Origin of the sequence: Bacillus sp. B25(2016b) (assembly GCF_001679765.1) — a bacterium.
GTDB classification, from domain to species: Bacteria; Bacillota; Bacilli; order Bacillales; family Bacillaceae_G; genus Bacillus_A; species Bacillus_A thuringiensis_K.
In genome coordinates, this window is sequence record NZ_CP016285.1 from 2,260,066 (window position 1) to 2,317,736 (window position 57,671).

Below are 57,671 nucleotides of genomic sequence, written 5' to 3' on the forward strand. Positions count from 1 at the left end.
TTGGTGCAAGTGTATCTTTCCTACCTCCAGGTGGAGAAAAAGATCCTTCTATTATAGCTGAAGTGATTAAACAACATCAGGTTACTATAGTTCAATTTGTACCTTCGATGTTATCTGTTTTCTTAGACCACTTCAATCATATTGAATTGAACATGAATTGTTCGTCCGTACGCCATGTATTTTCTGGTGGAGAAGAACTAAGTTCAGGGTTGGTTAGACGATTTCAACAGAAATGGAATTATAGTGGACAAGTGAAATTAACCAACTTTTATGGACCAACTGAAGCCACTATTTATGTGAATGCATTTGATATTCAGCCTAATCAAGAATTTGTTTCTATTGGGCAGCCAATACAGAACACGCAATTATATGTATTAGACCAAAATCAACGCTTGCAATCAATAGGAATTGAGGGTGAGTTATATATTGGTGGTGCTGGTTTAGCGCGTGGATACTTAAATCGTCCGAATCTTACTGCTGAAAAATTCGTTTCGCATCCATATCGATTTGGGGAACGACTATATCGAACAGGAGATTCAGTAAGATATTTAACTGATGGAAATTTAGAATTTATAGGTAGAATGGACCACCAAGTCAAAATGCGTGGTTTTAGGATTGAATTAGGAGAAATTGAAGCGACTTTAGAAAAATGTTCGTTTATTAAAGAGGCTGTCGTATTAGTTAGAGAAGATCGTCCAGGTGATCAACGATTGGTTGCATATGTAATAAGTGATGGAAATACCGAGGAGTGGAGAGAGTGTTTACAAAAACAATTACCGAATCATATGATTCCAGCGCACTTTATAGAGTTAGAACATTTCCCGCTTACTCCAAATGGGAAAATTGACCGAAAGGCCTTGCCAGCACCTGATGAGCAAGCTATTGAAGATTTAAATGTGCTACCTCGGACGCCATCGGAAGAGCTTATTGCCTCGGTTTGGAGTCAAGTGTTAGGAACAGAAAATATTGGCATTCAGGATTCCTTCTTTGAACGTGGTGGGCACTCACTACTTGCTACTCAAATTGTCTCTCGATTGCAAGAACTGTTCCAAATTAAAATTCCATTACGTGAACTTTTCAAGCACGATACAGTGGAAGCATTGGCGAAACGAGTGGATCAGTTACGAAAAGAAGATAAAAAACGAGAGGTTGCGCCCCTTGTACCTATGAAACGAGAAGAAGTTATCCCACTTTCCTATGCGCAGAAACGTCTATGGTTTATTGATCAATTAATGCCAAATAGTGCTATGTACAATATCCATGCAGCGTGTCGCTTAACAGGTGAATGGTCAATTGAAGCATTGGAGGTCGGATGGAATCAATTGTTGGAGCGTCATGAATCATTAAGGACGACAATTCTAGAACAAGAGGGTGAACCTTTTCAACAAGTTCAATCTCATGTGTTCAGGTATATTCCTCAAACGAATCTAACAGATCTTTCCTTGGAAGATAGGGAAAGAGAAATGAAACGCCTTATTCAAAACGAGGCGGAGGAACCATTTCATTTTGGACAAGGTCCTCTAATTCGAACACGAATATTGAAAGTGGACAGGGAAGAATGGGTTCTCATTTGTACGATGCATCATATTATTTCAGATGGATGGTCAATGGGAATCTTACTTGAAGAATGGATGGCTTTTTATGAAGGAGCACTAACCGGAAAACCAGTGGAATTGAAGGAGTTATCTATCCAATATGCAGATTTTGTTATGTGGCAGAAGGAATGGCAAAAAGAGGAGAGTTTGAATCAGCATCTTCAATATTGGAAGGAAGAATTATCTGGGGAACTACCGGTTTTACAATTACCGATGGATCGTCCTCGACCTGCAGTTCAAACCCATCGTGGTGCAAGTCAGTCCTTAATAGTGGCGAATTCCTTACAGAAAAAGCTCAAAGATTTAAGTTTGCAAGAAGGATGCACTTTATTTATGACATTGATGGCAGCGTATCAAAGCTTCCTTTCTCGTTATACAGGACAGGACGACATTATAGTTGGAAGCCCAATCGCTAATCGAAATGTGAAAGAGATTGAGGGATTAATAGGATTCTTTGCAAATACGTTAGTTTATCGAGCTGATTTCAGTGGAAATCCCACGTTCCAAGAACTATTGTCGCAGGTAAGAAAAAAAGCGCTAAAAGCATTCGAGTATCAGGACATCCCATTTGAGAAAGTGGTAGAATCCGTAAAACCTGAACGGAATACAAGTCATTCACCAATATTTCAAACTATGTTTACTTTACAGAATATGAAACAAGAATTTCTTCAGCTATCTGAAAGACAAATGGAACTCATGGAAAGCCATGCTTCTGTTGCCAAATTTGATTTGAGTTTATTTGCTTCTGAGACGGAAGAAGGATTATCACTAACCTTTGAATATAATACTGATTTGTTTAATGATACAACCATTGAACGTATGGCAAGTCATTTTAAACATTGGTTAAATCAAATTGTCTCTCATCCAAAATGTATACTATCAGAACTGAATATGTTATCAAAAGTAGAATATAAGCAACTACTAGAGGAATGGAATGAATCAGCCGTTATAGATATAGAAGATAGTACGATTCATACAATGTTTGAAGAACAAGTAGAAAAAACACCAGAAGCAATTGCAGTAGTGTGCGAAGATGAAGAACTAACATATCGAGAGTTGGACGAACGCTCGAATCAGTTGGCACATTATTTACAAAAAAATGGTGTAACATGCGAATCATTAGTTGGGATTTGCGTTACACGTTCATCCGAGATGATTGTCGGTCTCTTAGGAATTATGAAGGCGGGAGGAGCATATGTCCCAATTGATCCAGCGTATCCGGAAAGTCGACTGCAGTACATTTTAGAAGATGCTCAAATAAAGGTACTGGTGACACAGGAAAAGTTACAACAAAAAATGGTTATACCTACATTCGTCAACGTCATTTGTATTGATCGTAATCGAGCAGAAATAGAACAAGAAGTTACTACGGTATGCACGAGTGAAGCGACGGGTGATAACTTAGCTTATATTATCTATACTTCAGGTTCCACGGGAAATCCAAAGGGAGTAATGATTGAGCACAGAAATACAGTAACAATGATTCATTGGGCGCATCATACGTATTCTCGAAAGGAATTAGCGGGAGTATTAGCTTCGACTTCACTATCTTTTGATTTATCCGTTTTTGAAGTATTTGTTCCCTTAACGATGGGTGGTAAGGTGATTGTCGCTGAAAATGCTCTACATCTAGACAAGTTGTCTACCAAAGGTGTGACTTTGGTTAATACTGTGCCATCGGCAGCAAAGGAACTGGTTCGAGCAAAAACAATTCCTTCTTCAGTAAAGGTAATGAATTTGGCTGGAGAACCGTTACCATATCCGCTTGTTCAAGATTTATACGAGAGAAGTACGATTGAGAAGGTGTTCAACTTATATGGACCGTCTGAAGATACTACGTATTCCACGTATATGGAATTAGAAAAGGGTGTCATGCATAGGGTACCACCAATTGGTAAACCAATCTTCAATACAGAAGTATATGTATTGAGTGCTGAACAAAAAATGGTTCCAATTGGTGTAGTTGGTGAGTTGTACATTGGTGGATCAGGGTTAGCACGTGGATATTTAAAACGCCCTGACTTAACGAAAAATCGATTTATAACGCATCCGTTTAAAGAAGACGAGCGAGTATACCGGACTGGAGATCTAGTAAGGTATTTGCCGGATGGAAATTTGGAGTATGTTGGACGAATTGATCATCAGGTGAAAATTCGTGGGTTCCGGATTGAACTAGGAGAAATCGAAGCGGTATTACAAAAGCATACATTAGTTAACGAAGCTATTGTGATGGTGCGGGAAGATTATCCTGGCGATCCACGTTTGATTGCCTATGTTGTAGGAGACGGGGATGCTCAAAAGTGGCGTGATTATCTCAAGGAACAACTACCAAACTATATGATTCCATCCTATTTTGTTGGATTAAATGCATTTCCACTCACTCCTAATGGGAAAATTGATAGGAAGGCTTTACCAGCACTAGAGAAGCAGGAGATAGCAAGTTGTTATATTGCTCCTCGTACGTCTACGGAAAAAACAATTGTTTCGATATGGCATGAAGTTTTAGGTATGGAAAACATCGGAATTCAAGATTCGTTTTTTGAAATTGGTGGACATTCATTACTTGCTACGCAAGCTGTTTCCAATCTTAAAGAGGCTTTTGGAATCGAGATACCATTGCATGATTTATTTATATTTCATACGGTGCAGCAATTGGCAGAACAGATTGATCAATTGCTCGATAACAAAAATCAAGAAATGCAGAATGATAGTAAGGAGAATGTAAGTCTTCAAGACTATATTCAAAAAGAAGCAGAAGTCAGTAATGATGAAGAATTACTAGAACTGCTTAAGCAATTAGAAGAGCTATCAGAGGAAGAAGCACATGGGATATTCGAGAGTAATTTGATTGAGGAAGGGGTAAAAAAATGAGAAGTGATTTACTTGCAAAGCTGAGTTCACTTTCTCCTGAGAAGAGAGCATGGCTTCAGAAGCAAATGCAAAAAAAGGAGAATAAAGAAGCACTCCCGTTGTCTTATGCACAACAACGTTTGTGGTTTATGGACAGATTTAACCCAAACAGTTCTTTATATAATATTCCAACAGTATGGCATCTAAAAGGAAATTGGATACCTGAAGCATTAGAGAAGGGATTCAATCGACTCATTGAACGTCATGAATCATTACGAACTGTTTTTAAAGAAATAGGAGAACAGCCTGTGCAACAAATTGTCGAATTCCTTCCTAGAGCATTACCTGTAAGGGATTACTCTCAACTTCCTCTAGAAGTAAAAGAAAAAGAGGTAAATAGTTTAATTGCGAGCGAAGCGCAAGAACCATTTGATTTAATGAATGGTCCTTTAATTCGTAATCAGCTTGTTCAATTAGAGAAGGATGAATGGTTATTACTGTGTACGATGCATCATATTATTTCTGATGCTTGGTCCATTGGTATATTCATGAATGAATGCCTTGCTTTCTATGAAGAAGAAACGGGTGGAAATCCTGCTAAATTAAGTTCATTATCTATTCAATATGCAGACTTTGCGAAGTGGCAAAAGGGGTGGTTGCAAGGTGATGTGCTAAATCGTCAGCTTACGTATTGGCAGGAAGAATTGTCTGGTGAGCTTCCTATCTTACAACTGCCAGTGGATCGACCTCGACCGGTTAAGCAGACTTACTCTGGGGCTGCGCATCACGTGATTTTTCCTTATAAATTGCTCAGTCAATTGAAGGATATAAGCCGACAAGAAGGATCCACTTTATTTATGACTTTAATGGCCGCATACCAGAGCTTTCTTGCTCGTTATACGGGACAAAAAGATATTCTAGTTGGTAGCCCGATTGCAAATCGGAACCATAAGGGAGTAGAAGGATTAATTGGTTTCTTTGTTAATACGTTGGTTTATCGATCAGATTTGAGTGGCACCCCTACCTTTCAGGAGATTTTGAACCAAACAAAGAAAAAAGCGTTAAAAGCTTACGAATATCAAGATATACCATTTGAAAAAGTGGTAGAAGCTGTGCAACCTGAACGAAGCATGAGTCATTCCCCTATATTTCAGACCATGTTTACGCTACAGAATATAAAACAAGAACGACTAGATTTGCCTGATAGAAGTATTGAAATGGTAGAAAGTAATATGTCTATTGCTAAATTTGATTTGAGCTTAACTGCCTATGAAGTGGAAGAAGGTCTATTCGTCTCATTTGAATACAACACGGATTTATTTGATAGTAGTACCATTGCACGTATGGCAGGACATTTTGAGAACTGGCTAAATGAAATCACGTATCATCCAGATGAATCATATACAAAGCTGTCAATGTTATCGGATACTGAGCAAAAACAACTCCTAGAAGAATGGAATGATACGGACGTAGTTTATGGTCATGATTGTATGATTCATGAGCTATTTGAGCAGCAAGTTGCACGGACACCTGACGCAGTGGCGGTAGTTTATGAGGGTGGAAAGCTAACGTATCAAGAACTAAATGAAAAATCGAATCAATTGGCACATTTTCTACAAAAACGAGGTATCGGACCTGAATCATTGGTTGGTATATGTATTGAACGTTCTCCTGATATGATTATCGGTCTCTTTGGGATTTTGAAGGCAGGTGGGGCTTATGTCCCACTGGACCCAAGTTATCCTGAAAACCGCCTGAGATATATTTTGGAGAATTCACAAATTCAAGTGCTGTTAACAAAAGAGGCACTACAGGACTGGTTACCTAAAGATATTCAAGCAATTTGTTTAGACCGGGATCAAGTGATGATTTCTAAAGAGAGTAATTTAGCTCCGGTAAGTGGAGTAACAGCAAATAACTTAGCCTATATTATATACACTTCGGGTTCGACGGGAAATCCAAAGGGGGTAATGATTGAACATCATTCCGTTATCAACCGCCTACAGTGGATGCAGAAAAAATACCCATTGTCCGAGGAGGATACAATCCTACAAAAGACACCGTTTTCATTTGATGTTTCTGTATGGGAATTATTTTGGTGGTCATTTGTAGGAGCACGTGTTTGTTTACTTCCACCAGGAGGAGAGAAAGATCCTGCGGTGATTGAGGAGTATATTGAACGATATCGCGTGTCCACCATACACTTTGTTCCGTCGATGTTATCTACTTTCTTAGATTATATAGAACTATATAATTCGAAAAGGGATGTATCGTCTTTAATTCAAGTTTTTACTAGTGGAGAAGCGTTAAACACTGAGCATGTTCGCCGGTTTAAGGGGATCTTTTACAATGTTCAGCAAACAAAGTTAATTAACTTGTATGGTCCTACTGAAGCGACTGTGGATGTGACTTATTACAATTGTGATTTAGAAAAAGAAGCAATGATTATTCCGATTGGTCGTCCAATTGATAATACAGAGTTGTATGTGTTAGATCAATATCAACAAGTAGTCCCGATTGGTGTGGCAGGGGAACTTTACCTTGGAGGAGTAGGATTGGCACGTGGCTACTTCAATCGACCGGATTTAACTACTGAACGTTTTATTCCGCATCCTTTTAAGGACGGGGAACGATTATATCGAACGGGTGACTTGGTGAGATATATGAATGATCGTAACTTAGAATATATTGGAAGAATAGATAACCAAGTTAAAATTAGAGGATTCCGAATTGAATTGGGAGAAATTGAAGCAGCTTTACATGATCACTCATCTGTAAAAGAGGCAGTCGTGTTGGTGAAGGAAGAACGACCAGGAGATAAGCAGTTAGTAGCTTATGTAGTGGGTGAAGGGGATGCTGGAGAATGGCGTGAATATCTCAAGAAGCAATTACCACATTATATGGTTCCGGCATACTTTTTCCAAATTGAAGGTATGCCACTCACTCCAAATGGTAAAGTGAATCGGAAAGCATTATTGGAATTAGAAGAACAGTTCATAAGTGAAGATATTACTTCATCACGAACACCAGTGGAGGAGCTCATCGTTTCCGTTTGGAGCCAAGTGTTAGGAATAAAAAATATTAGTGTTCAGGATTCCTTTTTTGAAATCGGTGGTCATTCACTACTAGCTACTCAAGTAGTGTCACGTTTACAGAGAATTTTTCAAATCGAATTACCAGTACGTGAACTATTTGAATATACAACGGTGGAGTCACTGGCAAAGCGATTAGAACAGTTACGTAAAGGAGATAAAAAACGAGAGATTCCGCCACTAATACCAATGAAACGAGGAGAAGCTATTCCACTATCTTATGCCCAACAACGTTTATGGTTTATTGATCAATTTACACCTAATAGTGCCCTTTACAATATGCCAATGGTATGCCGTCTTACAGGGAATTGGCTACTTGAAGCATTGGAAACGGGATGGAATCAACTAATAGAACGTCATGAATCACTGCGGACGGTCTTTCAAGAGGTGAATGGTCAACCCGTACAGCAAATTGAACCGTATGCTTTTCAATCAATTCCGAAAACGGATTTAACTATGCTTTCTTCTGAAGATCAAGAAGAAGAAGTTAAACGTTTAATTCAACAAGAAACAGAAGTACCATTTGATTTAACAGAGGGTCCATTAATCAGGACAAGTATTTTGCACGTGGGAGAGGAAGAATGGATACTCCTTTGTACTCTACATCATATCATTTCAGATGGATGGTCAATGGGAATCCTACTTGAAGAATGGATGGCATTTTATGAGAAAGCAACGGATGGAAAGGTAGCGGAACTTGAACCATTACCGGTTCAATATGCCGACTTTGCTCAGTGGCAAAAGGGATGGCTAAAGGAGGAGGTGCTTGATCAACAACTCCAATATTGGAGGGAAGAATTGTCTGGGGAGCTTCCTGTACTCCAACTTCCTGTGGATCGCCCGCGTCCCGCAATACAAACACATCACGGGTCGACATACACTCTGGTTCTGCCAAGCACGCTACATGATAAATTGAATGAACTTAGTCGAAAAGAAGGGGCTACACTCTTCATGACGCTTTTAGCTGCATATCAAAGTTTTCTATCTCGTTATACGGGACAAGAAGATATTCTGGTCGGAAGCCCAATTGCGAATCGGAATTATAGAGAAATTGAAGGACTAATTGGTTTCTTCGTTAACACGCTGGTTTATCGAGCTAATTTGAGTGGTAGACCGACATTTCAAGATGTACTGTATCAGGTTCGTCAAAAGGCATTGAAGGCGTATGAATATCAAGATATTCCATTTGAAAAAATTGTAGAAGTTGTGCAACCGGAGCGAAGTACAAGTCATTCGCCAATTTTCCAGACTATGTTCATCTTGCAAAATATGAAACAAGAGTTACCGGTGTTATCTAGTAGAAGTATTGAAATGATAGAAAGCCATAGTCCAATTGCAAAGTTTGATTTAAGTGTAATGGCAGTTGAGACGGAAGAGGGATTACTTTTTACTTTTGAGTACAATAAGGATTTATTCAATGCTACTACTATTGAACGGATGGCAGGACACTTTGAGAAATGGCTACATGAAGTTTCTCATCGCCCACAAAATCCGTTGCATGACCTGAGCATGCTATCAGAAACCGAGCGTACTTTGTTATTAGAAACATGGAATGACACTGTAATGGAAATGTCTCATCAGGGTCTTATTTGCGACAAATTTGAGGAGCAAGTAGCAAGGCGTCCTGATGCGATTGCGGTAGTTGATCAAACAAAACAGTGGACTTATGGTGAATTGGATACACAAGCAAATCAGTTGGCAAATGTTTTACAGCGAAAGGGAGTAGCTCCAGAGTCAGTGGTAGGGGTTTATCTTCCGAGATCAGCTGAGCTGATGGTAAGTTTACTAGGCATTTTAAAAGCTGGTGGAGCTTATGTCGTTTTAGATCCGTTGTATCCAAAATCAAGGTTAGAATACATGATTGAAGATGCAGGAATTCAATTTGTAGTGACGGCGGAAGGACAAGACGGACATTTCGCACACGTCGAAATGGTGAGGTTAGAAGAATTAACGGTGGAAAGCGTAATCGTACCTACACGTCAAATAAATCCAGAGAACTTAGCCTATATTGTTTATACCTCTGGTTCTACAGGAAAACCGAAGGGTGTAATGGTTGAATATCGCTCATTAATGAATATGGTTTCTTGGCATCAGGAAGTTTATCATATTTCAGCAGAGGATCGTGCGACTCAGATTGCAGGGGTTGCTTTTGATTCGGCTGTCCAGGAGATTTGGCCGTATCTAACTGCTGGCGCAGCGCTCTACTTGTCAACAGAGGAACTGAGAATTAATCCAGAAGCACTAAGGGACTGGCTCATTGATTCACGAATAACAGCTAGCTTTGCACCTACGCCTATTCTGGAAAGACTCTTGAAATTATCTTGGCCAGATAAAACGGATCTTCGTTTTATCATTACTGGTGGGGATCAATTAACGCAGTATCCATCTAACGATATTCCTTTTGCGGTAATTAATCAGTATGGTCCATCGGAGAATACCGTTGTTACCACAGATTGTTATGTACCTGTAGGAGTGACAACAGGTACGCCATCGATTGGTCGACCGATTGCGAATACAGAAGTTTATGTGTTAGATTCTCATCTTCAGCTAGTACCAACTGGTGTAATTGGAGATCTCTATATCGGAGGGAAGAGTCTTGCACGTGGATATGCTAATCGTCCGGATCTTACAAAGGAAAAATTTATTCCACATCCTTTCAAGTCAGGAGAACGTCTCTATTATACAGGAGACAAAGCAAGTTATCTTTCTGATGGTAATCTCCAGTTCCATGGACGTATAGATGACCAAGTGAAAATTCGTGGTTTCCGGATTGAATTGGGAGAAATAGAAGCTGTTTTGCAGGCGCATTCTTCTGTGAAAGAAGCTGTTGTATTGGTGCGAGAGGATAATCAAGGTGATAAGAGATTAGTAGCTTATGTAGTTGGTGAAGGAAGTGTCCATGAATGGCGAGAACATCTACAAACACATTTACCTAATTACATGGTTCCAACAAACTTTATTGAGATGGAATTTTTACCACTTACACCGAATGGAAAACTTGATTTGAAGGCATTGCCTATACTTAGTGAACAATCCGCTGAAAATACTGTATACCCAAGAACTCCGCTGGAAGAACTTATTGCTTCAGTGTGGAGTCAAGTGCTAGGAATAAGAGACATTGATGTTCAGGATTCTTTCTTTGAGCTCGGTGGTCACTCTCTACTTGCTACACAAGTGGTCTCACGCTTACAGGAAGTCTTTCAAATCAAATTGCCAGTACGTGAACTGTTCGAATATTCAACGGTCGAGGCATTATCGAAACGAATAGATCAGTTACGTAAGGGGAGCGGAAAACGAGAAATTCCACCATTGATGCCGATGGAACGAGGGGGAAATATTCCACTGTCTTATGCCCAACAGCGCTTATGGTTTATTGAACAATTTGCACCTAATAGTGCACTTTATAATATGCCGATGGTATGCCGGCTTACAGGGAATTGGTTACCTGAGGCATTGGAGTTGGGATGGAATCAGTTGATAGAGCGTCATGAATCTTTGCGGACTGTATTTTATGAAGAGGATGGCCATCCTGTGCAGCAGATTCAAACGTACGTTTTCCGTCCGCTTCTGCAAATGGACTTAAATAAGCTTTCATTAGAGGAGCGAGAAAGAAAGTTGGAGCAATGGATTCAAACTGAAGTCGAATCTCCATTTGATTTAGAACAAGGGCCATTATTCCGTGGGAAACTCATAAGAATTTCAGAAGAAGAATGGGTTCTTCTGTGTAATATGCATCATATTATCTCGGATGGGTGGTCGATGGAAATCTTGCTTCAAGAATGGATGGCATTTTATGAGAATGCGATTGGTGAAAAACAAGCAGAGCTGGAACCACTACAAGTTCAATATGCCGATTTTGCTCAGTGGCAAAGAGACTGGTTGAAAGATGAAGTACTATATCAACAGCTTGCATATTGGAAGGAAGAATTATCTGGTGAGTTACCAGTCTTAATGTTGCCAATGGATCGTCCGCGTCCGCCAGTGCAAACCCATCATGGATTAACTCATAATGTTTTGTTGTCACGCTCATTACTGGATAAATTAAACGAACTAAGTCGTCAAGAAGGGGCCACACTTTTCATGACCTTATTGGCATCGTATCAAAGTTTCCTTGCTCGTTATACGGGACAAACGGATATTATTGTTGGTAGCCCAATTGCAAATCGAAATTATCGAGAAATTGAGGGGCTGATTGGTTTCTTTGTCAACACTTTGGTTTATCGAGCTGATTTAAGTAATGCACCGGCATTTCAAGAGTTGTTGTCTCAAGTGCGGATAAAAGCATTGAAGGCGTATGAGTATCAAGATGTTCCGTTTGAGAAAATTGTAGAGGTTATCCAACCTGAACGAAATACAAGCCATTCCCCGATTTTTCAAACCATGTTTACTTTGCAAAATACGGGACAGAAGCTACCAGAATTACATGGAAGAAATATAGAAGTAATGGAAAGTAATGCTCCGATCACTAAGTTTGATTTAAGTTTAACTGCTGCAGAAGTGGAAGAGGGTTTATTACTTACTTTTGTTTATAGAACTGATTTATTTGACAGCTTAACTATTGAATCCATGGCTGAACATTTTGGGAACTGGTTGAATGTAATCGTGGAGAATCCTGATAAATCATTAGCTAAGTTGCCTATATTATCAGGATTACAGCAAAAACAGTTGGAGGAGTGGAATAATAATAATGTAGCATATCCACAGGAAAGTACGATTCATCAGCTGTTTGAAGAGCAAGTAAATCGTACACCTGATGCGGTAGCAGTGGTAGATGAAAAACAGCAGTTAACATATCGAGAGCTGAATGAAAAAGCTAATCAATTGGCCCACTATCTTCAGCAATGTGGGATTGGGACTGAATCATTAGTTGGAATTTGCTTTGAGCGTTCAGTTGAGATGATTGTTAGTATTATGGGGATCTGGAAGGCTGGAGCAGCATATGTTCCATTGGACCCATCATATCCAGAAAGTCGCCTACGATATATTTTGGAGGACACTGAAATTCAAGTATTAGTTACGAATGAGTCATTGGAAGGCTGGATACCCAAAGAAGTCAAGGCAGTTTGTCTAGATAGGGATCAGGCAATGATTTCAAAAGAAAGCATTCTTTCACCAAAATGTGAAGTAACAGGAGAAAACCTAGCGTATGTTATCTATACTTCGGGATCGACGGGGAATCCAAAGGGTGTCTTGATACAGCATCATTCTGTACTAAACTTGTCGCATGGTTTACAAAAAGAGGTTTTCGAACATGAGATACCATCTAACATGCATGTCGGTTTAAATGCGTCAATTGCCTTTGATGCATCTATTCAGCAATTACAAATGCTGCTTTATGGTTCAAGTTTGTATATTATTCCGAATGAAGTACGAAGTGATCCGGAACAGTTTGTAGCTTATATTAGGGAGAACAAGTTAGCAATCTTTGATATAACGCCTTCAATGCTTCAATTACTTATAGATGCCGGATTGTTAGAAACGTACGATGGCGTTCATGTTCCAAGTAAGGTATTGGTTGGCGGCGAAGCAATTATGCCGTCATTATGGGAACAGCTAGTAGAGACTGATAAAATGGAGTTTTATAATGTATATGGTCCTACAGAATGTACGGTTGATGCAACATGCTATCATATTAAAAAAGATAGTAAGAGAGTAACAATTGGGCGTCCATTGCCTAACATCCAAACTTATGTATTAGATAGAAATAGGTTGCCAGTTCCAGTTGGTGTGATGGGGGAACTTTATATCGGAGGAGCAGGTCTAGCAAGGGGGTACTTGAATCGTCCAGAGTTAACATCCGAACGATTTATTTCTCATCCATTCAAAGAAGGCGAGAGGTTATATAGAACAGGTGATCTTGTGAGATATCTTCCTGATGGTAATATAGCCTACTTAGGAAGAATAGATAATCAAGTGAAGATTAGAGGATTTCGAATTGAACTTGGAGAGATTGAGTCGACCTTACAGGAGCATTACTTAGTAAAAGAGGCAGTTGTAATGGTTAGGGAAAATCAGTCGGGAGATAAGAGGCTGGTAGCTTATGTAGTGGGCGAAGGCAGTTTAGAAGAATGGCGAGAGTATCTTAAAACAAAACTGCCAATCCATATGATACCTTCCTACTTTGTCGAAATGAAAGAATTACCGCTAACCATAAATGGAAAGGTTGATCGGAAATCGTTACCTATACCAGATTATCAAGGAACAAAAGAAGGATACGTGGCCCCAAGAAATGAACGTGAACATAGGCTTTCTATCATTTGGGAACGTGTGCTAGGTTCAAAACGTATTGGTATGAATGATAACTTCTTTGAAATTGGTGGAGATTCAATTCTTAGCATTCAGATTGTCTCGCGCGCGAAGCAAGTTGGTTTACAATTGACACCAAAACAAATATTTGAACACCAAACGATTGCTGAGTTGGCGCAAGTAGTCAAAGAAGAACAAGGTGTACAAGCTGAACAGGGAATTATAACTGGAGAGACGATACTTACACCTATTCAGCAAAGGTTTTTTGCACAAAATCATCCTAACCCACATCATTGGAATCAATCCATGTTCTTTAGAACGAAAGAGAAATTGGACATAGGATCACTGGAAAAGGCGGCAGGTAACCTTCTACTTCATCATGATGCTCTGCGTTTAAGATATGAACGTTTGCCTAATGGGGTTTGGAAACAGTGGAATGAAGGAATAGAAGAACAATTGATGCTTACTGTCATTTCATTAGACGAAGTGCCGGAAGCTGATTGGCATCAGGTTATTCAAAAAGAGATTAATGTTGCACAAGAAAGTTTGAATTTACATGATGGTCCGCTAATGAGAATGGTGTATTTTGATGAAGGTGAGCACGCTGGCCGATTATTTTGGACAATTCATCATTTAGCCGTGGATGGTGTTTCTTGGCGAATTTTATTGGAAGATTTGCAAACAGCATATACGCAAGTAGTCCAAGGGCAGAAAATTCAATTACCTATGAAGAGTACATCTTTTAAAGAATGGTCGGAGAAATTACATCATTACGCTGAAACTGGACTATCAAAAGAAGTGCTACATTACTGGGAGGAGCAGGCTGAACAAGACGTAGTTAAATTGCCGGTAGATGGTACTATAAGTAATCCAGTAAGCGCAGTAACTGAGGAAATTACTGTGGTGTTAAATGAGAATGAGACCCGTATGTTATTGCAAGAGACTTTAAGCACTCACCGTGTCCAAATCAATGAAGTATTATTAGCAGCATTAGTACAAGCTACGGCAGCATGTACGGGGCAGCCGATATTGAGCGTAGATTTAGAGGGACATGGTCGAGAAGAGATTATTGAAGATGTTGATTTATCGAGAACTGTGGGATGGTTTACAAGTATTTACCCAGTTCATTTAAATATTACTAGTGCTAATACGCCAATTGAAGCATTAAAAGCAGTTAAAGAACAAGTTCGCAAAATTCCTAATAAGGGTGTTGATTATGGGGTGTTGCGTTACATGAACGCAACAATGTGTGAGCAATTAAGCTCCCAATATACACCGTCTATTAGTTTTAACTATCTTGGACAATTTGACCAAATGTTTTCTAGCGATGCAATGTTTATTCCGGAGAACGAATTTAAGCGTTTAGATCATGCAGCCGGTTCCAAGCGATCGCATGTAATTGATGTAATTGGGGTTGTAACGGATGGAAAACTTCAGTTCACTTGGGTATACAATGTTGGACAATTTGCCAAATCAACGATTCAAAGTATTGCACAGAATATGCTATATCAACTGAGTACATTGATTCAATTTTCAGACAGAGAATCTGCACTGACCATTTCGGATTTTGCAATGGCTAATCTTAGCCAAGAAGGTTTGACAAATGTACTAAACAAAATGCATCGCGGAAAGAACAATCAGATTACTGATTTATATCCACTATCACCTTTGCAAGAAGGTATGATTTTCCACACATTGCATGACCAAGGGGATGAACATGTTGCACCGTATATAGTGCAATTGAGTTTTATGATTCGAGGAAAAATGAATATTCCTACATTTGAGCAGGCGTGGAAATCTGTAATTCAGCGGCATGAAATTTTTCGTACAGCATTTGTATGGGACGAAATTGAAGAACCTGTACAAGTGGTGTATGAAAATATCCCATTTAAAGTGAACAAAGAAGACTGGCGTACAATGACAAGTGAAGAGATAGAGGAAAAAAGAAAAGTCTTTTTGGCATTAGATCGAAAACAAGCCTTCCAATTTGATGAAGCACCATTGATGCGGGTAACAGTCATTCAAGAAGGTGAGGAAGAATATCGGATTGTTTGGACCCATCACCATATTTTACTGGATGGATGGAGTTTACCATTAGTATTTAATGAATTACTTACAGTCTATCAGAAGAGAATGAATGGAGAAGCTGTGAAGTTACCTAAGTCCTCACCATATAAGAAATATATCCAATGGTTAAGAGAGCAAGATAAGGAGCAGGCGGAACAATTCTGGAGAGAGAAGCTAAAAGGTTTTACTGCGCCAACTTTGCTGGGCTTAGAAAATAAAGAGGAAGAAAAAGGTTACACAGAGAAGGTTACGTATTTATCAGAAGAGCAGACTCAAGCGTTACAAGGATGGGCGAAACGCAATAAACTTACTTTGAGTACAGTAATTCAAGGTGCATGGGCATATCTCATGAGCCGATATAGTGGAGAAAATGACATTGTTTTTGGTGTAACAAGCTCAGGGCGTTCTACGGAGATTATTGATGTTGAAAACATCGTAGGTCCTTTCATTACAACGTCACCGACGCGAATTCAATTGGTGGATGATATAAAATTAATAGATTGGTTGCAGAAGATACAAGAGGAAGAGATAGAAAGAAGACAATATGAGTATGCTTCTTTGACAGAGATTCAGGGGTGGAGTGAAGTTCCTAGAGGAATACCGCTGTTCAATAGTTTATATGTGTTTGAAAATTATCCAGTGAAAGAGGAGTCTTCAGAAAATCTGGAAATTGGTGAATTGGAAGGGGTAGAACAAACCCACTACCCATTAGGGTTAGCTGTAGTTCCAGGAATCCAGTTATCGTTAAAGTTAATGTATGACCGTAGTAAGTTTAATAGAGTAACCATTGAACGAATGCTGGGTCATTTACACCAAGTGTTAATGCAAATGCTCAAAAACATTGATCAAAATCTATCGGAGCTAGTATATATTACGGAAGCTGAACAAAGAAAGCTATTGGAAGAATGGAATAATAATACTATATCCTATCCACGTGAGAATGCAATCCATCAACTATTCGAAGAGCAAGTAAATCGTACGCCTGACGCGTTGGCAGTGGTAGATGAAAAACAGCAACTAACATATCGGGAGCTGAATGAAAGAGCTAATCAATTAGCCCATCATTTACAGAAATGTGGAATTGGGACAGAGTCATTAGTTGGCCTTTGCTTTGAGCGTTCAGTTGAGATGGTTGTTGGTCTAATGGGAATTTGGAAGGCCGGAGCAGCCTATGTTCCATTAGATCCATCGAATCCGGAAAGCCGCCTACAATATATTTTAGAAGACACGGGAATTAGAGTGTTAGTTACAAATGAGGTATTACTAGGATGGATACCTAAAGACATTAAGACAGTTTGCCTAGATAGGGACCAAGCAATGCTTTCTCAAGAAAGCAAACTTTCACCAATATGTGAGGTAACAGGGGAAAACTTAGCGTATGTTATCTATACTTCTGGTTCGACAGGGAATCCAAAGGGGGCTTTAGTACAGCACCATTCTGTAATAAACCTATCCTATGGTTTACAAAAAGAAGTTTTCTCACATGAGATACCTAGTAATATGCGCGTCGGTTTGAATGCGTCAATTGCCTTTGATGTATCTATTCAGCAATTACAAATGCTGCTTTATGGTTCAAGTTTATATATTATTCCAAGTGAAGTTCGCACTAATCCAGAACAATTTGTGTCCTATATTAGGGAGAATAAATTGGAAATGTTTGATATGACACCTTCATTACTTCAATTACTAATAGATGGAGGATTGCTAGAAATAAGTGCTGATGTTCATGTACCAAGTAAGATATTAGTCGGTGGTGAAGCAATCATGCCGTCATTATGGGAACAGCTAGTAGAGACCGAAAAAATTGATTTTTATAACGTATACGGTCCTACAGAATGTACGGTTGATGCAACATGCTATCATATCAAAAAAGATAGTAAGAGAGTAACAATTGGACGTCCGTTGCCGAACGTTCAAACTTATGTATTGGATAAAAATTTGTTACCTGTTCCAGTTGGTGTAACAGGTGAGCTATATATTGGTGGTGCAGGTATAGCGCGAGGATACTTGAATCGTCCAGAATTAACAGCAGAGCGATTCATCTGTCATCCATTTAATGAAGAAGAGCGTTTATATCGTACGGGAGATTTGGTTCGTTATTTACCTGATGGTAATTTAGATTACTTGAGAAGAATTGATAATCAAGTGAAAATTAGGGGCTTTCGTATTGAACTTGAAGAGATTGAAGCGAGTATAGAGAGGCATCCATTGGTAAAAGAAGCAGTAGTTTTGGTGACAGAGGATAAATTAGGAGAGCAGAGATTGGTTGCTTATGTAGTTGGAGATGGTAGTATGCATGAGTGGCGTGAGTATCTCAAGACACAAGTACCAAATTATATGGTTCCCGCACACTTTATAAAGGTAGACGAGATTCCTCTTACACCGAATGGAAAAGTTGATCGAAAGGCATTGAACAGTTTAACAATTCAAAGAGAAAATAATTTGTCTACACCAATCATTCCAAGGGATGAAATTGAATATCAGTTGATTAAAATCTGGCAGGATGTGTTACAGATAGAAGATGTCTATGTAAATGATGATTTCTTTAATAGAGGGGGACATTCTCTCCTTGTAATTAAATTGATTTCAAAAATTAAGGAGAAGTTTGGAAAAGAGATTAAGGTGTCTACATTGATTAAGAATCCAACATTGGAAGGAATCGCATGCCTTATTCGTGATAAGCATGATATGACGAAATCAGTAGCAGGGCTAGTTCCACTACAAGAATCAGAAAAAAGACCTTTCTTCTGTGTTCATCCGTTTATGGGGAATGTATTCTGTTACATTCAACTAGCAAGATTACTTAAGAACCATTGTTCATTTTATGGTTTACAGAATCCTCTTATAGAAAAGGGAGAAATTGATGAATTGACCTTGCCGGAACTAATTCAACTTTACATTGAAGAAATCAAACGTGTTCAGCCAGAAGGCCCATATCGTCTTGGAGGATGGTCTTTAGGCGGTGCAATTGCTTATGAAATCGCAACTGTGCTAAAGAATCAAGGTGAGGAAGTTGAGTTGTTGATACTAATGGATACTAAAGTACCTTCAGAGCAGGACTATAAAACAACGGAGGATATGCTCTCATATATATATGAGCATCTCATTCCTAGAGATTTTACTGAGCAGGGGGAAGGCCTCTTCCATGAACAAGATATGCTTGTAGAGCGACTAATTATGGAGGGAGTACTCCCTCCTGATGCAGATCTTATGAATTTGAAGCAAGTTATCAATGCTCATAGGAAATGCCTGAACTTAATGGCAGAGCATGATTTAATACCATACTCTGGAGAAGTTCTCTACTTTAGTGCTGAGGAAGGAAAAGAGTTGTTTACAGATTGGGGACCTTTATTAAAAGGTAGAGTAAATAGGTATTCAGTCCCTGGATCACATGAGGAAATAGTAGACTTCCCCGCAGTTGAAAAGATAGCTAAGTACCTATTAAATGAATTTGAAGGGATAAAAGAAACATCCCTTTCATTAACCGAAAAGTAGAGAGTGCAAAAGATGCAACGCTATGAATGAAAAGGGCAGCCCAATAACTGCAAATAAAGTGTAGGCAATAATGAATATATCAAGAGTATTAATTTTTAAGAGGATAATGGAAAATTTACTTGATAGAGACATAGAAACCTATATGAGTTGCTCATAGAATGATGTAAATCCTCTCTATTTTTTGTAATAGAAACTAATGCTTTGATGATATTATTGAGGAAAGGTGTATATTTTCATTGATATGTAAATATGCACCTTTTCTATTGTATTTGCAATTTAATAAAGTTAATTTGAATTTATGTAACGCACATATATGAAGCCATCTTTTAAAAAAGGAAGTGATTTATCATACACATTCAAGCTGTGAAAATACCAAAGAATATTGAAAGTCATTTGTTTAAGCAACTTAGTAACTTGGTTTCAAATGAGAAGAAAGAACGAATGAAGCGTTTATTAAACTCATGCGACGTTAATAGGACACTGATAGGGGATTTACTAATCCGATCTCTAATCTGCCAAAAGTATAAAATTAATAATGAAGAAATTAGATTTAAATATAATGAGTATGGAAAACCTTTTGTTGAAAATTTTTCTGACTTTCATTTTAATCTGTCACATTCAGGAGAATGGGTGGTTTGTACTACTGCTAATTTTAATGTGGGTATTGATATAGAAAAGGTTTCAGAGATAGAGGCGCTTAAATTAGCAAAAGAATTTTTTTCAGCGGATGAATTTTATGATATATCTAATATGAATTCTGATGAACAAATTAACTATTTTTATGATTTATGGACATTAAAAGAAAGCTATATAAAAACGATTGGAAAAGGGCTTTATACCCAATTAAATTCATTCTCTATAAAAAAAGAATCACGAGCTTTAATTTTATACAAGAATATACCAAAGAATTTTTACTTTAAACAATATAACATTGATCCAAATTATAAGTTATCTGCTTGTGCAACAAGGGATGAATTTCCGCAAGAGATAATAATTAAAGACATTTATGCAATTTTCCAAAATATATACAAATTTGAAAGTAAGGAGAAAATCAATGCAGAAGACTAAACTTTTTTGCTTTCCACATGCTGGGGGATCTGCTTTTAGTTACGCAAAATGGAAAAATTACTTTAATCCATATATTGAGGTAGTTCCGATAGAGTTAGCTGGTAGAGGATATAGAATTGAAGAAAACTTGTACCAAAGTATGGAAGAGGCAGTAAATGATGTCTACAATAAAATAGTTATGCAGATAGATGATTCGCCCTACATTCTATTCGGGCATAGCATGGGAAGTTTGATCGCCTATGAAGTAGCCAGAAAAATAAAAGATTCTAAAAACGTATCGCCTGAATTTCTTGTTTTGTCCGGTAGAAATCATCCAAATAGTAAAATAAAAAATATCCGACATAATCTTTCTAATGAGCAATTTAAAAGAGAAGTTATTGCAATGGGAGGTACACCATCTGGGGTACTGCAATCAGAAGAATTAATGGAGATTTTTCTCCCTATTCTAAGAGCAGATTTTAAAATCGTTGAGACGTATATCCATGAGAAAAATACACAACCATGTGATATTGATTTTCTTATATTTAATGGGGAAAATGATGAATTTACTACATATGATCAAGTAATAAAATGGGAACGATACACAAGTAAAACGTGTACTCTTCATTCTTTTGAAGGTAATCATTTCTTTCTAAATGAAAATATTGAAGAAATAGCAAAGAGTATTATAAGAAAGTTAGATTCTAAAAGATTATCAAATAGTTTTTAGAGGTTTTCTTTCATCATCAGACAGTCGTTGGATAACTGGTGAGTTAATTGATGTAAGGGGTGGATCTTGCTTATAATGCTAATTGTAAGTATTATTTACTTTAAAATCAAAACTTTCTCAATTTAATGTTGAGAAAGTTTTGGTTTTTATTATTCTAGTAGTAATCACTTTTTAAAGTTATAGAAATTTAAAAATAAAGTATTGTATACATGTAAGTATGATTAAAAATGAAAAGTTGTAAATGCTAAATTTAATTAAATACGCCTTACTCTCTTTAACATTGGCCTGAATGAATAGTTTATAGGAGATTACACTGGCTAAAGATGCGATAATTGTTCCAAGCCCTCCAATATTTACTCCTAGTAATAAAGCTTTCCAATCAGAAGTAAAGTTTGATAGAAGAATTGAAGTAGGAAAATTGCTAATCAATTGACTCAAAAATATGGAACTAAAGAAGACTGAAGTATCTCCTCTTAAATTAGCGCGAGCAAAGGTCCCCAGCGCATCAGAATGAGAAATGTTTCCAATAAAAATAAAAAAACAGACAAAGGTTATTAGAAGAAAGTAATCAATCTTTAATAGTAAGTTTCTATCTAACGTAAAAGCTGCCATCAATGTAACTATTAGCGCAATGTAATAATTAATGAAACCAAAAATAGATGCAATGATAGTGATAAGTATCAAAATCCAGATGGTAGCTTTTTTTCGATTCTTCACGGTAATAACAGGTAGTTCTATTTTTAAATCTGTTTTTTGAAGTTTTTGAGTAAATATAAACAACAAACTAATTCCAAGTACAGCTAAAAGCAGGATTGAACCTAAAAATGGGATGAGCTTAATTCCATAGTAAGAATATAGATATAAATTTTGTGGGTTTCCCATAGGCATCAAGCTACTACCGATGTTTGCCGCAATTGTCTGCAGGATGATTGTATCCATCATGTTCATTTGTGTTTTTTTACTAATGACAAGTGTTATTGGTACAAAAGTGAGGAGAGCAACATCATTTGTTACAAACATGGAGCAAATAAAGCATAACAAAATTAGAATAATAGATATTGACCTGCTGTTATTGCATTTATTTAAAATCGCAACGGCAAGTTTGTCTAATATCTTTAGTTGTTCCAAGGCCTTAATGGCCACCATTAGATTAAATAAGCTAATTAACACTTCAAAGTTAATATATTCGACCTTTGGCGAATGTATGAAGCAGCTTACAATTGCTAGTATCAGTGAAATGGTAAGTACTAAATCCTTTTTTAAAAATTCGAATTTCATAAGGAGTCTTTTTTTATTTTGAACGAATACTATTTCTTTCACAATACACCACCTGTAATCTATGTTAGTAAATATACGTTTTTTGGGATAACTCGATATTGCTAGAAAAGAGGATGTCATATGGTCCTAAATAAGAGTTTTGTAATGTTTCATCCCTTCAACAAAATCCTTTTTTTCTTAGTGTCTTTCATGTTGCAAATATGTGCAATATAGACGAATCAAACTAGGGGGATTAATTGAGAAAACAAATGTTTTTTGTATGATACCATAAATAAATTAAATGTTTTATTTTTTAAATATTCTTATAATATCCCGTTGATTCTTGATTTCAAATACTTTATATGAACTTCTAAAAGAGAAAAAATATGCATGTTTTTATGAAGAAAATAGAGGCTTGTCAAAGGTTAGGTAGAACAGCATCCGCGATGTTTGGATACTGTATAAAATTCACAAAATCTCACTGTTTTTTAGATGAAAAATCTTAAAATATTTTTTTGTTTTTATAAAAATCTGTACTTTTTCGTAACATTCTGTACTTTTAATTATAAATTAAAGACAAGCTTCTCTTAGTTGAAGATTGAAAGCGCTTTATAGATTTTTCGTGAAGTTTTTATCTAGCCTATTTTTGAGATTAGTAGTGAGAAAGGAGATATTTCCATGTTCTTGAGAAAATTAACAAAAAACCACTTAATCACTATTGATTATTATGATTTAAATGTAAATCACCGGTAAACGAAACAAACGTAATAGTACAACAACAATAGTGGATAAGAATATTAGTTTTGCAGAAAGGGATAGAGCATCGTGTGTATAATCAATAATTTTTTTGAAAATTTGGGTTTTTAGGTGCATGTTGCGATGTTTGCTTAAACAGGCCAATTCTATTCATATAGAAAATTTTTATCCTTGTTGTATTTGAATATGAATGAGGTATTTATGCCACGGAATATAGGTGATTTTATATAGATTATGATAGATAAATTTTTGGTATGGAGTGATAATATGGAAAGATTTTTTGTAGAGTTAGTCGGATCAACAAATGATTTTTTATGGTCTAAATTGTTAATTATTATGCTTGTTATTTGCGGAATTTATTTTACATTTAAATTGAATTTTGTACAGTTTCGAATGTTAAAAGAGATGGTCCGTGTATTAATGGAGGGAAAAAGTGGTTCTAAAGATCAAATCTCTCCTTTTCAAGCGTTTTGTATTGGTATGGCAGCTCGCGTTGGAACAGGGAATATTACAGGAATTGCAATTGCAATTGCATTAGGAGGTCCTGGAGCTGTATTTTGGATGTGGATTATTTCTATTATTAGCTCGGCATCCAGTTTTGTTGAAAGCACATTAGCACAGATATATAAAGTAAAAGATAAAACTGGCTTCCGCGGTGGTCCATCCTATTATATGGAAAAAGGGTTGAATAAACGTTGGATGGGAGTATTATTCTCTATTTTAATTACAATCACTTTTGGTCTTGTATTCAATTCAGTACAATCAAATACAGTTACAATTGCTTTTCAAAACGCATTTGGTACAGATCGTCTAACAGTCGGGATAATCATGGCCGTTGCTTTCGCTGCGATTATCTTTGGTGGTGTACAACGTATTGCAAAAATGGCTGAATACAAAGTGGTATTTTTAGCGGTATTATACATTGGAGTTGCATTATTTGTTGTAGTTACGAACATATCAAAAATGCCGGAAGTTCTTTCTCTTATTGTTCAAAACGCATTTGGATTTAAACAAATAGCAGGAGGTTCAATTGGTGCAGCACTTATGAATGGAGTTAAACGTGGTTTATTTTCAAATGAAGCTGGTATGGGAAGTGCACCAAACGTTGCAGCAACAGCAACAACAAGTCATCCGGTGAAACAAGGACTGATTCAAGCATTTGGTGTATTAACGGATACACTGATCATTTGTACTAGCACTGCCTTTATCATTTTGCTTTCTGATGCATATAAACAACCGGGGTTAAATGGTATTGCACTGACACAAGCAGCATTAAGTGAACACATCGGTTCTTGGGCATCGGGTTGTCTTGCTATCTTTGTTTTTTTATTTGGATTTGGTGCGTTAATTGGCAACTATTATTATGGTGAAACAAATATTCGCTTCTTACATACAAGTAAAGTGTGGTTAATCATATACAGAATAAGTGTGTTGGCTATGATTGTATTTGGTTCTGTTGCAAAGATTCAAATTGTATGGGATTTAGCGGACTTATTTATGGGCTTTATGGTTATTATTAATTTAATTGCTATTACCTTACTTTCAAAAGTAGCATTTGCGGCGTTACAAGATTATATAAACCAGAAAAAAGCTGGTAAAGATCCTGTTTTTTATAAAGAAAACATTAAAGGGCTTGAAAATATTGAATGTTGGGATAGTTATGAGGAAACTTCAAAAAAGAAAAGTGTGTAATAAGAAAGATATTCAGACTGCAATGTGTCTGAATATCTTTCTTGGTTCTAGTGCAAATATTATTGATGATATTAAAGAAAAAATTATTCTATATAAAGTTAATAGTACGGGGGAATATTGTTAAATGATAAAGGATTCTATCGTTCAAATTGAGGGTCAAGAAAAAGTTTGCTTAGATCAATGGGTAGCTCATTATCGAACGTATGCAGCTAAGGGACGAAGCGCCAGTTATATTCCCGCTCTGGGGGAAATAAATGTATCGCAGTTAGGGATTTGTATAGTAAAGCCAGATGGAACAATGATAAAGTCAGGAGATTGGGAGGTACCTTTCACATTACAAAGTATATCAAAAGTAATCGGGTTTATAGCCGTTTGTTTAAGTCGTGGTATTTCTTATGTATTAGAACGAGTTGACGTAGAGCCAACTGGAGATGCCTTCAATTCGATTATTCGTTTAGAGATACATAAACCAGGAAAACCTTTTAATCCTATGATTAATGCTGGAGCGATTACGATAGCTTCACTTTTGCCAGGGATATCGGTGAAAGAAAAATTAGAATCTCTATACGTATTAATTGAAAAAATGATAGAGAAGCGTCCTGCTATTAATGAAATAGTATTTCAATCAGAATGGGAAACGGCTCATCGTAATAGAGCTTTAGCATACTATTTAAAGGAGAATGGTTTTCTAGAATCAGATGTGGAGGAGACACTAGAGGTTTACCTAAAACAATGTTCAATTGAAATAAATACAGAAGATATTGCCTTAATAGGGCTTATACTAGCACATGATGGATATCATCCTATTCGCAAAGAACAAGTGCTCCCTAAAGAAGTAGCTAGGTTAACAAAAGCTTTAATGCTTACTTGTGGAATGTACAATGCTTCCGGGAAATTTGCTGCTTTTATTGGATTACCAGCTAAGAGTGGGGTATCCGGCGGAATTATGACACTTGTTCCCTCAAAATCTAGGAAGGATTTATCGTTTCAAGATGGATGTGGTATTGGTATTTACGGACCAGCCATTGATGAATATGGGAATAGTTTACCAGGAGTTATGTTGTTAGAACATATTGCAAAAGAATGGGATTTGAGTATATTTTAAAAAGGAGCACAAATATTTTGGTGTTAGAGCGAGTCCAAAAGTGTTCAGGCCATATATTGTGTCTGAACATTTTTGAGTTATAAAGTATCTTTCTAAAGTAGAAGACTGTAATGAATACTCACAATCTGTAATACTTTCGTTTATATCTTATTTATTAGTTTTTGAAAAAAATAGAGTAAGTGTTGTATTAATACAAATAGGTTTGTATACTGACTGTTAGGCGAAAGTGGGAAGTGATTATTTTGAATCTTAGTAATTTAGTAAAAAAAGACATCTATATTCTTGTTTTAATGATACTTACAGTACCCTTAGTAGGTGAAATAAAGTCATTTCCCTTAAACGAAACATTTAGAATGAGCTTTGGTGCACCGACATTTTTCTTTTTTTTGTTATTGTTTCGACGAGTTCCAGCATTTTTACCGGGTTTTTTAACAGCAATAGTCGTTGTAGTATTTCGTATGTCAATGGATGTAATAATAAAGGGAAATATGGATTGGTTAGCCGCTTTTCATACTCACTATCCTAGTTTTTTCTTTTATTTTACGTATTCGTATCTCTTTCATTTAGCAAAAATTAAACGTTTTTATCATCAACCACTAATGATCGGTTTGATTGGTTGCGTTATTGAAATATTGTCAGACTGTGTGGAATTAATGATTCAATATTTCGTATTAAAAACATCGATCACATCCGAGGCAATAAATGAGATCGTTGTTATCGCATGTTCCCATAGTTTTATAGTTCTAAGCTTTTTCAATATGATGAAATTGTATGAAGCGCAATCAAGGGAGAGACACATAAAGAAACAAAATGAACATATGCTTATGCTCATTTCTAATTTATATGAAGATGCTGTTCATTTAAAAAAAACATTACAAGATACTGAGAATATAACAAAAAAATCCTATGATTTATATAAAACCTTAGACTCTTTTGAGCATAAACAGATGGATTTTCAGTTTCAGGATTTAAGGCAACAGGCATTACAAATTGCTGGTGAGGTGCATGACGTTAAAAAGGATAATCAACGTATTTTTGCGGGACTTTCAAAACTAATTTCTGATGAAAGTTTTACAGATTATATGTCTGTACATGAACTAGTAAACATCATTATACGGGCAAATACGAAATATGCACGGTTGCTAGAGAAAGACATCCAATTTGTATATAAAATTGATGGTGTGCATCCTCATTATCATATTTATACAATCCTATCTATTGTAAATAATATCGTGACAAACGCTGTAGAGGCTATCCAAAGTATGGGAACTATTATAATTGACATTAATAAAGACCATCATTTCGTTGAATTTCGAATAGGAGATAACGGTCCAGGTATTTCTTCAAAATATAAAGATTCAATTTTTGAGCCTGGTTTTACTTCTAAATATGATGGTTTAGGCAATCCATCGACAGGCATCGGACTATCGTATGTTAAAGAAATGGTCGAACAACTTGAAGGTGATGTTACGCTTGAGGACAGAACCGAAGGAAGAGGATCAATTTTTATAATTAGATTAGGGATTGATCATATAATTTCGAAAGGGTGATTCTATGTATTTTTATATAGTAGATGATGAAAAAGCGGTTCGTTCAATGTTGGCTCAAATTATCGAGGATGAAGATCTTGGAGAGGTTATAGGAGAAGCTGAGGATGGTTTATCTTTAGAGCAATACATGCCGATCCTTAAAAATATAGACATTTTATTTATTGATTTGTTAATGCCCATTCAAGATGGAATAAAAACAATTCGTCAAATAAAGCCTTCGTTTAAAGGGAAAATCATCATGGTCTCTCAAGTAGAATCAAAAGAATTAATTGCTGAAGCTTATTCGCTTGGCGTTGAATACTATATTATTAAGCCAATTAACCGGATTGAAGTATTAACAGTTGTCCGGAAAGTCATTGAAAGAATTCGTTTGGAAAAATCGATAAAAAACATTCAAGAATCGCTTAATACGGTACTAAAATTGGATAGTAATTCAAGTGCGCAAGAAAAATACCGTAATGAAAAACATTTAAATACTTTTAATCATTTTCAAAATTCCATTCATTTTCTTTTGTCGGAATTAGGAATAGCCAGTGAAAATGGAAGTAAAGATTTAATGGATATGCTAGATTATTTATATAAATATGAACAAGATAACACGTTGGAACAAGGTTTTCCCTCACTAAAAGAGATTTTTATGAATTTAGCTCAAAAAAAACTTGGGGATTCAGCTGAAGATACCGAATTAAAAAGGTTCATAGAAGCTTCCAAACAACGGATTCGGAGAGCAATTTATCAATCATTAAACCATTTAGCATCTCTTGGACTTACTGATTTTTTAAACCCGAAGTTCGAAAATTATGCTTCTAGATTTTTTGATTTTACTACCGTAAGGAGAAAGATGACAGAATTGAATAATGAACCAACAGTACCTGCTCGTATTGATACGAAAAAATTCATTCAAGTTCTTTATTTTGAAGCAAAACGAATACACTTGGAATTAAGATGATAAACTCTTGCTCATTATCATTTTCAATTAATAGATTGATAGTTGTTTTCATGTTATTTGTTTTATATAGTTTTTCTAAGAGAGTATTTTCCTTTCTTTCATATCATTTTTAAAATCAGAAAATTCCGTATCGATTTGGTAGAAATGTACTAACTTGGAACAAAAGAATATGTATTTCTTACACATTAATATTCATTTAAAAACGAGTATTTCCAAAATAAAATATAACTACATAGTAAGTTGAATTTAAAAAAAGATGCTATCTTCTAGCATCTTTTTTTCTTTTAGAGAAAATATCATTCATACTTATATTATTTGAAATTCAAATGCAGGCATACAAATGAAGGAATAGGAGATAATATTTAACAAATTATAATTAAAAATGGTATTTTAGGTCAGAAATGTTTTTATACTAACTAGGTTATTGGTACTAAATAAGTATAATGTCTCGCTTTTCTGCTCTTTAATCTTATCGTTATTTTTTATTAAGTACATATCGTTCTTTAGAAATTTCAATCCTAACAGAGTATATAAATTGGGTGATAAACATGTGGAACATAATTACTTCTTATTTTCCAGATTGGAAAGTCTTTGTACAAGCTTTTATTTTGTTTTTAATTCCGTATACTATCTCAAGATTTTTTCATTGGGTTCGTATGACAGAGAAAGAGTGGGAAGAATGAGTTGGTGGAAGTCCAGAGACAAACAAGTGAAGAAAAATAATATTCAAAGTAAAACGAAACAAGAGTATAAACCTTCTCAAAATGCAACCGTTCATTTCACAAACGATTTTGCCTCTAACTTAGAACTTATAAAGCAACAGATCGGACATAATTCTGATGTTCGCTTTCGGAAGTTTAATATTGGACGCACAGATATTCAAGCTGGGATCATTTTTGTTGATGGTCTATCAGATAAAGAGATCATTGACAAACATATTATGAAATTACTAATGGATGATTTTTCTGACGAATATAAAAATGAATCTTCTTATGTGGAGGGGACTGTTTCAAAAGAATATATTAAAAATAAAGTTCTTACAATTAGTGAAGTAGCAGAAGTCCATTACATAAAAGATGTGATATCCAAAGTATTGATAGGTTCAACAGCTCTTTTAATTGATGGTTTAGCAGATGTGTTTATTCTTGGTACAACAAAAGCAAATAAACGAAACATGGAAGAACCAGTATCAGAGGCATTAGTCAGAGGGCCACGGGTTGGTTTTACTGAAGTATTAAGTGATAATACCTCACTTTTGCGACGGCATTGTGCAGATGAGAACTTATCATTAGTAAAGCTACCAGTAGGAGAACGTGCAAAGAAAGAATTAGTTGTCGCATTTATTAAAGATCTTGCTAGTACAGAATTGGTGGAAGAAATAAAAAACAGAATTCAGAAAATTGACATAGACAGTGTACTCGAATCTGGTTATATAGAGCAACTCATTGAAGATAATTATCTCAGTCCTTTCCCGCAGATTCAAAATACAGAACGACCTGATCGTGTTATTAGTGCTTTGATGGAAGGCCGAGTAGCTATTTTGTTAGATGGAACACCATTTGTTTTAATTGCTCCAGTTACATTTAGTATGCTGCTGCAATCACCAGAAGATTATTATGAAAGGTGGCTTCCTGGTACGCTTCTCCGCTTATTACGCTTCATGACAGCGTTTGTTTCATTATTTGCTCCAGCACTGTATATTTCTTTTATTTCATTTCATCCAGGATTAATTCCCACCAAGCTAGCTATTTCTATTATCGGATCGCGAGAAGGAGTTCCTTTTCCCGCTTTAATCGAAGCGTTGATTATGGAAGTAGCCATCGAAGTTTTACGAGAAGCAGGTTTACGTCTGCCTAAACCGATTGGACCTGCAATGGGAATTGTGGGCGGTTTAATAATTGGTCAGGCTGCCGTAGAAGCAGGAATCGTTAGCCCAATAATGGTTATCGTTGTTGCGGTAACAGCTATTTCTTCTTTTACTATCCCACAATATAGTGTGGGAATTACGTTACGCATTCTTCGTTTTGTAGCTATGTTTTGTGCTGCGATATTTGGATTGTATGGAGTTATTCTCTTCTTTCTTTTACTTTGCAGTCATTTAGTGAAACTGAAAAGTTTTGGCGTTCCTTATACTAGCCCTGCTGTTCCGTATCGATTTAGTGACTGGAAAGATTTTATGGTTCGCATGCCATTAAAAATAATGAGACGTAGACCAAAAATAATGCATACTAAAAAAACTATCCGCAAAAAGTAGCTGATGACGAAAGGAAGTGGCCTTCAGTGATTACTAAATCCCAAGACCGAATAACAACTTCGCAAGCAGTTGTTATTATTGTAAATTACATACTCGGAACAGGAATCCTCACTCTGCCCAGAGCATCTGTGGAAAAAGTGAAAACACCAGATGTATGGCTAAGTGTGATATTAGGTGGAATACTCGCAATGGTTTCAGGAGTAATCATGGTCAAATTAAGTCAAGGATTCCCAGAAAAAACCTTTTATCAATACAGTCAAGAAATTGTAGGGAAATGGATAGGCAGGTTGCTTAGTTTTCTTATTATAGGTTATTTTCTTACAACCTCAGCTTTTCAAATTCGTTCAATGGCAGAAGTAATAAGCTTTTTTTTGCTCGAAGGAACTCCTACATGGGCTATTATTATGCCTTTTATGTGGATAGGTCTTTATTTGATTATGAGTGGTATTAACTCAATTGCACGGATGTTTGAAATAATATTCCCTATTACTGTTTTTATTTTTTTAGTCATTTCCTTTATGAGTATCGGAATATTTGAGATAGATAATCTCCGTCCCGTATTGGGTTTTGGGATTAAACCAGTGTTAGATGGGATAAAAACAACGTCTCTCGCATATACAGGTCCTGAAATTATGTTAATTCTTTTGGTGTTTATGGAACAACGAAATAAAGCAGTAAAAGCTATTTTAGTTGGAATTTCTATTCCGTTAATCTTTTATGTAATAACTGTTGTAATGGTCATCGGTGCATTATCAATTGATGGGGTTGTAACAAGAACATGGCCGACAATTGACCTTATGCGCAGTTTTGAAATTTCTGGTTTGATATTTGAACGTTTTGAATCTTTACTACTTGTAATATGGATTATGCAAATATTTGCTACCTATACGATTAGTTACTATGCAGCTGCATTAGGATTAGCCCAACTCTTTAAAAAGAGTATTCATCCATTTATTTTTGCTTTGATTCCAATCATTTACATCATTGCTATGACTTCGAAAAATATAAATCATTTGCTTAAATTGGGGGATATGCTCGGTAATGCTGCTATATTTTTATTTGGTTTACTGCCACTGCTCCTTCTTATTATTAAGCGATTAAAAGGAGGAATAGTGTGAAAACGAAATTTAATTATATGCGGTTCTATTTGGCTTTGTTATCGATGCTTGTGCTCCTATTTTTAACAGGATGTTGGAGCAGTAAAGAAGTAGAAGAGTTGAGTTTAACTGCAGGTATAGCACTAGATAAAGGGAAGGATTCAACAATTGAGAAAGAGGATGAGGAAGGAGGATATCCTAAAAGAAATCTTATAACAGCTACTTATCAAATTGTTAGTTCGCAAGCACAAAGTAAAGGAAACGGACAACAAAAACGGTATATAAATGTTTCTGAGACCGGTGATTCCATTCATCAAATTGTTCGGGAGCTTTCATTGAAAAGAGAGAGCGAAATGTTCAGCCCGCATTTAAAAAACATTGTTATTAGTGATAGTCTTGTACGTACATACAGTTTAGAACAATTACTTGAACAGTATCTCCGTGACAATGAAGTTCGGCTGAGCTCTATGATCTTAATTAGCAAGGGGCTAGCGAAGGAGGTACTGGAATCAAACAAAAAAGGAGAAATCCCAGCATTTCGTTTGTCTGGAATTGCAGATAATAGAAATAGAACAACAAGGATTTTGGCTCCTGTATCGCTCGCTAAATTAGAAGGAAAGATGCGGTCAGGGTCCAGTTTTCTTTTGCAAAATGTAATCTCGATGAATGGGGAAACAAAATTTGCAGGAGCTGCTGTAATTAAAGGGAAGACAAAAAAATTGATGGGCTTTTTAAATGAACAGGAATTGGAAGGAGTAGTATGGATAAACGGAAAAAGGAATGGTGGTGTGATAAAAACTTTTGATAAAGAATCAAAGAAACTCATTATATACGAAATAAAGTCAATAAAAAGCAAAATCATACCACATGTTAACGGAAATAATATTTCCTTTGATGTAAACATTGAATCAGAAGGACGTTTGTCTGAAAATTGGGTGCAACCAGGAAAAGATTTTGAAAATGAATTTTTAAAAAGGGAAGAAAAAGCTATTGAAAATGAAGTAAAGCACTTAGTACATCATGTTACAAAAAAAATACAAAAAGAATATCAAGTCGATATTGCGGGTTTTGGCAACCAATTAAGAATTAAACACCCGAGAACATGGGAGGAAGTCAAAAAAGATTGGGATCGAACATTTAGTAAGGTACCGATTAAATATCATATAAATGTAACTATACAAGATTATGGAGCGTCAAGTTTAAAACGGTGAGACGTCTTAATTGACCTTATATTTACACAAAAACAAAAAGTTACAAAAATTTTAATTTGAAAATTTTTGTAACTTTTTGTTTTTTTATGTCCTTCTTATTATAGATTAAAGAAATGATTTTACCCTATACATTTCTTTTACGTTATAAAAGTAGATCACAATAGTTACTATTGGCGTTTTATTTAACGTTAGGAAAGAGGAATCGTTATATGTCTTGAATAGGAGGGAGTTTGAAGTGCAAGCGAAAGCAGTGCAAATAAAAGAAATCTATCAAGAAATATTAGACGGTAAAAGAAGTAGGTTTCCACCGAATACATGGAAAGAAGATAGCAATAGAGAGCTATCTAAAAGGGTTACAAAATATTTAATTGAAACAATTTTAAAATAGAAATTAACAAAGTCTTAAAAGGAGAGAGTTTAAATGATGATTGTTCTTCAGGTAGTTTTAGCAATTTTTATTGTAGTAGGGGGATTCATAAAAATTTTTCGTATATCTTTTCAGGTGGAACATTGGCAACAATATCAATATCCATTATGGTTTATGTCTATAATTGGTTTTATTGAAATTATTGGAGCAATAGGTATAATCGGTGGTATTTGGAATCAATACTTAGCGCTAGGAGCAAATATATTATTAGCAGTTCTCATGGTCGGAGCCATTCATGCTCATATTTTTCGAGCAAAACAATCTATTTTAATGATAATTCCTGCATTACTTTGTTTCATACTATCTACAGCGATAATTATTTGGAACTTAAATACATTTTCTTAAGCGTAACTATAAATTTTGAAAATAAGTAATTATTAGAGGAATATGTAAGCTCTATTTAAAATGGTGAATAGTTAAAGAATATTAATTCCGAAAAATCATCACCATTTTACTCTTGTTTTTAATAGTTCTATGAATAGAAAGTCTCTACATTTTTTAAATGCATGCTTGTAAAGTACATACAAAAGTGTAGCTCATTATAGGAAGGAGAATTTTTAAATTCTATTGATAAACCCAGTAATTGTAATAGCCCTAACTTAGAATAATAATTTCAAAATCAATAAAGTTTAGAATAAAAGGAGCAAGATCAAATTATTATGAATAAACAAATAGGATTTATCGGATGTGGAAACATGGGTATTGCTATGATAGGTGGGATGATTAATAAAAATATAGTGTCTCCAAATCAAATAATTTGTTCAGATTTAAACGTCAGCAATTTAAAAAATGCTAGTGATAAATATGGCATAACTATAACTACTAACAATAATGAAGTCGCTAACAGTGCTGACATTTTAATTTTATCAATTAAACCAGACCTATACACATCGGTAATTAACCAAATAAAAGACCAAATAAAAGATGATGTAATTGTTGTAACTATTGCTGCAGGAAAAAGTATTAAGAGCACTGAGAATGAATTTGATAGAAAGTTAAAGGTTATTAGGGTAATGCCTAATACACCGGTACTTGTTGGGGAAGGAATGTCTGCATTATCTTTTAATGAAATGGTTACAGAAAAAGATATAAAAGAGGTACTAAATATATTTAATATTTTCGGCCAGACGGAGGTCGTAAATGAAAAACTAATGGATGTTGTTACATCTATTAGTGGTTCTTCTCCAGCATATGTGTATATGTTTATAGAAGCCATGGCAGATGCTGCTGTACTTGACGGTATGCCGAGAAAACAAGCTTATAAATTTGCGGCTCAGGCTGTATTAGGTTCTGCAAAAATGGTATTGGCAACGGGAATACATCCAGGTGAATTGAAGGATATGGTTTGTTCTCCAGGTGGAACGACGATAGAAGCTGTAGCAACACTAGAAGAAAAAGGTTTAAGAACAGCTATCATTTCAGCTATGAAACGTTGTACGAAAAAATCTATGGAAATGTCTCGTTTAACTAGTAAGTGAGAGGCTTTGTTTAGGCGTAACTTCACATCCATTAATGTAAGTAGTTATTTAAATTGAAAATTTGTTGCTATTCTCTTATAGGGAGCGGGGGCATACATTGCCTTCCGCAACGGTGCTCTAGGATGGAATTAAATAGATTAATATATAAATTATAGGGAAAATAAAAAGTGTATACAAATGTATAATCGGAGGAGTTGTTATGTCAAATAAAGTTCCTACTTCCTTTATCATTATTATAGGATTGATGCTGTTTGCATTGTTTTTTGGAGCAGGAAATTTAATTTTTCCACCTATGCTTGGTCAAATGGCTGGAAATAATGTATGGATAGCCAATGCAGGCTTTTTAGTTACTGGAGTTGGTTTACCATTGTTAGCAATAACAGCATTTGTTTTTTCAGGTGAAAATGATTTGCAATCTTTAGCTAGTCGTGTGCATCCGGTGTTTGGTATTGTATTTACGACCGTTCTCTATCTAGCGATTGGCCCCTTTTACGCCATCCCTAGATCTGGTAATGTATCGTTTGAAATTGGAATTAAACCTTTTTTATCACATGATGCAGGTCCTGTTGCCTTAACTGTATTTACAATCTTATTTTTTACAGTTACATGCTTGTTATCCCTTAATCCTACAAAGATTATTGACATAGTTGGGAAAATTTTGACTCCTATCAAATTGACTGTTATTGGGATGCTCGTAGTTGTGACTTTTATTCATCCAATTGGAAGAATTCAAGCGCCTATTGAATTGTATGCATCAGATTCATTTTTTAAAGGTTTTCAAGAAGGATATTTAACATTAGATGCCCTTGGAGCTTTTGTTTTCGGAATCATTATCGTGAATGCAATTAGAGAAAAAGGGGCTACGACTAAAAAGCAGCTTATGATTGTTTGTGTAAAAGCAACGGCTATTGCTGCTACACTCTTAGCTCTTATTTATACTGCCCTTTCCTATATGGGCGCTTCTAGTGTAGAAAAACTAGGTCGTTTAAATAATGGGGCTGAAGTTTTAGAAAAAGTTTCGGACTATTACTTTGGTTCGTATGGTGCAATTTTCTTAGGTGTAATGATTATAGTAGCATGTTTAATTACAAGCGTAGGACTTATCACTGCTTGTTCTTCTTTTTTTCATAAATTATTTCCAAAAATTTCTTACAAAAAACTTGCTATTATTTTGTCTGTTTTCAGTACACTAGTTGTGAATATAGGGTTAACACAATTAATTAAGATTTCAATCCCTGTATTAATAACTATGTATCCAATTGCTATTACCTTAATATTCCTAATATTTTTACACTCTGTATTCAATGGTAGATTTGAAGTATATCAAGGGAGTTTGATATTGACATTTATTTTTAGTTCGTTAGATGGATTAAAAGCTGCTGGAATAGAAAGTGAAATAATACATAATTTTCTTGAACATTTTCTTCCTTTATATAGTGTAGGTTTAGGGTGGGGGGTTCCGGCTATTATAGGCGGTGTATGTGGGTATATTGTTAGTGTATTACGGAAGAAAAATAACTTAAGTTCTAGTGAAACTCAATTAAATAAATAAATTATTTTTGTTTATCATACCATTATCGAACATACAAAACTAATTATCTCTTTGGAATGACAAAATCTTTTATTTATATCTTTGGAGGTAAATTGAATGAGTTATAACACATTATAGCTGATGTTTGTTGAACAGTGGAGGAAAGAGAAAAAATAGAATGTTACAAATTTATTTAACGTAAAAGAAATATTATAAGACTATGTAATAACTAAGTAAATTTATATACAACAATAATGAGAAGAGCAAACCTTATTTTAAAGGGGATACAGAGAATATGAGTAAGTTATTAAAAAAGAAATCCGTTACACAATTGTTAGAGCATAATCAAAGCAAGACCTTAACGAAAACATTAGGAGCATTTGATTTAATTATGTTAGGGGTAGGCTCAATAATTGGAACGGGCGTTCTTGTGTTAACTGGATTAGTAGCAGCAAGAGATGCTGGTCCAGCAGTTATTTTTTCATTTGTACTTGCAGCAATTATATGCGGATTTATAGCATTATGTTACGCAGAAATTGCTTCCACACTCCCGGCATCTGGTAGTGTATATACGTACTCATATGCAACAATTGGTGAGTTTGTTGCTCATCTAGTAGGTTGGTCTTTACTGTTAATATATATCGTGGCAACAGCGGCTGTCGCTGCTGGATGGACAGGCTATTTCCACAATTTAATAAAAGGATTTGGATTAGAGATACCTAAAGCTCTAGTAACGATCCCTTCACATGGTGGTATTGTAAATCTACCAGCAGTAATCATTACATTGATATTAGCATGGATGTTATCCCGTGGTACGAGGGAAAGTAAACGAATCAATAATATAATGGTATTGATTAAAATTGGTATGATTTTATTGTTTATTACAGTTGGTATATTCTATGTAAAACCAATGAACTGGGTACCAATTGCACCATACGGTTTAAGTGGGGTTTTTACGGGTGGAGCAGCTATTTTATTCGCTTTCACGGGTTTTGATATATTAGCAACTTCAGCAGAAGAAGTAAAAGATCCGAAACGTAATCTTCCCATCGGTATTATTGCATCATTAATCATATGTACAATTATTTATGTTATGGTATGCATTGTTATGACAGGAATGGTTTCCTATAAAGAATTAAATGTTCCTGAGGCAATGGCTTATGTAATGGAAGTGGTAGGACAAGGAAAAGTCGCTGGTGCAATTGCTGCAGGTGCTGTAATTGGCCTTATGGCTGTTATTTTTTCAAATATGTATGCGGCAACACGAGTTTTCTTTGCAATGAGTCGTGATGGATTGTTACCGAAATCATTTGCGAAAGTTAATAAGAAAACTGGAGCACCCACTTTTATAACTGGATTGTCAGGAATAGGGAGTTCTATAATAGCTGGGTTTATTGATTTGAAAGAATTGGTTAATTTAGTTAATATCGGTAGTTTGGTGACGTTTGCGTTAGTTTGTCTATCAGTTATTATTCTCCGTAAATCACACCCAAATTTAAAACGTGGATTTATGGTACCTTTTGTACCTGTATTACCAAGCGTTTCAATTGTTTGTTGTGTGTTTTTAATGCTAATTTTACCGTTAAGAACATGGATGTACTTTAGTATTTGGATTACTATTGGGGCAGTCATATATTTCTTTTATTCGATAAAACACAGTAATTTAAATGAGGAAACGATCTCGAAATTACATGATAAAATTGCGAGATAATAACGAGAGAAAATTGTATTAATAATCATATTGATAGTTGAGTAACATAGAAGCAGTTTTTTGATATTTAGCAAGAAATAAAATGAAAAATCCTAGGACAGCTGAGTGCCTTTTTTAGAAACCTTGCCTGTTTTTCATGATTTAAAACTAATAAGGAGAGGAAAGTATGAGTGAATTGCATTTTATGAGTCTAGAAGAACTGGATAATGAATTAGAAAAAGATGACAGTGGTATTTATTTTATTAGAGATTATAATGACAATATTATTTATATAGGTAAGGCTTTTAGTATAAAAAGTAGAGTATTAGCTCATTTTAATAGTTATTCCAATATTAAGGAATATGTACATTTATTTAATAAAGTAGCGTATCTTATTGAAGATAGCTTGTTAAAACGCTCATTGTTACAAGTTACTTATATGATTAAATATAAACCAGTATTAAACAAAGAAGTCCAAAAAGAATTCCCAGAGTTATATACTCAATACATTAAGCAAACAAATAAAAAATCCATGTTGTTAGAAATGGATGAAGCTAAAGAAAAAAGGAATGAGTTAAAGAATAGATTAGTAAAATTAGTAGGCGGAAAAACTATGTTTTATGACATAATTTCTCTGTTAAACAATGGATATAACTATCATGTTCTCGCAAAAGTATTGAGCATAGAACTTCAAACTTTAATTATAATGAAAGAACACCGAAACAAATTTCCGATACCACATAATTATAAGAGGACAATAAAGCATCAAGATATAATGTATGCTTTATCTGGAAAAAAGAATTTAAGTACTTCAAGGTTAAACACTTAACTTTAAAGTAGTAAATTCGTTGCTTTTGTAGCTTTTATTGTTATATTGAAATGCAATGTACATTTGTGTTTCAAATTCAATTGGTAGAATAAGGGGAGGGAAAGGGTTCACATAAAAGTACTAGAAGAAATTAGGTTACTCATGCGTAAATAGCATAATTAGGCACATGTTATTTATAAATATTCAAAGATACGAAAGTAATACAAATGAAATTCTTATTTCTGCTACTACAAGTACTATTGAGCAAATGAAGTATGAAATTGCTTTTGAACTAGGAGTCACACTGGGACCTGATACATCACATCATCTGCAAATGGTTCGGATCGGTGGAGAGATTACAAAACGCTTAGTTCGAATGGCTGAAAAATAGTTAACAGGTCAATACAGATTACACTAATAAAATAATCCGTATATATACGGATTATTTTCCTTTAATTTACAAAAAAACAAATTTCGAAATTGAAAAGACCTCTCAGATTCCTTTGTAATAATCTTTTTTAGTTATGTTAATGACATAGGTATCTAAAGGTGATAAATTCGGTATGAACGATGTATGAGCCCTTAAAAGTGTTTTGGTGTTATTTGCAATTTTAATTCCATAATACTTAAGCTGATATAATAAAATGTTTTATGTCTAAATCGATATAAAATAATAATTATTAAGTGATATTTCTTTTTTTATAGAATAAGTAAAAACTGATACTGTAGTAATTACTGTTTTGAGATCAATTTACTGTGTACCTTAATTATTGAAGTTTTTTGTTGATTAACAACTATTGTATTTGGAAATTAATAATAAGTTTATCCCGCTATTTGCCGGGCAGTAAGACCCCGATTGGTATGGGCTAATAATCAGTGGGGGATGAACAAAACCCCCACTGATTAAAGTTTCACTTTATGTGATACGGTAATAAAACTAGCTAGTTTGCTATTCTTAGTATTTGTAAAGTCTATATATTTTTTCCTCTTTTGTGGAAAGTAAAACTAATGTTACGACCAGTAATATAGTGTCATTTTTTGAATATTCCATTCGTTTTTTATTTTTAGTTGATGAAAAGACCTTTCTCTCAATTAAATGTTTAATTGAGTACTTGAATTTCCTCTACCTTGTATTTTTCAAAGCATAGTGCTTCAAAAATAGCCGTATCGCTTTCATCTGTTTCCAATTTCACAACTTCTTTATTATCTTTTTCTAAAATTTGGAGCAAAATAGTTTTTCAGTTTCACATTTAAATTAGCAGTATTTATTTTTTGAATTCAATTTGTATAAATGATTGAATTGGAACTTTGACTGTTATTTCTTGCGGTGGTACAGTATCTCCTGTAACTTTCGCTGCATTTTAAACCTTTTTCCAGCTTGGTCCTCGCATTGACTACCACTGTATTTTGTAGTACTTCACTGTTTTCTCAAGTTCAATAATTATATCTTGTAGAATTAAGAAAAGAACTTAGTGTATTTCATTTACTTATCTACTCTGATATTTAGATGCTAACTACAATTAAATAATATATGATTTTTATAAAAAAGATATAGTAATATTTTGTTGTGAATTGTACTAATTTGATATTTTATAGTATTATTTGTCATGAATTATATCTAACAGAATATATTTTATGGATCTATAAAGGAGAATGTAATGAATACTTCTATCGATATACAACACTTGTGTGATCTTGCACATAAAGCATTTAATGCCCCTGTACATATTTTATCTGCAGACAGAAAAATTTTATATCATTCTACATCTGATAATGTTTGTAGTCCTTTTTATTCTTCAAAAGAAGAACATCTTAGTGATATTTATCAAGAAAACGATCCCTTTAACTTGCCACTTTTCCGAAGTAACAACTATCTTGAAAATTTTGTTCTAATTCATATAGAAAATCATGATGATATTAAAGGGACTATTATAATCGGTCCTACTATACATCCAAAAGATTCAGATGATATGATCATAAAATTTCAGAAAGAATTTAAATCAAATGATAACATTCAAGAAAGACTTGCCTATTATCAGTGTTTATCTGAGATTAAAAAAACTACATTAATTGATATGGGAATTTTATTACATTACATGATTTTCAATGAAAAGTTAGATGTAGATATTGTCTTGGAAAAAAATAGAGTACTAGAGGAAATTCCTAATAAAAATGTGAAACCTGATTTATATATTTTAAAACGCCGACAAAACAAACCTAAAACGCACAATATGGCATTAGTAAATGATTTCTTTTCGACTATTAAAGAAGGAAATAAAAAAAAGTTAATACAGTATATGTATGCGGTTTCGCAAGAAGATGTTGAACTTATGCTAATAGAGGATCCGCTCAGGAATCAAAAAAACCTTGGAATTATTGCGATTACCTTAGCCACTCGATATGCAATAGAAGGAAACCTGCCACCAGATATTGCTTTTGCTCATAGTATTTTATATATACAAACCCTAGAACAATTAGATAATGTAGAATCTGTAAAGCGATTGTCAGGGGACGCTTTACGTACCTTTGCAGATCGTGTGAAAGAATACAATGCAAAAAAGTATTCTTACGCGGTTACTACATGTATAAAACATATTAATAAAAATGTTTACGATGGAATATCTCTGAATGAACTTGCTAATCAATTAGAAATTACGCCTACTTATCTGTCTAAACTATTTAAAAAAGAAATGGGAATCACTTTCAGCGAATATATTCAAAGGGAACGAGTGGAAGAAGCAAAAAAATTATTAACACTTACTACTTATTCTTTATCAGATATCTGTGCTTGGCTTAATTTTAATGACCAAAGTTATTTTATAAGAGTTTTCAAAAAAAATACTAGTATGACTCCTAGGCAGTACCGTGAAAAATATACAGTAATATAAGCTTGTTATCTGCTGTCTCCAATGTAAAGACTTAAACATGGGTATAAGTATCCTAAAAAATAAAAATTCACTAACCATTATTTTGCTAAAGGAAACAAAAAGATAGAAGGCTGCAAAGTGTTTCAAGGAGGCTTTGCAGCTTTTTTGTAATTTAGAACCTACGTTTATAACGAAGATAAGTTTATAGATTAATATCTTCATATTAGATATTTAATAATGATGATATCAGGATGTTTTTTAAAAAAATCAACAATATAACATATATTACTAAATATATCTACATTTTATGCAATTATACATAACTAAATAAAGGTAAAAAAGTATAAAAAAACCTATTATATTATTCTATAAGTATTTTTTCTAAAATAAAATTTCTTGGTTGAGCTAAAATAGTTATTTTTAACCGTATACACATTAATTTGTAATCATTACAATTACAGAAATGAAATTTACGAATAACTATATTTATATAATTTTTTTGGTTCATATTTTTATTTAACAGTAAATTATCGAGCATAATCGACAAAATTTTTCTATTTACGCATTGAAAATTTAATGTTTTAATGAACAACATAACTGGTATGACCAGACAGAAAGGAGAAGGTTACGCTAATAGGAATTATAGTGAAGTTATAAGTAACATTATGTCTTTGATAATTTTCTGAATAGTAAATTTATTTACAAGAGGTCAAGAATCAAATTGGTAATAAACGTGTTCTAAGTTTCTGCATAACAAAAGTTATTCCGCAATAAAAGTATAAGCAATGTACAGTATAATTTCACCTTTTGTTGTCTAGTAAGGAGTTTGCTGACAAAACTAAGAGGGATATTATCAAATTAAAATTAAACAATGTTATGACAAGATTAACTGTAAGCATTGGTTTATTGATCCTCACGATTCTGTAAGTTAAACCGCAACTTTAGGAAAGAATTAATAATTTACTACTCATAAGGTGCCTGATTCAAATATAGTTAATAAATTTTTGTTATTTATATTTAAAAAAATAGAGTATCGAAATGAGAGATAAATAAAATCCTTACATCCTATTAGAAGTAAAAAACAACGATATTAACGTATCTGAAAGATTTCTCCTTCTTATCCAGTTTACAAAGAGAGCGGTCGTACAAGTTATATGAATTAAGTTATAAAAACAATGGTAAAGGAGTGTACGGAATGAAAACTAAAATAATGACAGGATTATTAGTCACATCCATTGTAACTGGAGCAACTATTCCTATCAATACTCTCGCAACACCAATCGTTCAAGCGGAAACTCAACAGGAAGGCATGGATATTTCCTCTTCATTACGAAAATTAGGTGCGCAATCTAAATTAATCCAAACGTATATTGATCAATCTTTAATGAGTCCTAATGTACAGCTAGAGGAAGTCCCAGCTTTAAATACCAATCAATTCCTAATCAAACAAGATATGAAGGAATGGTCATCGGAACTCTATCCACAGTTAATTCTATTAAATTCAAAAAGTAAAGGGTTTGTAACAAAATTTAATAGTTATTACCCGACATTAAAATCGTTTGTAGACAATAAAGAAGATAGAGAAGGGTTTTCGGATAGACTTGAAGTACTTCAAGAAATGGCTATGACGAATCAAGAAAATGCGCAACGACAAATCAATGAATTAACAGATCTTAAATTACAGCTTGATAAAAAATTAAAAGATTTTGATACTAATGTGGCAACTGCGCAAGGCATACTAAGTACAGATGGAACAGGAAAAATAGATCAGTTAAAAAATGAAATATTAAATACCAAAAAAGCAATTCAAAATGATTTACAGCAAATTGCATTAATACCAGGGGCTTTAAATGAACAGGGATTTGCTATATTCAAAGAAGTTTATAGTCTTTCAAAAGAAATTATTGAACCAGCTGCGCAAGCAGGGGTGGCAGCGTATAACAAAGGAAAAGAAATTAACAACTCTATTCTAGAAGCTGAGAAAAAAGCAGTGCAAGAAGCAACAGAGCAAGGTAAAACTGCTCTAGAGATTGAATCAGCAAAAAGAGCAGCTCGTGAAGCAATTGAGAAAAGCAAACAAGGTGAAATAGCAGCCGCAGCCGCAGCAAAAACACAAGAGTATGACCTGATGAAGGTCATTGATACCGAAAAGATTAAGAAAACATTTGGCGTTTTTGCTGAAGTAAATAAATTAACAGCAGAACAGCGAGCATATTTAGATGATTTAGAGAAACAAAATCAAAAAATATATGATTTAACAACGAAATTATCAATAGCTGATTTACAAAAATCAATGCTTCTTCTTACACAAAATGATTTGCATACGTTTGCAAATCAAGTAGATTTAGAACTTGATCTACTAAAGCGCTATAAAGAAGATTTAAATCTAATAAAAAATAGCATTACAAAATTATCTACTAATGTTGATACAACTAACGAGCAGTCTCAAAAAGATACATTAAGACAATTAAAAAATGTAATAAGTTACCTTGAAGAGCAAGTATATAAATTTTGATATTACGTTTTTGGAAATCTATAAAGAGTATAAGTATTTAGCGAAAGAAGGAGAATAGTCATGAAAAAATTTCCATTCAAAGTACTAACTTTAGCTACATTAGCAACTGTTATAACTGCTACTACCGGTAACACTATTCATGCATTTGCACAAGAAACGACCGCTCAAGAACAAAAAGTAGGCAATTATGCATTAGGCCCCGAAGGACTGAAGAAAGCATTAGCTGAAACAGGGTCTCATATTCTAGTAATGGATTTATACGCAAAAACAATGATTAAGCAACCAAATGTAAATTTATCTAATATCGATTTAGGCTCAGAGGGGGGAGAGTTGCTCAAAAATATTCACCTTAATCAAGAGCTGTCACGAATCAATGCAAATTACTGGTTAGATACAGCGAAGCCACAGATTCAAAAAACTGCTCGTAATATTGTAAATTACGATGAACAATTTCAAAATTATTACGACACATTAGTAGAAACTGTACAAAAGAAAGATAAGGCAGGTCTAAAAGAGGGTATAAATGATTTAATTACTACAATCAATACAAATTCAAAAGAAGTTACAGATGTGATTAAGATGCTACAAGACTTCAAAGGGAAACTATATCAAAATTCTACAGATTTTAAAAATAATGTTGGTGGTCCAGATGGGAAAGGTGGATTAACTGCAATATTAGCAGGTCAACAGGCAACGATTCCACAACTTCAAGCTGAAATTGAGCAACTTCGTTCTACTCAGAAAAAACATTTTGATGATGTATTAGCATGGTCAATTGGTGGTGGATTGGGAGCAGCTATTTTAGTTATTGCAGCTATTGGAGGAGCGGTAGTTATTGTTGTAACTGGCGGTACAGCAACACCGGCTGTTGTTGGTGGACTCTCGGCTCTTGGTGCAGCTGGTATCGGTCTAGGAACTGCGGCTGGTGTCACAGCATCTAAGCATATGGACTCCTATAATGAAATTTCTAACAAAATCGGAGAATTAAGTATGAAAGCAGATCGTGCTAATCAAGCAGTTCTTTCGCTTACTAACGCGAAAGAAACATTGGCATATCTATATCAGACTGTAGATCAAGCGATATTGTCTCTAACAAATATTCAAAAGCAATGGAATACAATGGGCGCAAATTATACAGATTTACTGGATAATATCGATTCTATGCAAGACCACAAATTCTCTTTAATACCAGATGATTTAAAAGCCGCTAAAGAAAGTTGGAATGATATTCATAAAGATGCAGAATTCATTTCAAAAGATATTGCTTTTAAACAGGAGTAGAACTGAAATTTAAAACCTAAATTGGAGGAAAATGAAATGATAAAAAAAATCCCTTACAAATTACTCGCTGTATCGACGCTATTAACTATTACAACCGCAAATGTAGTTTCACCAGTAACAACTTTTGCAAGTGAAATTGAACAAACGAACAATGGAGATACGGCTCTTTCTGCAAATGAAGCGAGAATGAAAGAGACCTTGCAAAAGGCTGGATTATTTGCAAAATCTATGAATGCCTATTCTTATATGTTAATTAAGAACCCTGATGTGAATTTTGAGGGAATTACCATTAATGGATATGTAGATTTACCTGGTAGAATCGTGCAAGATCAAAAGAATGCAAGGGCACATGCTGTTACTTGGGATACGAAAGTAAAAAAACAGCTTTTAGATACATTGAATGGTATTGTTGAATACGATACAACATTTGACAATTATTATGAAACAATGATTGAGGCGATTAATACAGGGGATGGAGAAACTTTAAAAGAAGGGATTACAGATTTGCGAGGTGAAATTCAACAAAATCAAAAGTATGCACAACAACTAATAGAAGAATTAACTAAATTAAGAGACTCTATTGGACACGATGTTAGAGCATTTGGAAGTAATAAAGAGCTCTTGCAGTCAATTTTAAAAAATCAAGGTGCAGATGTTGATGCCGATCAAAAGCGTCTAGAAGAAGTATTAGGATCAGTAAACTATTATAAACAATTAGAATCTGATGGGTTTAATGTAATGAAGGGTGCTATTTTGGGTCTACCAATAATTGGCGGTATTATAGTGGGAGTAGCAAGGGATAATTTAGGTAAGTTAGAGCCTTTATTAGCAGAATTACGTCAGACCGTGGATTATAAAGTAACCTTAAATCGTGTAGTTGGAGTTGCTTACAGTAATATTAATGAAATGCACAAGGCGCTTGATGATGCTATTAACGCTCTTACTTATATGTCCACGCAGTGGCATGATTTAGATTCTCAATATTCGGGCGTTCTAGGGCATATTGAGAATGCAGCTCAAAAAGCCGATCAAAATAAATTTAAATTCTTAAAACCTAATTTAAATGCAGCGAAAGACAGTTGGAAAACATTACGAACAGATGCAGTTACATTAAAAGAAGGAATAAAGGAATTAAAAGTGGAAACTGTTACTCCACAAAAATAGGGAAATATTAATTCTGTTGTAAAGTGAACTAAAACATAGAAAGTCTATGATTACACTGTTAAACAGAAAAGTAATAATTGATAAATCCTTATATAACAGAAAGGCGGAGTCTCATTAAAGACTTCGCCTTTCAATTATATATAAGTATGATTCTAATAAAAGAATAACCTTGTAGTTTAATTGCTTTTTTTAAATTTGCAACAGAATCGGTTAATTTGAAGCTGATTATATACATTTTCTTTAATACTTAATGATTTGAAGACTGCTAAAGAAAGTTCAAACGATACTGATAAAAGGTGTAGAACTTATTTTGAAAGACATCGCTTTTTAATAAGATTAGAACTTGAAACCATACCCTATAGAGGAGGAATACGAAATGATGAAAAAAATCCCTAATAAACTACTCGCTGTATCAGCGTTTTTAACTATAACAACTACTTATGCAGTCATACCACTAGAAACTTTTGCAATTGAAATTGAACAAACGAACACTGAAAATATGTCTCTTTCAGCAAATGAAGAACAGATGAAAAAAGCTTTGCAAGATGCTGGTTTATTTGCAAAAGCTATGAATGAATATTCTTATTTGCTAATTAATAATCCAGATGTGAGTTTTGAAGGAATAACTATTAATGGAAATGCAGATTTACCTAGTAAAATTGTACAAGATCAAAAGAATGCAAGAGCACATGCTGTGACATGGAATACACAAGTAAAAAAACATCTTTTTGATACATTGACAGGCATTATAGAATACGATATAAAATTTGAAAATCATTATGAAACATTAGTAGAGGCGATCAATACTGGAAATGGAGATACTTTAAAAAAAGGGATTACAGATTTACAAGGAGGAATTCAACAAAATCAAAAGTCTGCAAAAGCATTAATAGAAGAATTAATTCAATTAAAAAATGCTATTGGAGAAGATGTTAGAACATTTGGAAGTCATAAAGAGACATTGCAATCGATTTTAAAAAACCAAGGTGCTGATGTGGAGGCTGACCAAAAGCGTCTAGAGGACCTTTTAGGACAAGTAAAATATCAGAAAGACATAGAATCTAAGGGATTAGACATGGTGAAAATCCCCTTTATTCCAACCTTGATTGCTGGTGGCATAATGATAGGTGATGCAAGAGGTAAGTTAGGTTGGCTAGAACCTGAATTAGCAAAATTGCGTCAGACTGTAGATTATAAAATAACATTGAATCGTGTAGTTGGAGTTGCGTTTCATAATATTAGTGATATGCATAGTATGCTTGATAGTGCTATCACTGCTCTTACTTATATGTCTACGCAATGGGAGGATTTAGATTCTCAATATTCGGGTGTACTGGGACATATTAGTAAAGCTGATCAAAAGGCTGATCAAAATAAATATAAATTCTTAACCCCTAGCTTGAATGCAGCGAAAAACAGTTGGAAAACATTAAAAACAGATGTTGTCACTTTGCAAGAAGGGATAAAAATTGCAGAGAAAAAAGAACAGGATTTTTTGAATCAGCTTCGTCCATCAAACGTTTTCTACTTTTATAAAAAAATTCATAACGCATACACTTTTGAAATAAAGACTGGAACAAATGCGCCAAATGCGTCTTATAAAGTTATGAATTTAACTAAAAACACTGTTCATAATATGTGGAGTGGAGGGGCTAATACTAACATGTGGGCTGATTGGCTTTCATTCAATCCAAATGATGAATTTGCGGTAGTAGCAGTAGTGGATGGTAAGGAATATGTTGTGTATAAAGACAAAGTACAAAATATAATGAACTGAATCTGAAAGTAACGAAGTAATTGGAGCTGGAGAATAAACTAGACACCAAGTTAATTGAAAAATCTCCTTATATCCTAGAATATTTTGCTCAAGAAAAAGAATTTGTTCAGCGGAAAAGTAAATATTGAACCAAGGAGTTAGTTGTATTATGTGTATGGTTTTACCGAAATGTTTCAAGTACATTACTCATACAATTATGTAGTTATCCTGAAGCATCTACAGGTGTTCTTATCGACCTTGAAGAACTACTTAGCTTCCTAAGTGGAGTGACTTTATGCAAAATTAAGTGAACGTTTTTGTACATAGATTAGTTGACATTTATATAGATTTTTTCCATTTTCAAAGATAGTTTTGTTTTTTATGTTATTTTTCAAAAATTACTGTTGAAGTTTCTATATTCATGACTCAGCATATAATCATTGTTTGATGAAATGACATACCACGTCCCTTAGAGTTTCATACGTATTACGATAACTTAAAGAAAAAAGATAATAGTAGTCAACGGTTACTATTATCTTTTTTGAACTATTTTTCATTAAAATATCTCATCTGCTGTGCTCCTTATTTACTTTTCCAGATTTTATCCTAGTTTAAAATTTATGCATTTGAACTGTTTATACAATTTGTAGGATTTTTAGCTTTTTTGTCGAATACACTTAATTCAAGGAGGGACATTACATGATTATTAAAGATTATTTCATCAACCTTTCTATTTTTTCTTTATTAGTTAGCGCAGCAATATTTATTCAAGTGTTTACAATTAATTCTAGTCGATATTTCGAAAAGCTCTATGGAGGGATTATTGCAGTTACGTTAATGTTCTTTTCTTTTCCATACATGGGATTTTTCTACGATCTTCGAGTTGTTCCTCTTATTCTATCTTTTATTTACTTTGGTCGTATTGCTGGTTGGATTACGTTAATTAGCATAATTGTAATGCGTATCTTTTACACTGGAGGGTATTGGGAACCTCCTGTGATTGCTTATTTAGGTATGGGGATTCTATTTTCTACCTTTAAAACTTATTTTAAAAAACTACGTCCTTTTAAAAGTGCATCGTTATATTTTTCTGTTTTTATTGGAATAAAGTGGTTAGTTGGCGTATTATTTAATACTACATTACTTTACACAGGAGGCCTATTATATATAGCGTTAGGACTTTTAATTGGGCTATTCCTTATGGAAGCCTACCAGAGATTGTATTATTTAACACAGGACTTATCTAAAATGAATCGAGAATTAAAAAAATCGAAGCAAGAACTTGCAGATACCGTACATGAGCTTCAAGGAGGAATTTTTAAATTTAAAAAAGTGGATAAGCACTTTATACACACTTTATGTGATGGACAGTTTTATTATCAAAACGGATTTTATTCTGAACAGGTGGTAGGAAAAAGCTTACGTACTATTGATGCTTCTATTGTTCCTCCACATTTAGTTCCACAATTGATGAAGTACTATCTTCAGGCATGGGAAGGAAAAGAAATTATATTTGAATTACCTTGGCCAAATGATAAAACTATTATTCTTATTGCGCTTAGGCCAATTAAACGAAATGGACAAGTTATTGAAGTTGTTGGTTCTACAGTTGATATAACCGAAAGGAAAAAGGTAGAATCAGAATTAAGCGCTACCAAAGAATTATTGGAATCATTTATAAAGCACAATCTAGATGCTATTACCATTTCTGATCGAGAAGGGCATATTTTACAAGCCAATAAAGCTTATGAAAAGATATTTGGGTGGTCATCACAAGAAATCATAGGTAAGAGATTACCTTGTGTACCAGATTTTTTAATGGAAGAATCGCTCAAAAATATTCAGAAAATTCTAACAGGTGAATCTGTGGTTACTAAATTAGAAACTGTTAGACAAAGGAGCGATGGGAGTCTTCTTGATGTTAGTCTGACAGTTTCTCCTATACTAGATGTAAGAGGAAATGTGATAGCTTTATCAGCAATATGTAGAGACATCTCTGAAAGAAAACAAGCAGAAAGAGAACGGCATCGATTACACCGGCAATTAAGAGATAGTGAAATGAAGTACCGTGCACTAATCGAACAAGCAACTGATGCGGTATATGTAGTAGAGCTGAATGAAGATAATGCTCCAAGTCGATTTATTGAGGTGAACCCTGTTGGGTGTAGAAGATTTGGATATAGTAGAGAAGAGTTGCTCTCATTATCATTTTCAAATATAGTACCACAAGATTCTCAAATGATCGTAAGGCTATTAGAAAAAATTAAAAAGGGACAAACTTCCTTCACTTTGCAAGATGAATATGTTTTTCCAACAGGAAAAGTAATAACAACTGAGTTTAGTGTTCGTGTTTTTAACTTAAATGGTAAAAAGGTTTTCCTAAGTATTTCTCGTGATATCACTGAACGGCTAAAAACAGAAGAATTATTACGAAAATCTGAAAAACTTGCTGTTGTAGGACAATTAGCGACTGCAATGGCTCATGAGATTAATAATCCATTAACTGCAATGAAAGGGTTCATGCAATTACTAAAATCAACAGAAAATGAGAATAATCAGGGTTATATTAATATAGTATCATCAGAGATTGAGCGTATAGAGAGCATTACAACTGAATTTATGGCGGTAGCCAAACCACAGGTGGTAAAAATACAACATAATGACATTAGTGTGCTAATGGATCAAGTTTTAATGCTACTACAACCTCAAGCAATGATGCATAATATAAAATTTAGAATCGATCTTAACCCTGGTATTCCATTGATTTCATGTGAAGGAAATCAATTAAAACAAGTATTTGTTAATATATTAAAAAATGCAATTGAATCTATGCCGATGGGAGGAGAAATTCTCATTCAATTAAATATACTTGATAATAATCAAGTAAGCATTCGTTTTATCGACGAAGGGTGTGGGATTCCAAAAGAACGTATACCATACCTCGGAGAACCTTTTTATAGTATTAAAGAAGAGGGGATTGGCTTAGGGTTAATGATCTGTTATAAAATCATTGAAACACATCAGGGAAAGATATTTATTGAGAGTGAAATGAATAAGGGGACTATAGTTGAAGTCACTCTCCCTATTTGTACACTTCAAAATTAAGATATTCTCTTACTGAAATTTTTTAAGAAACCATACAGAATGTAATGCTAATGTTACTTAATGAAATAATAAAGAGAAGAACACTGGTAAATGTACCCTATAGAATAGACACTTGAAAAAGCCTGTTATAAAAACATCCTTTCTTTAGAACCAAAAGAAAGGATGTTTTTAATATTGTAATTTTTCTTGGGGACATTTCAAATTTTTACTCGTAATACATTTTTTAACTAATTTTGGTTAAGTTAGTTAAAAAGGTATTATTTTTAATGAGCATATTGACATATAAATATCCCTCATTTTTAAAATAGAAATTTCTAAAAACTATATATAGGTTCTTTTTGAAAGGAAGGGTATTATCAATTGAAACCACATGAAAAAGTACCTGTTCACTCTATAAAATCTTTGCAGGAATTAATGCAATTACTAAAAAAATCTAAAGATTTTATAACGTTGGAGATCGCTTCAAACAAATCCTCTATAGTCATTTCATATTTTAGAACCTTAATCGATGTAAATATATTTCATGAAGAGGTTTTAACTTATATAAAAGAGAAGAGCTTCGATTCATTACAAGATATTCGGTCTGTCTTACCCTTTGAAAATTCAAAAATAACAAATCAAATGGAAGATATTCAGGATAGTATTTTAAACGGCTATATACTTATTCAGTTCGATACAGATAAATTAAATGGCTTGTTAATTAATGTGGCAAAGAAAGAAAAAAGAGATATTACAAAAGCTGAAATTGAATACAATATTGTGGGTCCACAAATCGCGTTTGTTGAAGATTTAGATGTAAACTTAAATTTAGTACGTAGAAAGCTTCCAACACCTTATTTACAAATGAAGGAATTGAAAGTAGGCGCGCTATCTAACACAACCGTTGCGATTGTATATATTGAGGGAATTGTAAATGATCAAAATCTACAAGAAATTATAAAACGGGTGAGTCTAATAAAAACAGACCACGTTTTGGATAGCACGTATTTGATTCAGTTAATTGCAGACAACCCGAATTCTATATTCCCTCAATTTTTGAATACAGAACGTCCGGACCGTGTGGCAGCTGTATTAGCAGAAGGGAAAATTGCACTTTTTGTAGATGGCGCGCCTTATGCTATCACTCTTCCAACAACATTAATTGACTTTTTTTCTACGACAGAAGATTACACCATGCCTTGGATTATGGCCTCATTTTTTCGACTGTTAAGGATTTTTGCTTTTATCTTTTCTGTTTTAACGACTCCATTATATGTTTCGATCTTAACATATCATTATGAGCTAATTCCAAAAGAACTTCTTGAAACGTTGATTATATCGAGAAGTAAAGTACCTTTTCCTCCAGTCATTGAAGCACTTTTTTTAGAAATAACGATTGAATTACTGAGAGAAGCGGGGACACGTTTACCAACTAAAGTGGGTCTAACTGTCGGTATAGTAGGGGGTATTGTTATTGGACAAGCATCGGTAGAGGCAAGTCTTACAAGTAACGTACTTATTATCATTGTTGCACTTTCAGCTCTTAGTTCATTTACAGCACCAATATATCGAATTGGTAATACAATTCGAGTAATTCGTTTTCCTTTTATAATAGCTGCACACCTGTTGGGCTTATTAGGAATTGTTTTAACAAGTTCTTTACTTTTAGCACGCTTATTACGTACAGAATCATTAAGACGTCCTTATTTGTTTCCTTTTTATCCTACACGCCCTACAGATTGGAAAGACAGCATTATCCGTTTGCCAATCTCAGCGATGTTCCGACGCCCAATTTTTTCAAGATCTAAACAGCGTTTTCGTTTTAATCCAGAAGAGGTAGAGAAAAATAAAATCAAATCACGAAATGATTTTGATGATTGAAATTAACAGGGAGGAGCATTATGAAACAGGTCCCAATTGAGTATCAAGTCTCTCCATATATGGTGTTTTTTTTAATTATTACTATACAGATGGGGGTTGGTATGCTTGGTTTTGAAAGGATTAGTGCAAAATTAGTTGGAAATGATGCGTGGATTAGTACGCTACTTTTTGGAATATCTGTTAATCTTATGATTTGGATCATATATCAGATTTTAAATCAGGGTAATGGAGACATCATTGCAATCAATCAAGACGTACTTGGAAAATGGATTGGTGGATTGTTCAACTTCATTTTTTTATCCTATATTGTATTGTTAGGTGCAACAACACTACATACTTATATCGAAGTAGTACATGTTTGGATGTTTCCTTCCATTTCATCTTGGGTTATAGCTGGGGCTTTTTTAGGCTTATGTTATTACATTGTGACTGGAGGATTTCGTGTAGTTGCCGGAATTGGCTTCTTTGGAATCGTTATCCCAAGCATTCTAATCTTCACATTTTTTTATCCTTTGCAGTATGCAGATTTTCGAAATTTATTTCCAATTGCACAGCATTCATTCCTAGAAATTATGAAAGGAATGAAAGGAAATATGTTTAGTTTTTTTGGATTTGAAATGTTATTGTTGTACTACCCATTTATTAAAAAGGCAAGAAAGTCTCAAAAATATGCGCACTATGCAAATTTAGTAACGACTATTGTCTACACATACCTTATGATTTTAACTCTTGCGTTTTTTAGTGAAAAACAACTCGCGAGCGCGATATGGGCATATTTAAGTATGATTAAAATTATACAATTTCCCTTTATAGAGCGGTTTGAATACATTATTGTTTCTGTTTGGGCTTTTTTTATATTACCTAACGTTTCCTTTACATTGTGGGGAGTAAGTCGTGGTATAAAAGAGGCGCTGGGGATAAAGCAAAAATATGTTTTGCCAGTTATCATCGTATTCATCTTCGTTTTATCATTTTTCTTGAATAACCGTAATAAAATTAACTTATTAAATACTTGGACAGGTCAAATTGGCTTTATATATATATATGTATACTTACCTGTACTATGGCTAATTCAAACCGCCAAAATAAAGTTAAGGAGATAAACATGAAGCGATGGATACTTTTCATTATAGTAAGTGTCTTCTTAATAGGTTGTGCTAAAACGAAAATTGTGGATGACATTGATTTAGTTCAAGTTGCGGCATATGATACTGAAGCAGAAGGTAAGCTAAAAGGAACCTTTGCGATTTCAGCTTATAAAGGAGGGGGGGAAGGTGAAACGAAAATCTATTCAGCATCAGGCCAGACTGGTAGAGAAGTTCTGGCAAGAGCATCCGAAAAATCTTCTGGACCTCTAGAGTTGGGTCAATTGCGTGTGATTATATTTAATGAAAAAATAATTGAAAAGGGAATGCAGGAAATTTTAGAGACTTTGAACCGAAATCCTAGTGTAGGAAATGCAATTTATTTAGCAATTACAAATGTAAAAGGGGAATCACTATTAAAGGGGAACTATTCTAAAGAAAAAGAAATTTCTTCCTATCTATCCTCTTTACTGGAGCAAAATATGGACAACGGAACGCAGCCAAAAACAAATTTTTTTATGTTTTTAAACCAACTTAATGATGATGCGAGAGATTCATATTTACCGATGATATCTAAAAAAGGTAACGTGTTGGAGTTAAATGGAATAGCACTTTTTAAAAGATGTAAAATGGTTGATAAAGTGAACCCTAAAGATTTATTTGTATTTAAATTGTTGACAGATAATTTTAAACAAGGTACATACCAATTCAAATTACCTGGTTCTTCAAATACTTACGCCACGATAGAGAATATAAAAGCTAGAACAAAATATAAGATGGAGGGGAATAGTAAGCATCCATTCGTAAATGCTCATATTCAAGTTAAAGCTGAAATTCAAGAATTTACAAAAACAAAAAATCTAGATAATCCTAAAGAAATAAAAAAATTAGAAAAAATTATGGAAACAGAAATAGAAAAAAAGGCAACTACATTGATAAAGAGATTTATTAAAAAAGACACAGATCCTATAGGACTTAGAAAGCTTGGTAGAACTCACGTAAGAAAATGGAACAGTCAAGAATGGGAAGAATCCTATAAACATTTACGTTTTCGTGTAACAGCTGATGTAACAGTAACCCAATCTGGTGTTACAGAATAAATAAATCAAATAAGATATGGAAAATTTCAATAAAAAAATATAGTCTCGCAGGAGATTAGGGAGAAGAGAAACTATTAACAAAGTATTTCATAAACATTAAGATGCTTTGTTAATAGTTTTTATACTTTTATAGCCAATATCACCTATGGTAAACATTAGCATTCCATCACGTATAACTTCATAAGCTTTAGATTGATGACAATGTATGACGTCCCCAGGAAGCTATCTTATTTGTTGCACATACATAAAATGTTACTCCACTGTCTTTCAAATATATGTTTATTGTATAAAAGACACATGCCGAAATGGAACTGAAATGAATGATAATTAATAAAGCATATAACTCTCGTATCTATCCAAATAAAACACAAGCAACTGTAATTGTAATACTATATGGGAACATTATTAAATTTGAACGATATTAACAGAAATTTGTTGATAATTAGTTAAAAAAGTATTGTACGATTAAATGTAGTATGTTACAGTTTTGTTACAAATTCATTACTCAGTGTTAAAAACATTTCTGTTTTGTTTCTTGTAATTTCTGTATTGTTACAAAAAACTATAGATGTTTTTATGTGTATAGGAGTGTGTGTAGTAAAGAGTCTGAGTAAAAATACGTGCACACTTTAAATTTCCTTTCTGTCTGAATGAAGAAGACTACCAACTAATTAAGGGGGTTAAAGTAACAACTTTAAATACAATGTGCTTCCTTTCCCACACACAATTTAGTACATATTTAAAGTACAGCCTAGTTGCTACACAGACTCTTGTACATATAAACATTAAGGTGAAATAGAGATAAGGATTTATTACATAATAAGCATTACTTAGCTAAACGTAAAAATATTATCTGTGCATTTTTATGAAATGTTAAAATGCCTAGATGATATTTTTTGAAGATTTCTTGGATATGTTTATGAATAACAATTTCTAATACTTAATGATTCTCTACAACTAAAATATCCGATAATTTATGTAATTGGATTTACAAGGTGTATGTACATTCACTTATATAGGGAAAATGAGGTTTTTCATATGAAGTATAGTTATAAAGTGTTTATATTTATTTGGACAATTATTTTATTGTTTTTTCTACTTTATTATGGTTACAGTGAAATTTCCGAAACTGAGCAAGTGCCAGTCATAACAATCAAAAAATAGAAGTAAAAAATATTGAGAAAACCAAATGAGATAAAAGCAGATACAGTAGAAAGACTACTACAGGAAGTAATTAATCGTACGAAGTTAGATGAAATATTGGAAAGAAAAACTTTAATGGAAAATAGGTTGATTGCTGCTTGGGGAGAAAATTATAAATTTCATAATCGGTATAAAGATATTCATGAATTATTCAGAGGTTACCATTTACACTACCTTAGGAAAAAAAGGATGTGTTAACGAGACACCCTTTATATTTAAGTAACGATTCAAGCCAATAGATTACATAAAACCAGAGCGGATTATGTATCGTCTTATTCGAACTACAAGAAACCATGAACGAACAAGTAAAGCGGGACTTACAGCAAACTGTAATGGTGAACCAGGAGGGGACGCATGGGTGTGGTGTTCAATTTGTCATGAAGAACATCCCGTTCTTTTCTGATATGTTTCAATATGATCAAGGAAACCCCTATCATTCCTTACCATTATGTCAGCACACATATATGGTATACGCTCATTTAACAGAGAATTATGTAGGGGAAGATTTATTTCTTCTGCAAAGTGCTGCAGCACTCCATGATACAGGTAAACCGTTTGCTGTGTATTTAAAAAGCTCAAAGGGTACTATTCGTATTACGGTCATGAATAGTACCCTTTGAGCTTGCCACTTTTTAATGGAACTTGGTTTCGAGTGGGAGTTTATTGAGAAAGTATTAATGATTACAGAGTTTCATATGAAGGTGTTACATGGGGGAAAGAGGCAGCACGTGAAATCTATCATTACTGCGGTGATGAGATGATTACGAAATTATATTTTTTCCGAGATGCAGATGCATTTGCAAAGTAG

Annotated in this window: 31 protein-coding genes and 3 pseudogenes (1 of these 34 running past the window's edge); 32 read left to right on the top strand and 2 right to left on the bottom strand. The window is 34.2% G+C overall.

The annotated features are described in order from the left end of the window. From BAQ53_RS11615 to BAQ53_RS26615, 5 genes and pseudogenes are all read left to right on the top strand, one after another. Window positions 1-4,466: the 3' portion of a non-ribosomal peptide synthetase gene (locus BAQ53_RS11615; protein WP_208906865.1), read on the top strand. 2,005 nt of this gene lie to the left of the window's left edge; only the last 4,466 of its 6,471 coding nucleotides appear in the window; its start codon lies beyond the left edge, outside the window; it ends in the stop codon at window positions 4,464-4,466. Between the two features lie 65 nt (window positions 4,467-4,531). Beyond that, window positions 4,532-19,345 carry a non-ribosomal peptide synthetase gene (locus BAQ53_RS11620; protein ID WP_481747223.1) on the top strand — a complete coding sequence of 4,938 codons (14,814 nt, stop codon included), beginning with the start codon at window positions 4,532-4,534 and terminating at the stop codon, window positions 19,343-19,345. A 363-nt stretch (window positions 19,346-19,708) separates the two neighbouring features. Further along, a complete protein-coding gene (locus tag BAQ53_RS11625) occupies window positions 19,709-20,413 on the top strand; it encodes a 4'-phosphopantetheinyl transferase family protein (RefSeq protein ID WP_000701221.1) in 705 nt (234 codons plus the stop codon). Further along, window positions 20,400-21,122 carry a thioesterase II family protein gene (locus tag BAQ53_RS11630; protein WP_001172950.1) on the top strand — a complete coding sequence of 241 codons (723 nt, stop codon included), beginning with the start codon at window positions 20,400-20,402 and terminating at the stop codon, window positions 21,120-21,122. The genes BAQ53_RS11625 and BAQ53_RS11630 overlap by 14 nt, the downstream gene beginning before the upstream one ends. Before the next feature lies 1 nt (window position 21,123). Continuing rightward, window positions 21,124-21,198 (top strand): annotated as a pseudogene (locus BAQ53_RS26615) (short-chain dehydrogenase); the annotation flags it as partial. Window positions 21,199-21,299: 101 nt separating this feature from the next. Here the strand turns inward: BAQ53_RS26615 and BAQ53_RS11635 are convergent. Further along, the gene (locus BAQ53_RS11635) at window positions 21,300-22,442 is read right to left on the bottom strand and encodes an anion transporter (protein WP_000659270.1); all 1,143 of its coding nucleotides are present in this window, start codon (window positions 22,440-22,442) and stop codon (window positions 21,300-21,302) included. A gap of 960 nt (window positions 22,443-23,402) precedes the next feature. On the opposite strand from BAQ53_RS11635, the gene BAQ53_RS11640 reads away from it, so the two are divergent. The 15 genes and pseudogenes from BAQ53_RS11640 (at window position 23,403) to BAQ53_RS11705 (ending at window position 39,318) form a co-directional block, all read left to right on the top strand. Continuing rightward, on the top strand, window positions 23,403-24,827 hold the full coding sequence (locus tag BAQ53_RS11640; protein ID WP_208906867.1) for an alanine/glycine:cation symporter family protein: 1,425 nt from the start codon (window positions 23,403-23,405) through the stop codon (window positions 24,825-24,827). A 124-nt stretch (window positions 24,828-24,951) separates the two neighbouring features. Beyond that, window positions 24,952-25,932: a glutaminase GlsA gene (gene glsA, locus BAQ53_RS11645; protein WP_000588633.1), complete on the top strand. Its 981-nt coding sequence runs from the start codon at window positions 24,952-24,954 to the stop codon at window positions 25,930-25,932. A 233-nt stretch (window positions 25,933-26,165) separates the two neighbouring features. Continuing rightward, the gene (locus BAQ53_RS11650; protein ID WP_000584815.1) at window positions 26,166-27,482 is read left to right on the top strand and encodes an ATP-binding protein; all 1,317 of its coding nucleotides are present in this window, start codon (window positions 26,166-26,168) and stop codon (window positions 27,480-27,482) included. 4 nt (window positions 27,483-27,486) lie between these two features. Then, window positions 27,487-28,431, top strand: coding sequence for a response regulator (locus tag BAQ53_RS11655; RefSeq protein WP_000274091.1), 945 nt, complete (start codon window positions 27,487-27,489; stop codon window positions 28,429-28,431). Window positions 28,432-28,979: 548 nt separating this feature from the next. Continuing rightward, window positions 28,980-29,114: a hypothetical protein gene (locus BAQ53_RS26380; protein ID WP_000267086.1), complete on the top strand. Its 135-nt coding sequence runs from the start codon at window positions 28,980-28,982 to the stop codon at window positions 29,112-29,114. Beyond that, window positions 29,111-30,685, top strand: coding sequence for a spore germination protein (locus BAQ53_RS11660; protein WP_000119240.1), 1,575 nt, complete (start codon window positions 29,111-29,113; stop codon window positions 30,683-30,685). Before BAQ53_RS26380 ends, BAQ53_RS11660 begins: the two co-directional genes overlap by 4 nt. A 26-nt stretch (window positions 30,686-30,711) precedes the next feature. Then, entirely contained in the window at window positions 30,712-31,803 is a 1,092-nt protein-coding gene (locus BAQ53_RS11665) for a spore germination protein (protein WP_000629019.1), read from the top strand. Beyond that, window positions 31,800-32,993 carry a Ger(x)C family spore germination protein gene (locus BAQ53_RS11670; RefSeq protein WP_000850038.1) on the top strand — a complete coding sequence of 398 codons (1,194 nt, stop codon included), beginning with the start codon at window positions 31,800-31,802 and terminating at the stop codon, window positions 32,991-32,993. The genes BAQ53_RS11665 and BAQ53_RS11670 overlap by 4 nt, the downstream gene beginning before the upstream one ends. Before the next feature lie 235 nt (window positions 32,994-33,228). Beyond that, window positions 33,229-33,378: pseudogene (locus BAQ53_RS11675) on the top strand (DUF4046 domain-containing protein); the annotation flags it as partial. Between the two features lie 36 nt (window positions 33,379-33,414). Beyond that, window positions 33,415-33,765: a DoxX family protein gene (locus BAQ53_RS11680; RefSeq protein ID WP_000973720.1), complete on the top strand. Its 351-nt coding sequence runs from the start codon at window positions 33,415-33,417 to the stop codon at window positions 33,763-33,765. A gap of 314 nt (window positions 33,766-34,079) precedes the next feature. Continuing rightward, the gene (gene proC, locus BAQ53_RS11685; RefSeq protein ID WP_001041304.1) at window positions 34,080-34,898 is read left to right on the top strand and encodes a pyrroline-5-carboxylate reductase; all 819 of its coding nucleotides are present in this window, start codon (window positions 34,080-34,082) and stop codon (window positions 34,896-34,898) included. 199 nt (window positions 34,899-35,097) lie between these two features. Beyond that, complete coding sequence (gene brnQ5, locus BAQ53_RS11690; RefSeq protein ID WP_208906868.1) at window positions 35,098-36,450, top strand: branched-chain amino acid transport system II carrier protein BrnQ5; 1,353 nt, start codon at window positions 35,098-35,100, stop codon at window positions 36,448-36,450. A 274-nt stretch (window positions 36,451-36,724) separates the two neighbouring features. Continuing rightward, window positions 36,725-38,140, top strand: coding sequence for an amino acid permease (locus tag BAQ53_RS11695; RefSeq protein ID WP_131251326.1), 1,416 nt, complete (start codon window positions 36,725-36,727; stop codon window positions 38,138-38,140). A gap of 166 nt (window positions 38,141-38,306) precedes the next feature. After that, window positions 38,307-38,948, top strand: coding sequence for a GIY-YIG nuclease family protein (locus tag BAQ53_RS11700; protein WP_001292181.1), 642 nt, complete (start codon window positions 38,307-38,309; stop codon window positions 38,946-38,948). A gap of 166 nt (window positions 38,949-39,114) precedes the next feature. Then, window positions 39,115-39,318, top strand: a complete 204-nt coding sequence (locus BAQ53_RS11705; RefSeq protein WP_000897402.1) for an alpha/beta-type small acid-soluble spore protein — start codon at window positions 39,115-39,117, stop codon at window positions 39,316-39,318. 709 nt (window positions 39,319-40,027) lie between these two features. On the opposite strand, the gene BAQ53_RS11710 is transcribed toward BAQ53_RS11705, so the two are convergent. After that, window positions 40,028-40,156, bottom strand: coding sequence for a hypothetical protein (locus BAQ53_RS11710; protein ID WP_000939299.1), 129 nt, complete (start codon window positions 40,154-40,156; stop codon window positions 40,028-40,030). Between the two features lie 429 nt (window positions 40,157-40,585). Between BAQ53_RS11710 and BAQ53_RS11715 the strand changes: the two genes are divergently transcribed. The 12 genes and pseudogenes from BAQ53_RS11715 to BAQ53_RS11765 all read left to right on the top strand — a co-directional run bounded on the left by BAQ53_RS11715 (window position 40,586) and on the right by BAQ53_RS11765 (window position 57,483). Continuing rightward, entirely contained in the window at window positions 40,586-41,815 is a 1,230-nt protein-coding gene (locus BAQ53_RS11715; protein ID WP_001097908.1) for a helix-turn-helix domain-containing protein, read from the top strand. Between the two features lie 1,174 nt (window positions 41,816-42,989). Next, window positions 42,990-44,309, top strand: a complete 1,320-nt coding sequence (gene hblC / locus BAQ53_RS11720) for a hemolytic enterotoxin HBL lytic component L2 (RefSeq protein ID WP_000850238.1) — start codon at window positions 42,990-42,992, stop codon at window positions 44,307-44,309. A gap of 60 nt (window positions 44,310-44,369) precedes the next feature. Further along, entirely contained in the window at window positions 44,370-45,590 is a 1,221-nt protein-coding gene (gene hblD, locus BAQ53_RS11725) for a hemolytic enterotoxin HBL lytic component L1 (RefSeq protein ID WP_000714435.1), read from the top strand. Window positions 45,591-45,626: 36 nt separating this feature from the next. After that, entirely contained in the window at window positions 45,627-46,754 is a 1,128-nt protein-coding gene (hblA, locus tag BAQ53_RS11730; RefSeq protein WP_000591969.1) for a hemolysin BL binding component B, read from the top strand. Between the two features lie 376 nt (window positions 46,755-47,130). Beyond that, complete coding sequence (gene hblB / locus BAQ53_RS11735; protein ID WP_208906869.1) at window positions 47,131-48,531, top strand: hemolysin BL regulatory component HblB; 1,401 nt, start codon at window positions 47,131-47,133, stop codon at window positions 48,529-48,531. Between the two features lie 20 nt (window positions 48,532-48,551). After that, window positions 48,552-48,779, top strand: a pseudogene (locus BAQ53_RS26225) (hypothetical protein); the annotation flags it as partial. 430 nt (window positions 48,780-49,209) lie between these two features. Then, entirely contained in the window at window positions 49,210-51,615 is a 2,406-nt protein-coding gene (locus tag BAQ53_RS11740; RefSeq protein WP_208906870.1) for a PAS domain S-box protein, read from the top strand. Between the two features lie 360 nt (window positions 51,616-51,975). Further along, window positions 51,976-53,475: a spore germination protein gene (locus tag BAQ53_RS11745; protein WP_208906871.1), complete on the top strand. Its 1,500-nt coding sequence runs from the start codon at window positions 51,976-51,978 to the stop codon at window positions 53,473-53,475. A 20-nt stretch (window positions 53,476-53,495) separates the two neighbouring features. Further along, window positions 53,496-54,578 carry a GerAB/ArcD/ProY family transporter gene (locus BAQ53_RS11750; RefSeq protein ID WP_000815829.1) on the top strand — a complete coding sequence of 361 codons (1,083 nt, stop codon included), beginning with the start codon at window positions 53,496-53,498 and terminating at the stop codon, window positions 54,576-54,578. A 2-nt stretch (window positions 54,579-54,580) separates the two neighbouring features. Further along, window positions 54,581-55,660 (top strand): Ger(x)C family spore germination protein, encoded by a 1,080-nt coding sequence (locus tag BAQ53_RS11755; protein ID WP_000832856.1) that lies wholly within the window; start codon window positions 54,581-54,583, stop codon window positions 55,658-55,660. A gap of 320 nt (window positions 55,661-55,980) precedes the next feature. Continuing rightward, entirely contained in the window at window positions 55,981-56,085 is a 105-nt protein-coding gene (locus tag BAQ53_RS26620) for a helix-turn-helix domain-containing protein (protein WP_002181550.1), read from the top strand. Window positions 56,086-57,156: 1,071 nt separating this feature from the next. Then, window positions 57,157-57,483 (top strand): HD domain-containing protein, encoded by a 327-nt coding sequence (locus BAQ53_RS11765; RefSeq protein ID WP_002181547.1) that lies wholly within the window; start codon window positions 57,157-57,159, stop codon window positions 57,481-57,483. Window positions 57,484-57,671: the final 188 nt, after the last annotated feature.

What these genes read in the sequence shown, in the direction of transcription:
- BAQ53_RS11620 (WP_481747223.1), top strand. Translation starts at nt 4,532, where the DNA reads ATGCAAAAAAAGGAGAATAAAGAAGCACTCCCGTTGTCTTATGCACAA.
- BAQ53_RS11630 (WP_001172950.1), top strand. Translation starts at nt 20,400, where the DNA reads ATGCAGAAGACTAAACTTTTTTGCTTTCCACATGCTGGGGGATCTGCT.
- BAQ53_RS11640 (WP_208906867.1), top strand. Translation starts at nt 23,403, where the DNA reads ATGGAAAGATTTTTTGTAGAGTTAGTCGGATCAACAAATGATTTTTTA.
- glsA (WP_000588633.1), top strand. Translation starts at nt 24,952, where the DNA reads ATGATAAAGGATTCTATCGTTCAAATTGAGGGTCAAGAAAAAGTTTGC.
- BAQ53_RS11655 (WP_000274091.1), top strand. Translation starts at nt 27,487, where the DNA reads ATGTATTTTTATATAGTAGATGATGAAAAAGCGGTTCGTTCAATGTTG.
- BAQ53_RS26380 (WP_000267086.1), top strand. Translation starts at nt 28,980, where the DNA reads ATGTGGAACATAATTACTTCTTATTTTCCAGATTGGAAAGTCTTTGTA.
- BAQ53_RS11660 (WP_000119240.1), top strand. Translation starts at nt 29,111, where the DNA reads ATGAGTTGGTGGAAGTCCAGAGACAAACAAGTGAAGAAAAATAATATT.
- BAQ53_RS11680 (WP_000973720.1), top strand. Translation starts at nt 33,415, where the DNA reads ATGATGATTGTTCTTCAGGTAGTTTTAGCAATTTTTATTGTAGTAGGG.
- proC (WP_001041304.1), top strand. Translation starts at nt 34,080, where the DNA reads ATGAATAAACAAATAGGATTTATCGGATGTGGAAACATGGGTATTGCT.
- brnQ5 (WP_208906868.1), top strand. Translation starts at nt 35,098, where the DNA reads ATGTCAAATAAAGTTCCTACTTCCTTTATCATTATTATAGGATTGATG.
- BAQ53_RS11695 (WP_131251326.1), top strand. Translation starts at nt 36,725, where the DNA reads ATGAGTAAGTTATTAAAAAAGAAATCCGTTACACAATTGTTAGAGCAT.
- BAQ53_RS11700 (WP_001292181.1), top strand. Translation starts at nt 38,307, where the DNA reads ATGAGTGAATTGCATTTTATGAGTCTAGAAGAACTGGATAATGAATTA.
- BAQ53_RS11705 (WP_000897402.1), top strand. Translation starts at nt 39,115, where the DNA reads ATGTTATTTATAAATATTCAAAGATACGAAAGTAATACAAATGAAATT.
- BAQ53_RS11715 (WP_001097908.1), top strand. Translation starts at nt 40,586, where the DNA reads ATGAATACTTCTATCGATATACAACACTTGTGTGATCTTGCACATAAA.
- hblC (WP_000850238.1), top strand. Translation starts at nt 42,990, where the DNA reads ATGAAAACTAAAATAATGACAGGATTATTAGTCACATCCATTGTAACT.
- hblD (WP_000714435.1), top strand. Translation starts at nt 44,370, where the DNA reads ATGAAAAAATTTCCATTCAAAGTACTAACTTTAGCTACATTAGCAACT.
- hblA (WP_000591969.1), top strand. Translation starts at nt 45,627, where the DNA reads ATGATAAAAAAAATCCCTTACAAATTACTCGCTGTATCGACGCTATTA.
- hblB (WP_208906869.1), top strand. Translation starts at nt 47,131, where the DNA reads ATGATGAAAAAAATCCCTAATAAACTACTCGCTGTATCAGCGTTTTTA.
- BAQ53_RS11740 (WP_208906870.1), top strand. Translation starts at nt 49,210, where the DNA reads ATGATTATTAAAGATTATTTCATCAACCTTTCTATTTTTTCTTTATTA.
- BAQ53_RS11750 (WP_000815829.1), top strand. Translation starts at nt 53,496, where the DNA reads ATGAAACAGGTCCCAATTGAGTATCAAGTCTCTCCATATATGGTGTTT.
- BAQ53_RS11755 (WP_000832856.1), top strand. Translation starts at nt 54,581, where the DNA reads ATGAAGCGATGGATACTTTTCATTATAGTAAGTGTCTTCTTAATAGGT.
- BAQ53_RS26620 (WP_002181550.1), top strand. Translation starts at nt 55,981, where the DNA reads ATGATAATTAATAAAGCATATAACTCTCGTATCTATCCAAATAAAACA.
- BAQ53_RS11765 (WP_002181547.1), top strand. Translation starts at nt 57,157, where the DNA reads ATGAACGAACAAGTAAAGCGGGACTTACAGCAAACTGTAATGGTGAAC.